At 72.6% G+C, this 44,014-nt stretch carries 42 protein-coding genes and 1 riboswitch (1 of these 43 only partly in view); of the genes, 18 read left to right on the top strand and 24 right to left on the bottom strand.

Going from position 1 to position 44,014, the window contains the following annotated elements:
* The 4 genes from AC07DO_RS06385 to AC07DO_RS06400 form a co-directional block, all read right to left on the bottom strand.
* A protein-coding gene (locus AC07DO_RS06385; RefSeq protein ID WP_479057437.1) for a carbohydrate ABC transporter permease crosses the window boundary here: on the bottom strand, positions 1-859 show its 5' portion. 113 nt of this gene lie to the left of the window's left edge; 859 of the gene's 972 nt are visible here — the first part of the coding sequence; the start codon lies at positions 857-859; its stop codon lies beyond the left edge, outside the window.
* On the bottom strand, positions 856-2,220 hold the full coding sequence (locus tag AC07DO_RS06390; protein ID WP_479057438.1) for an ABC transporter substrate-binding protein: 1,365 nt from the start codon (positions 2,218-2,220) through the stop codon (positions 856-858). The genes AC07DO_RS06385 and AC07DO_RS06390 overlap by 4 nt, the downstream gene beginning before the upstream one ends.
* 130 nt (positions 2,221-2,350) lie before the next feature.
* Entirely contained in the window at positions 2,351-3,121 is a 771-nt protein-coding gene (locus AC07DO_RS06395; protein ID WP_479057439.1) for a DeoR/GlpR family DNA-binding transcription regulator, read from the bottom strand.
* 245 nt (positions 3,122-3,366) lie between these two features.
* The gene (locus tag AC07DO_RS06400; protein WP_479057548.1) at positions 3,367-4,176 is read right to left on the bottom strand and encodes an NAD-dependent epimerase/dehydratase family protein; all 810 of its coding nucleotides are present in this window, start codon (positions 4,174-4,176) and stop codon (positions 3,367-3,369) included.
* A gap of 226 nt (positions 4,177-4,402) precedes the next feature.
* On the opposite strand from AC07DO_RS06400, the gene AC07DO_RS06405 reads away from it, so the two are divergent.
* The 3 genes from AC07DO_RS06405 to AC07DO_RS06415 all read left to right on the top strand — a co-directional run bounded on the left by AC07DO_RS06405 (position 4,403) and on the right by AC07DO_RS06415 (position 7,984).
* Entirely contained in the window at positions 4,403-5,368 is a 966-nt protein-coding gene (locus AC07DO_RS06405; RefSeq protein ID WP_479057440.1) for a 5-dehydro-4-deoxyglucarate dehydratase, read from the top strand.
* Complete coding sequence (locus tag AC07DO_RS06410) at positions 5,365-6,537, top strand: hypothetical protein (protein ID WP_479057441.1); 1,173 nt, start codon at positions 5,365-5,367, stop codon at positions 6,535-6,537. Before AC07DO_RS06405 ends, AC07DO_RS06410 begins: the two co-directional genes overlap by 4 nt.
* Positions 6,538-6,598: 61 nt before the next feature.
* Positions 6,599-7,984 (top strand): S28 family serine protease, encoded by a 1,386-nt coding sequence (locus tag AC07DO_RS06415; protein ID WP_479057442.1) that lies wholly within the window; start codon positions 6,599-6,601, stop codon positions 7,982-7,984.
* Here AC07DO_RS06415 and AC07DO_RS06420 read toward each other — a convergent pair.
* On the bottom strand, positions 7,959-9,164 hold the full coding sequence (locus AC07DO_RS06420; RefSeq protein WP_479057443.1) for an MFS transporter: 1,206 nt from the start codon (positions 9,162-9,164) through the stop codon (positions 7,959-7,961). The genes AC07DO_RS06415 and AC07DO_RS06420 overlap by 26 nt on opposite strands.
* A gap of 133 nt (positions 9,165-9,297) precedes the next feature.
* Between AC07DO_RS06420 and AC07DO_RS06425 the strand changes: the two genes are divergently transcribed.
* The 5 genes from AC07DO_RS06425 to AC07DO_RS06445 all read left to right on the top strand — a co-directional run bounded on the left by AC07DO_RS06425 (position 9,298) and on the right by AC07DO_RS06445 (position 12,867).
* The gene (locus AC07DO_RS06425) at positions 9,298-9,888 is read left to right on the top strand and encodes a TIGR03086 family metal-binding protein (protein WP_479057444.1); all 591 of its coding nucleotides are present in this window, start codon (positions 9,298-9,300) and stop codon (positions 9,886-9,888) included.
* Between the two features lie 140 nt (positions 9,889-10,028).
* Positions 10,029-10,826: an HAD family acid phosphatase gene (locus AC07DO_RS06430; protein ID WP_479057445.1), complete on the top strand. Its 798-nt coding sequence runs from the start codon at positions 10,029-10,031 to the stop codon at positions 10,824-10,826.
* 138 nt (positions 10,827-10,964) lie between these two features.
* Positions 10,965-11,702 carry a CPBP family intramembrane glutamic endopeptidase gene (locus AC07DO_RS06435; RefSeq protein ID WP_479057446.1) on the top strand — a complete coding sequence of 246 codons (738 nt, stop codon included), beginning with the start codon at positions 10,965-10,967 and terminating at the stop codon, positions 11,700-11,702.
* 26 nt (positions 11,703-11,728) lie between these two features.
* Positions 11,729-12,073: a PadR family transcriptional regulator gene (locus AC07DO_RS06440; RefSeq protein WP_479057447.1), complete on the top strand. Its 345-nt coding sequence runs from the start codon at positions 11,729-11,731 to the stop codon at positions 12,071-12,073.
* Positions 12,070-12,867, top strand: coding sequence for a hypothetical protein (locus AC07DO_RS06445; protein WP_479057448.1), 798 nt, complete (start codon positions 12,070-12,072; stop codon positions 12,865-12,867). The genes AC07DO_RS06440 and AC07DO_RS06445 overlap by 4 nt, the downstream gene beginning before the upstream one ends.
* Before the next feature lie 53 nt (positions 12,868-12,920).
* Here the strand turns inward: AC07DO_RS06445 and AC07DO_RS06450 are convergent, their stop codons facing one another.
* The 6 genes from AC07DO_RS06450 to AC07DO_RS06475 all read right to left on the bottom strand — a co-directional run bounded on the left by AC07DO_RS06450 (position 12,921) and on the right by AC07DO_RS06475 (position 18,312).
* The gene (locus tag AC07DO_RS06450; RefSeq protein WP_479057449.1) at positions 12,921-14,369 is read right to left on the bottom strand and encodes a peptidoglycan D,D-transpeptidase FtsI family protein; all 1,449 of its coding nucleotides are present in this window, start codon (positions 14,367-14,369) and stop codon (positions 12,921-12,923) included.
* 95 nt (positions 14,370-14,464) lie between these two features.
* Positions 14,465-15,124: a response regulator transcription factor gene (locus AC07DO_RS06455; protein WP_479057450.1), complete on the bottom strand. Its 660-nt coding sequence runs from the start codon at positions 15,122-15,124 to the stop codon at positions 14,465-14,467.
* Positions 15,121-16,386, bottom strand: coding sequence for a sensor histidine kinase (locus AC07DO_RS06460; protein ID WP_479057451.1), 1,266 nt, complete (start codon positions 16,384-16,386; stop codon positions 15,121-15,123). Before AC07DO_RS06460 ends, AC07DO_RS06455 begins: the two co-directional genes overlap by 4 nt.
* The gene (locus AC07DO_RS06465; protein ID WP_479057452.1) at positions 16,383-16,949 is read right to left on the bottom strand and encodes a hypothetical protein; all 567 of its coding nucleotides are present in this window, start codon (positions 16,947-16,949) and stop codon (positions 16,383-16,385) included. The genes AC07DO_RS06460 and AC07DO_RS06465 overlap by 4 nt, the downstream gene beginning before the upstream one ends.
* Positions 16,950-17,058: 109 nt before the next feature.
* A complete protein-coding gene (locus AC07DO_RS06470; RefSeq protein WP_479057453.1) occupies positions 17,059-17,535 on the bottom strand; it encodes a GNAT family N-acetyltransferase in 477 nt (158 codons plus the stop codon).
* Positions 17,536-17,538: 3 nt separating this feature from the next.
* Positions 17,539-18,312 (bottom strand): IclR family transcriptional regulator, encoded by a 774-nt coding sequence (locus AC07DO_RS06475; protein ID WP_363247013.1) that lies wholly within the window; start codon positions 18,310-18,312, stop codon positions 17,539-17,541.
* A 124-nt stretch (positions 18,313-18,436) separates the two neighbouring features.
* Between AC07DO_RS06475 and AC07DO_RS06480 the strand changes: the two genes are divergently transcribed.
* The 6 genes from AC07DO_RS06480 to AC07DO_RS06505 all read left to right on the top strand — a co-directional run bounded on the left by AC07DO_RS06480 (position 18,437) and on the right by AC07DO_RS06505 (position 24,225).
* Positions 18,437-19,969, top strand: coding sequence for an aldehyde dehydrogenase (NADP(+)) (locus AC07DO_RS06480; RefSeq protein WP_479057454.1), 1,533 nt, complete (start codon positions 18,437-18,439; stop codon positions 19,967-19,969).
* Between the two features lie 4 nt (positions 19,970-19,973).
* Positions 19,974-20,582, top strand: a complete 609-nt coding sequence (locus AC07DO_RS06485) for a DUF1349 domain-containing protein (protein ID WP_479057455.1) — start codon at positions 19,974-19,976, stop codon at positions 20,580-20,582.
* A 106-nt stretch (positions 20,583-20,688) separates the two neighbouring features.
* Complete coding sequence (locus AC07DO_RS06490; RefSeq protein WP_479057456.1) at positions 20,689-21,405, top strand: DsbA family oxidoreductase; 717 nt, start codon at positions 20,689-20,691, stop codon at positions 21,403-21,405.
* A 22-nt stretch (positions 21,406-21,427) separates the two neighbouring features.
* Complete coding sequence (locus AC07DO_RS06495) at positions 21,428-22,483, top strand: aminotransferase class V-fold PLP-dependent enzyme (protein WP_479057457.1); 1,056 nt, start codon at positions 21,428-21,430, stop codon at positions 22,481-22,483.
* 66 nt (positions 22,484-22,549) lie between these two features.
* Entirely contained in the window at positions 22,550-23,188 is a 639-nt protein-coding gene (locus AC07DO_RS06500) for an RNA polymerase sigma factor (protein ID WP_479057549.1), read from the top strand.
* Entirely contained in the window at positions 23,185-24,225 is a 1,041-nt protein-coding gene (locus tag AC07DO_RS06505; protein WP_479057458.1) for a maleylpyruvate isomerase family mycothiol-dependent enzyme, read from the top strand. The genes AC07DO_RS06500 and AC07DO_RS06505 overlap by 4 nt, the downstream gene beginning before the upstream one ends.
* Before the next feature lie 70 nt (positions 24,226-24,295).
* On the opposite strand, the gene AC07DO_RS06510 is transcribed toward AC07DO_RS06505, so the two are convergent.
* On the bottom strand, positions 24,296-24,817 hold the full coding sequence (locus AC07DO_RS06510) for a MarR family winged helix-turn-helix transcriptional regulator (protein WP_479057459.1): 522 nt from the start codon (positions 24,815-24,817) through the stop codon (positions 24,296-24,298).
* Positions 24,818-24,953: 136 nt separating this feature from the next.
* On the opposite strand from AC07DO_RS06510, the gene AC07DO_RS06515 reads away from it, so the two are divergent.
* Positions 24,954-26,021 carry an alkene reductase gene (locus tag AC07DO_RS06515; RefSeq protein WP_479057460.1) on the top strand — a complete coding sequence of 356 codons (1,068 nt, stop codon included), beginning with the start codon at positions 24,954-24,956 and terminating at the stop codon, positions 26,019-26,021.
* A gap of 66 nt (positions 26,022-26,087) precedes the next feature.
* Here AC07DO_RS06515 and thpD read toward each other — a convergent pair whose 3' ends face one another.
* The 6 genes from thpD to AC07DO_RS06545 form a co-directional block, all read right to left on the bottom strand.
* Positions 26,088-26,987, bottom strand: a complete 900-nt coding sequence (gene thpD / locus AC07DO_RS06520) for an ectoine hydroxylase (protein WP_479057461.1) — start codon at positions 26,985-26,987, stop codon at positions 26,088-26,090.
* A 51-nt stretch (positions 26,988-27,038) separates the two neighbouring features.
* Positions 27,039-27,443, bottom strand: coding sequence for an ectoine synthase (locus AC07DO_RS06525; protein ID WP_150166377.1), 405 nt, complete (start codon positions 27,441-27,443; stop codon positions 27,039-27,041).
* A 53-nt stretch (positions 27,444-27,496) separates the two neighbouring features.
* Entirely contained in the window at positions 27,497-28,768 is a 1,272-nt protein-coding gene (gene ectB, locus AC07DO_RS06530) for a diaminobutyrate--2-oxoglutarate transaminase (protein ID WP_398975747.1), read from the bottom strand.
* Between the two features lie 113 nt (positions 28,769-28,881).
* Positions 28,882-29,433 (bottom strand): diaminobutyrate acetyltransferase, encoded by a 552-nt coding sequence (gene ectA / locus AC07DO_RS06535; protein WP_479057462.1) that lies wholly within the window; start codon positions 29,431-29,433, stop codon positions 28,882-28,884.
* Between the two features lie 350 nt (positions 29,434-29,783).
* A complete protein-coding gene (locus AC07DO_RS06540) occupies positions 29,784-30,308 on the bottom strand; it encodes a DinB family protein (protein WP_479057463.1) in 525 nt (174 codons plus the stop codon).
* A gap of 75 nt (positions 30,309-30,383) precedes the next feature.
* A complete protein-coding gene (locus AC07DO_RS06545) occupies positions 30,384-31,490 on the bottom strand; it encodes a pyridoxal-phosphate-dependent aminotransferase family protein (protein WP_479057550.1) in 1,107 nt (368 codons plus the stop codon).
* A gap of 111 nt (positions 31,491-31,601) precedes the next feature.
* Here AC07DO_RS06545 and AC07DO_RS06550 point away from each other — a divergent pair, with 111 nt between their 5' ends.
* Entirely contained in the window at positions 31,602-32,699 is a 1,098-nt protein-coding gene (locus AC07DO_RS06550) for an amidohydrolase family protein (protein ID WP_479057464.1), read from the top strand.
* A 544-nt stretch (positions 32,700-33,243) separates the two neighbouring features.
* Positions 33,244-34,116, top strand: a complete 873-nt coding sequence (locus AC07DO_RS06555; RefSeq protein ID WP_479057551.1) for an SCO1860 family LAETG-anchored protein — start codon at positions 33,244-33,246, stop codon at positions 34,114-34,116.
* A 628-nt stretch (positions 34,117-34,744) separates the two neighbouring features.
* Here AC07DO_RS06555 and cobC read toward each other — a convergent pair.
* Positions 34,745-36,202, bottom strand: coding sequence for an Rv2231c family pyridoxal phosphate-dependent protein CobC (gene cobC / locus AC07DO_RS06560; protein WP_479057465.1), 1,458 nt, complete (start codon positions 36,200-36,202; stop codon positions 34,745-34,747).
* Between the two features lie 73 nt (positions 36,203-36,275).
* Between cobC and AC07DO_RS06565 the strand changes: the two genes are divergently transcribed.
* The gene (locus AC07DO_RS06565; protein ID WP_479057466.1) at positions 36,276-37,007 is read left to right on the top strand and encodes a ZIP family metal transporter; all 732 of its coding nucleotides are present in this window, start codon (positions 36,276-36,278) and stop codon (positions 37,005-37,007) included.
* 14 nt (positions 37,008-37,021) lie between these two features.
* Here the strand turns inward: AC07DO_RS06565 and AC07DO_RS06570 are convergent, their stop codons facing one another.
* Genes AC07DO_RS06570 through AC07DO_RS06590 form a run of 5 tightly spaced genes read right to left on the bottom strand, consistent with a single transcriptional unit; the run spans position 37,022 to position 43,626 of the window.
* Positions 37,022-38,431: a cobyrinate a,c-diamide synthase gene (locus tag AC07DO_RS06570; protein WP_479057467.1), complete on the bottom strand. Its 1,410-nt coding sequence runs from the start codon at positions 38,429-38,431 to the stop codon at positions 37,022-37,024.
* Positions 38,425-39,033 carry a cob(I)yrinic acid a,c-diamide adenosyltransferase gene (cobO, locus tag AC07DO_RS06575; RefSeq protein ID WP_479057468.1) on the bottom strand — a complete coding sequence of 203 codons (609 nt, stop codon included), beginning with the start codon at positions 39,031-39,033 and terminating at the stop codon, positions 38,425-38,427. Before cobO ends, AC07DO_RS06570 begins: the two co-directional genes overlap by 7 nt.
* Positions 39,033-41,138 (bottom strand): putative cobaltochelatase, encoded by a 2,106-nt coding sequence (locus AC07DO_RS06580; protein ID WP_479057469.1) that lies wholly within the window; start codon positions 41,136-41,138, stop codon positions 39,033-39,035. The genes cobO and AC07DO_RS06580 overlap by 1 nt, the downstream gene beginning before the upstream one ends.
* The gene (locus AC07DO_RS06585; protein WP_479057470.1) at positions 41,135-42,673 is read right to left on the bottom strand and encodes a cobyric acid synthase; all 1,539 of its coding nucleotides are present in this window, start codon (positions 42,671-42,673) and stop codon (positions 41,135-41,137) included. Before AC07DO_RS06585 ends, AC07DO_RS06580 begins: the two co-directional genes overlap by 4 nt.
* Positions 42,670-43,626 (bottom strand): cobalamin biosynthesis protein, encoded by a 957-nt coding sequence (locus AC07DO_RS06590; protein ID WP_479057471.1) that lies wholly within the window; start codon positions 43,624-43,626, stop codon positions 42,670-42,672. Before AC07DO_RS06590 ends, AC07DO_RS06585 begins: the two co-directional genes overlap by 4 nt.
* Positions 43,627-43,663: 37 nt before the next feature.
* Positions 43,664-43,805: riboswitch (cobalamin riboswitch) on the bottom strand.
* Between the last annotated feature and the right edge of the window lie 209 nt (positions 43,806-44,014).

Consider the following 44,014-nt stretch of genomic DNA (forward strand, 5'->3'; position numbering starts at 1 on the left):
CGTGGGCCTGGTAGAAGCTCTGGTAGACGGTGTACGGCAGGTTCGCCGTGCCGAGGCCGCCCGAGGTGATGGTGAAGACGGCGTCGAAGTTCTGCACGATGTAGATCGAGCCGAGCAGCGCGCCCAGTTCGAGATAGCGGCGCAGGTGCGGCAGCGTCAGATGACGGAAGACCTGCCAGTTGCTCGCGCCGTCCATACGGGCCGCCTCGATCAGCTCGGAGTCACGGCTCTGCAGCCCCGCGAGCAGGATCAGCATCATGAAGGGCGTCCACTGCCACACGAGGGACGCCTCGATGGCGAGGAGCGGCGTGTTGGAGATCCAGTCGGGCTGGGTCGCGGAGTCCCCGCCGACCCAGTGCAGCAGCCCGTTGAAGAGCCCGTACTCCGGGTTGTAGAGCACGTGCTTCCACAGCAGCGCCGCGGCCACGGGGACCAGCAGGAACGGCGCGATGAGGAGCGTACGGACAATCCCGCGCCCCTTGAACCGCCGGTTCAGGAGCAGCGCCAGAGCGAGCCCGAGTACCAGGCTCGCGAGCACCACGGTGGCGGTCAGGAGGATCGTGGTCAGCACGGACTTGCGCAGGTCGGGGTCGGTCAGGACCTCGGAGTAGTTGCCGAACCCGGTGAAGCCGCGGGCGTCGGGGTAGAGGGCGTTCCAGTCGAAGAAGGAGATCACCAGGGTCGCCACGAAGGGCAGCTGGGTCACGGCGATCATGAAGATGAGCGCGGGCAGCAGGGGCGCCCTGGTGGCCCAGGCGCGCAGCCGTCCCGGTGCGCCCGGCGCTCCTGACGTCCCTGGCCTGCCGTCGTCGGGCACGCGCGTGTGCCCTGCTGCGGTGGTGCTCGCGGTGGCGGTCATCGTCCCTCGTACTCCTCGGAGATCTTCTCGGCGAGGTCCTGCGATGTCTTGAGGGCCGACTCGACGGACTGGCGTCCGGCGATGGCCGCGCTGATCTCCTGGGAGACCTTGGTGCCGAGGTCGGTGAACTCGGGGATGCCCACGAACTGGATGCCGGGCGCCGGGCGGGGCTGCACGCCGGGGTCGCGGGGCCTGGCCCCTTCGATGGCGGCGCGGGTGACGTCCTGGAAGGCGGCGGCCTCCTTGCGGTACGCGGGGTTGGCGTAGGTCGACGCGCGCTTGCCCGCGGGGACGTTGGACCAGCCGATCTTCTCGCCGACGAGCTTCTCGTACTCCTTGCCGGAGGCCCAGGAGATGAACTTCCAGGCCTTGTCCGGGTTGCGCGAGGCCTTCTGCATGCCCCAGGCCCAGGTGTAGAGCCATCCGGAGTTCTCGGTCCTGGCCACGGGGGCGGGTACGTAGCCGATCTTGCCCTTCACCGGGGACTTGGCGGACTCCAGCGATCCGGCGGCGGCCGTGGCGTCGTACCACATGGCCGTCTTGCCCTGGGTGAGGTTGTTGAGGCACTCGGCATAGCCGGACTGCGCCGCTCCGGACTCGCCGTGCTCGCGGACGAGGTCTACGTAGAAGCGGGTTGCCTTTTCGAACTCGGGGGAGTCCAGGCGGGCCTGCCAGTCCTTGTCGAACCAGGTGCCCCCGAAGGTGTTCACGACGGTCGTCAGCGGCGCCATCACCTCGCCCCAGCCGGGCAGTCCGCGCAGACAGATGCCCTTCATTCCCGGCTCCTTGCCGTCCACGCGGGCGGTGAGGTCCGCAACCTGCTGCCAGGTGGGGTGCTTCGGCATGGTCAGACCGGCCTTCTCGAAGACGTCCTTGCGGTACATCAGGAAGGACGACTCTCCGTAGAAGGGCTGTCCGTAGAGCTTGCCGTCGCTGCCGGTGAGCGACTGGCGCATGGGCGGCAGGATGTCCTTCTCGTCGTACGTCCTGTCCTCGCGCGCGTACGAACCGACCTCGTGCAGCCAGCCGTTCCTGGCGTAGATCGGTATCTCGTAGTTGCTGAGCGTCGCGACGTCGTACTGGCCCGCCTGGTTGGCGAAGTCCTGGCTGATCTTGTCGCGGACGTCGTTCTCCGGCAGGACGGTGAAGTTCACCTTGATGCCGGTCTCGTCGGTGAAGTGGGCGGCGGTGAGCTTGCGCAACTCCACCATCTGCGGGTTGTTCACCATGAGGACGTTGATGGAGTCGCCTGAACCTGCCCCGCCGGCGCCGGCCCAGCAGCCGGCGAGCAGCGGGACGAGCAGCGCCCCTGCGGCGGCCGCGGCGAGCGTGCGCGGCCTCCGTCGGCTCGGGGTTCGCATGAAAGCTCCTGGACGTAGAGGGTCGTTGAGGGGAATGGGGGGTGTTTCGGGGCGTGCGGGAGCCCGGATCGGCGTACGGGGGAGGGGAGGGGGGGGGAAGTTGCGACGGCGGGACCTGGGACGGGGGGCGTCAGACGCGGAGGACCTGGGGGCCCAGGAGGGAGTACCGGTGAGCTTCGGACGCGGGCAGCCTGCTGCTCGTGACGATCGTGTCGAGGTCGCCGATCCCCGCGAACCGGCAGAAGCTCGTCGCCCCGAACTTGGTGTGCACGCCCATGAACACCGTGCGCCGCGACGCCCTGATGGCCTGCGCCTTCACCTCGCTGACGGCGGGATCGGGGGTCGTCAGGCCGTGTTCGCGGGAGATGCCGTTGGCGCCGATGTACGCCAGGTCGATGACGAACCCGGCCAGCATGCGGGTCGTCCAGTGGTCGACGGTGGCGAGCGTGCCGGGCCGCACCCGGCCGCCGAGCAGCAGCACGGTGACGTTCTCGGCCTCGGCGAGGGACCCGGCGGTGGCCAGTGAGGCGGTGACGACGGTGAGCGGGCGGCCCGCCGCGGCTCCGGGCAGCGCCTCGGCGATCAGCTGCGGGGTGAAGCCCTCGTCGACGAAGACGGTCTCGGCGTCGCCGAGGAGTTCGGCTGCGGCTGCGGCGATGCGCCGCTTCTCCGGGACGTGCATGGTCGTGCGGAAGGCGAGGGTGGTCTCGAAGCCCGCGCTCTCCACGGGGTAGGCGCCGCCGTGGGTGCGGCGGACCAGGCCGTGGTCCTCCAGGGCCCGCAGGTCGCGGCGGACGGTCTCCTTGGCGACGCCGAGCTCACCGGCGAGGGCCGTCACGTCGACGGAGCCGGCGTGCCGGGCCGCGTTGACGATCCGCCGCTGACGTTCCTCGGCGGTCATCGGCGTCACCTTCTTCCCCTGGGTCTGCGGTCTGCGCGGTGCCCGTTCGGGCCCTGTGGGGAAGTTCTACAGCGCGGACGAGGGGGGTTACCAGGCTCCGAGCGGGCACGATGCTGCCCGTATCTGCCCGCTTGGCGGGGCGGGGGCCAGTGGGGCGGGGTGCGGGCGTGCCCGTTCGGGGGGTCCCGGTTGCCCGTTCGGTGCCCGAACGGGTCGGTGGGTCGGTGGGCCGTACGGTCGCCGCGTCAGTACGGCCACACGGGCGGGTTCGTACAGAAGTGACCGCCCAGGTGTGTGTGGTCCGGGTTCGCGGGGTCCAGCTCGCCCTGCTCGGCGATCAGCTTCGGCGCGTACCGCTCGGAGTCGTCCTGCGGGTCGTAACCGAGCGCCCGCGCGGAGGAGAGGTCCCACCACAGGCGGGTGTTGGCCGACGAGCCGTACACCACGGTGTGCCCCACGTCCTCGGCGGTGAGGGCCGCGTGGAAGAGCCGCGCCCCGTCGTCGGGGCTCATCCAGACCGACAGCATCCGCACGCTCGTCGGCTCGGGGAAGCACGACCCGATGCGGACCGACACGGTCTCGATGCCGTGCTTGTCCCAGTAGAACTGGGCCAGGTCCTCGCCGAAGGACTTCGACAGGCCGTAGAAGGTGTCGGGGCGGCGCGGGGTGTCGACCGGGATCAGCGGGTCGTCGCCCCGGGGGCGCGGGGTGAAGCCCACGGCGTGGTTGGAGGAGGCGAACACGATTCGCCGGACGCCCTCCTCGCGGGCCGCCTCGTACAGGTTGTACGTGCCCTCGATGTTGGCCTTCAGGATCTTGTCGAAGGTGGACTCCAGGGAGATGCCCGCGAGGTGGAGGACCGCGTCGGTCCCGCGCACGGCGTCGCGCAGGGCGTCCCGGTCGCCGAGGTCGGCCGTGCGGGCCCGCGGCTCGTCGTCGACGGGGCGGACGTCCAGCAGGCGCAGGTCGTAGCCGTACGCGGGCAGCAGGCCGCGCATCAGGGTGCCGAGGCCGCCGGCCGCGCCGGTGAGCAGGACGGTGCGGGGAGCGGGCATGCGGGTCTCCTCGGGCGGCGTACTCATGCGCGTACAGGGTTCACATTCATGGACGAGTGGCAGGTTAAGGATCTCCGTAGAGCCGCGTCAAGAGGGTCGCGGAGGTGGTGAATGCGCCCGCGCGCGGGAAGTTCACCCGCTTGACCGGCCCCGAGACGGCGCCTTAGCGTGGTGGCGTTCAGAAATATGGACGTGAATCAGAAACGTGCACGCCTAGGGAGAGTCCGTGACGTCAGCTTCCCTCGCTTCCCGACTCCGCGTCCCCAGCGGGCCGCTGTTCTTCCCGGTCACCGCGTACGGACCCGACGGCTCTCTCGACCTGGAGACCTTCCGCGCCCATGTGCGCGGCGGCATCGAGGCCGGTGCGGCGGCCGTGTTCGCGTGCTGCGGTACCGGTGAGTTCCACGCCCTGACCCCCGAGGAGTTCCAGGAGTGCGTCGCCGCCGCGGTCGACGAGACGGCGGGCCGGGTGCCGGTGGTCGCGGGCGCCGGATACGGCACCGCGCTCGCCGTGCGGTACGCGCGCCTCGCGGAGGAGGCGGGCGCCGACGGGCTGCTCGCCATGCCCCCTTACCTCGTCGTCGCCGAGCAGGAGGGGCTCCTCCGGCACTACACGGAGCTGGCCGCCGCCACGTCCCTGGACGTCATCGTCTACCAGCGCGACAACGCCGTCCTCACCCCGGAGACGGTCGTCGAACTCGCCCGCGCCGACGGGATCATCGGCCTCAAGGACGGCCTCGGCGACATGGACCTGATGCAGCGCACGGTCAGCGCCGTCCGCACCGAAGTGCCGGGCGACTTCCTGTACTTCAACGGTCTGCCGACCGCCGAGCTGACCGGCCTCGCCTACCGCGGCATCGGCGTGACCCTCTACTCCTCGGCCGTCTTCTGCTTCGCACCGGACATCGCGCTCGCCTTCCACCGCGCGTTCAACGCCGGTACGCCGGAGGGGGACGCCCTGGTGAACCGCCTCGTCGACGGCTTCTACCGGCCCTTCGTGGAGCTGCGGGCCCTCGGCCGCGGGTACGCGGTCTCCCTCGTCAAGGCGGGCGTGCGGCTCGGCGGCCTGGACGTCGGGCCCGTGCGGCCGCCGCTGCACGAGCCGGCCGGCGAACACGTCAAGCGTCTCGCCGAACTCGTCGAACGGGGCCGGGAGCTGCTCGGCACCACGCACCCGGGGGCGGGCGCGTGAGGGCCGCCGCGTTCCTCTATCCGTGGGACGTGGTCGGCGACCCCGACGCGCCCGCACGCCTCGCCGACCTCGGCATCCGCCAGGTCACCCTCGCCTCCGCCTACCACTCCACGCGCGCGCTGACCCCGCGCCACCCGCGCCACCGCATCGTCACGGCCGCGCACGCCGCGGTGCTCTACCCGCCGGGCGACCACTGGCAGGGCCGCGAGCTGCGGCCGTACGCGGCCGGGGACTGGGCGCCGGGCGACGCCTACGGAGAGGCGGCCCGGACCCTGCGCGACGCCGGCCTCGACGTGCACAGCTGGGTGGTCCTCGCCCACAACTCCCGCCTGGGCGCCGACCACCCGGCGACGTCGGTGGTCAACGCCTACGGAGACCGCTATCCCTGGGCGCCCTGCATCGCGCGGCCCGCCACGCGCGCGTACCTGGCCGACCTCGCCGCGGAAGCCGCCGTACGCCCCGGGGAGGAGACACGCGGCACCGAACTGGAGTCCTGCGGCTGGTACGGCCTCGCCCACCTGCACGCCCACGACAAGATCGGCGGCGTCACCCTCGGTGAGGCCGGGCAGTACCTGATGTCGCTCTGCTTCTGCGGCTCCTGCCGGGAGGGGTACGCGGGACAGGGCCTCGATCCCGACGAGCTGGCCGGCGCCGTGCGCCGCGCCCTGGAGCCGGTGTGGCGCGGCGGTGACGAGGGCGACGGCTGGCCGGCCGTGGAGAAGCTCATCGGCGCGGACCGGGCGGCGGCCACGCGCGCGTGGCGCGAGGAAACCGCCCGCACTCTCCAGGAGACCGTCGTCGCCGCCGTCCGCGCGGCGGCCCCCACAGGATTCCAGGTACTGCTCCACGCCGACCCGGTGCCCTACCACTGCGGTGCCAACGCGGGCGTCGACCCCGGGCACATCCTCTCCGTGGCCGACGGCGTGGTCGTGCCCTGCACCGGCGGCGCGCACCTCCTGGCGCCGTTCGCCGCGCGGACCGGAGCCGGGGCGGTCCTCGCGGCCAACCTCACCGTGGTGAGCGGCATGGGCGGCAGCCCCGCGACCCTCGCCGCCGACGCGGCACGGGCGGCCGAGCTGGGCGCCACGGAACTGCGGCTCTACCACGCGGGTTTGGCGTCGGACGCCGACCTCGCACACGTCGCGAAGGCCCTGTCGCACGGGGAGTGATCACCGATACGATCCGCGCACCACTACCGTCACTCCCGTATCACGGGACAGAGGGGGAAGAGTGCGCAACAAGGGGATATCCGCGCTGGTCTGCGCCGGAGTGATGGCGGGCGCCGCGGCGCTGGGCGCCGCGCCGTCCGCGGCCGCGCAGGCGCCGACGGCAGCTCACAAGGAGGCCGCGGCGACCGGCGGGGAAGCCGCGGCCTCCGACGCCCGTGACCGCATCCGCGAGCGCCTGGAGCGAATACCGGGCATGACGGTCGTCTCCGTGGCGGACAAGGAGGGCCACCCCCTCTACACGCTCACGTACAAGCAGCCCGTCGACCACCGCAGGCCGCACGGCGCCTCCTTCACGCAGCGCGCCACGCTCTGGCACAAGGCCACGGACAAGCCGACCGTCCTGTACACCGGCGGCTACACCCTCGCCGGCGGCACCACCGCCCTCACCAAGCTGATCGACGCCAACCAGGTCAGCGTCGAGCACCGCTACTTCGCCGAGTCGCGGCCCAAGGGCGCCGCGGGCGACGACTGGTCCAAGATGACCGTCGAGCAGGAGGCCGCCGACGAGCACCGCCTCACCCGCGCCCTGCGCGGCATCGAGAAGGGCAAGTGGCTGGGCACCGGCGCCAGCAAGGGCGGCATGACCGCGACGTACCACGAGCGCTTCTACCCCCAGGACCTCGACGCGGTCGTCGCGTTCGTCGCGCCCGACGACGCGGACAACCGAGACGACTCCGGCTACGAACGCTTCTTCAGGACGGTGGGCACCAAGGAGTGCAGGGACGCGCTGAACGCCGTGCAGCGCGAGATGCTCGTACGCCGTGACGCGCTGCTGCCCCGCTTCGAGAAGGAGGCGGCGGCCGAGGGCCACACCTTCGACGAGACCCTCGGCACCACCGACCGCGCCTACGAGTTCGCGGTCCTCGACCAGGTGTGGAACTTCTGGCAGTCCGGCACCGCCGCCGACTGCCCGACCGTGCCCGACGCGAAGCGGGCCACCGACGACGAGCTCTACTCGTGGTCGAAGGAGCACGGCTTCAGCGTCTACCACGACCAGGAACTCGGCACCAACGGCACGGGCCCCTACTACCGCCAGGCAGCCACCCAACTCGGCTGGGCCGACCTCGGGTTCCACCACCTCAAGGACGTCCGCCACCACCCGGACATCTATCAGCCCAACTCGGTGCTGCCCGCCGCCATGCGCGGCACGTACGACAACGGGACCATCGCGGACGTCGACCGCTGGGTGAAGAAGCGCGGACAGCGCATGATGTTCGTCTACGGCGAGAACGACCCCTGGAGCGCCGAGAAGTTCACCCCGAGCCGCCACGACTCGTACCGCTACGTGGTCCCCGGCGCCAACCACGGCGCCTCGATCGCGAAGCTGCCCGCGGCCGAACAGGCGGAGGCCGTCGCGACCATCAAGCGCTGGGCGAACGTGAAGTAGCCCGAGCTTGGGGCCTCAGCAGGGGAGCGGCGATCAGCAGTCGGGCCGCCGCGAGGACCGGGAGCAGGACCGCGATGTCGACGGTCTCCACCAGGGCCGCGCCCGTCGCGATGCCGAGGGCGGTCGGGGCGAACATCAACGTGTTGGCCGTGGCCGCCACCCGGCCGAGCAGGGCGTCCGGTGTTTCGCGCTGTACCGCCGTCAGGCCCGCGATCAGGACGCACGGCAGCCCGGCGCCGTTCGCGAGGCTTCCGGCGAGGGCCGCCGCGTCGTTCGGGACCGCCGAGAGCACCGCCGCCACGGCGGTCAGGGCGATGCCCGCGCCGCCGAAGCGGCGCGTCCCGAACCGGCGGATCAGCGCCCCCGACGCCACGCCCACCGCGACGGAGCCGGCGCCCTGGGCGACGTACAGCACGCCGGTGAAGGAGGGGGAGCGGCCGAGGTTGTCGACGACGGCGTAGACCGTCGCGCCGCTGATGCCGGAGGTCAGCATCGTCAGGCCGCCCGCCACCACGAGGGGGCGCAGGCGCGCGTGCTCCCAGAGGTAGCGGGCTCCGTCCGCTGTTCTCGCGCGCAGGGGCGTGCGGTGGGGCGTGGGTGCGTTCTCCTCGACCCGTAGCAGTGCGAACAGGCCCGCCGCGAGCACGAACGTCATCGCGTCCAGGAGAGCCACCCGGGCGCCCCCGTACGCGGCGAACAGGGCCGCCCCGGCGAGCGGGGCCACCAGCTTCATGCCCTCGTTCGCGGACATCCGCAGGCCGTTGAAGTCGCCGAGGAGCTCCTTGTCGAGTGCCGTCGCGGCCAGGGCCGCCTCCGCCGCGTCGGTGACGACGCCGCACGCGCCGTACACCACGAGGACCGCGAACAGGACCCACAGGCGGGCCCGCGTGTCCACCGTGAACAGGGACAGGAGCAGTACGCCCAGTGCCAGGTTCGCGGCCACGAGGAGCGGTCTGCGGCGCGTGCGGTCGGCGAGGGTGCCCAGGAGAGGGCCGATGAGAGTGGGCGCCCACAGTGCGAGCTGGCACAGGGCGGCGAGTCCGTCCGAACCCGTCAGCTCCTTCACCCAGATCCCGGAGGCCAGCCACAGCGCGGAGGTCCCGAAGCCGGAGACCAGCACGGCGCCCAGGTAGAGGCCCGCGTTGCGGTCCCGCAGGACGCGTCCGATCGAAGTTTCCATGCCTGGTGATGGTGGTGACTAAGGCCCCCCGCCGGGTATGGGGTGATTTCCCTGGAGGTGGCGATGAGTTCGGGGTGCGGGGGCGGTCCACAAGGGGAGACGCACCGTATTCGCCTCCTCAGAAGGACACCCCATGGCCGACATGTTCGACTTCGGGCCGCAGGCCCGCCTCGTGGCGCGCGTCGCCGAACGCATCAGCGACGAGCGGCTCGCGGCGCCCACCCCCTGCCCCGAGTACGCCGTGCGCAACGTACTGGGCCATGTACTGGGCCTCTCCCACGCCTTCGACCGGGCGGCGCACAAGGACTTCGTGCCCGAGCTCGACCGTGATCCGGGCAGCACGCTGCCGGACATCGGTCCTGGCTGGCGCGGCGACCTGCCGAAGGCCCTCGCCACCCTCGCCGACGCCTGGCGCGACCCGGCGGCCTGGGAGGGCATGACCCGCGCGGGCGGCATCGACCTGCCGGGCGAGGTCGCCGGACTCGTCGCCCTCGACGAACTCGTCGTGCACGGCTGGGACCTGGCCCGCGCCACCGGCCAGGAGTACGCCCCCGACGAGGCGAGCCTGCGGGCCGCCGAGGCGCTCCTCACGCCTGCCGAGGGCGGGGACGGGGAGGACGAGGGGTTCTTCGGGGCGCCCGTCCCCGTCGCCGACGACGCGCCTCTCCTCGACCGGGTGATCGGCCTGAGCGGGCGCGACCCCCACTGGGAGGCGCGGTCCTGACCGGGTAGGGATCCAGGACCAGGCAGGGATCAGGCCAGGTATGGATCAGGTAAAGGGTCGGCCCGTGGTCTCCCCACGGTCGGGTTGATGCGCGTAGACAGTCCTTGACCTGCCCGAACCCTGATGCGGAGACGCAACACATGCGCAAGTCCCTACGTGTGGCCGGCCTGGCCACTGCCTGCACCGTCGCCGGCGCCGCCCTCTACACCACCGGCGCCGCGAGTGCCGACCAGGCCCGGCCGCGGCCCACCAAGGAGCCCCACAACATAGGTCTGCTCGTCGGCGAGATCGACGAGTACTACGGCGCGACCAAGGGCGCGGACGGCGTCTGGAAGTCCTCGCCCGACAGTCCGTATGCCAAGGACCTGGCCCGCATCCAGGCCACGGCGAAGAAGGACATCAGGAAGGCCGCACGGCACCCGCACCGCGGCCACGGCAAGAAGCCGGCCATCGTCCTCGACGTCGACGACACCGCCCTGCTCAGCTTCGACTACGAGAAGTCCACCAACTACACGTACAACAACGACAGCTGGGACGCGTACGTCAAGGCGGCCAAGCGCCCCGCCGTGTTCGGCATGCCCGAGCTCGTGGCGTACGCGAAGCGCCACGGCGTCGAGGTCTTCTTCCTCACCGGCCTCGCCGAGTCGCAGCGCGACGGCGCCGTCACCAACCTCGCCGGGGCGGGCTACAAGACGCCGCTCGACCGCACGCACGTGTTCACCAAGAACAAGCCGAACCCCCCGGCCTACCTGAGCCACTGCGCCACGCCCGACGCCTGGAAGTGCGACACCGTCCAGTTCAAGGAAGGCACGCGCAAGCACATCGAGTCCACCGGCTACAACATCATCGGCAGCTTCGGCGACCAGGTCTCCGACCTCGCCGGCGGCTACGCGGACCGGACGTACAAGCTCCCGAACCCGACGTACTTCGTGGGCTGACGGAGGAGCGAGCGCGGCGGTCGCGGTAGTCGCGGCGGTCGAGGGTCGCACAGCGAGATAGGTGAGCGAGATAGGTTGCGATCCTGACTAGGTCGGCATACGGTCTAGGTAGTTCAGCCGCTCAGGTAGGGGGACCCCATGACCATCTCGCCGGACTTCTCGACCGCCTCGACGGCCGTCACCGCCGTGCTCGCCGCGTATCTGCTCCTCGGCGAGCCGTGGGCCGGACGGCGGATGTACGGCTCGCTGGCCCGCCGCAGGGACAGCGACCCCCGCGCCCTGGTCCGCTATTACAGCCTCGTGCTCGCCCTGTGGTGCGCCCTCGCCGCCCTCGCCGTCGCGGCCCTGCTGCTCTCGCCCGGCATCGGCGCCGCCGACGTCGGCCTCGCGGTGCCGGACCGGCCCGTGTACGCCGTCACCGGCATACTCCTCGCCGGCGCGTTCGCCGTGGCCTCCGGGCGGAACTTCCACGACCTCGCCAAGCGGGGCAAGAACGTGCCGGGGCTCGCCTCCATCGAGGCGATGCTGCCCCGCACCGCCGTGGAGCGCAGGCTCGCGATCGCCGTCGCCGTGACCGACGGCATCGGCTCCGAACTCGTCTACCGCGGCCTCCTCATCGCCTTCGGCGTCGGAGTGCTCGGCCTCGGCCTTTCCGTGGCGGCGGTCCTCTCGGTCCTCGTCTACGCCGTCGCAGGGTTCTACCAGGGCCGCCGGGGCGTCCTCGCCTTCGCGCTCCTCGGCGTGATGTTCACCGGCCTCTACCTCGCCACGGGCAGCCTGCTGCTCCCCGTCGCCGTGCACGTCATCCTCTCCGTACGCGATCTGACGCTGCCCGCGCCGGAGAAGCTGCGTGCCGCACCCGAACCCGCTGCCTGACAGCGCCGCCCGAAAGAGAGACGCACGTGACGACCGACCGCCGCGCCAGCTGGTTCAAGGGCGTCCTCGACCTGCTCGTCCTCGCCGCCCTCACCGACGGCGAGAGCTACGGCTACGAGATCGCCAAGCGGCTCGGAGCCGCGGGCTTCGGCCAGATCAAGGGCGGCACGCTCTACCCCGTGCTCAACCGCCTGGAGGAGGCGGACCTGGTGGCCGCGGAGTTCCGCGCCACCGAGAAGGGGCCCGGGCGGCGCTACTACCGGCTCACCGACGCCGGGCGCGAGACCCTCGGCGAACAGGGCGGGCTGTGGCTCGCCTTCGACGGATCCGTACGCGACGCCCTCGCGAGGGCGGGAGTGGAACCACGATGAACACGCACCACACGCACCACACGTACGACACGCAGTACGCGCGGGACGGTTACCTCGTCGACCTCGCCGAGCGGCTCCGGGCGCGGGGCCTGCCCGCCGACCGCGTCGAGGCGACCGTCACGGACCTCGCCGCACACCTCGACGAGTCCGGGGCCGAGGACGCGGAGGCCGAGTTCGGGCCCGCCGACGAGTTCGCCGCCCACCTGGTGCCCGTCACGGGGGAGCGGGCACCAGGGGCGCCGGGCAAGCCGAATGAGCCGGACGAGCCGGACGAGACGGTGGAGACCTGGCGCTGGACCGCCGACACCTACGTCGACGAGGAACTCCTCAACCGCTTCGGCGACGAGGGCTGGGAGGTCGAACGCGTCGACGCCGTCGGCCGCTTCGTCAGCCACCGGGACCTGGCGCAGCCGCAGCGCTGGGAGTACCGGCGCGAGCTCATCACGCGCGGGCGCGAGAACCTCGACGAGCGGCTCGCCCCCGACGGCTGGGAGGCCTGCGGGACGTGGGTGATCTACGCCTGGTTCAAGCGGCCACGCGCGGCGAGCCTCGGGCCCGCGGCCCGGGTGGAGTCGCCGCCGCCCGTGCCGGAGCGCTCCCGCTTCTTCAGCCGCAAGTTCTCCGCCCTCCTCGCGGTGCTCGCCCTCGCGGTGGTTGTCGGAAGCGTCTCCGTGGCCGTCGACGACGGCGAGACGAGCTCCGGTCTCGGGTTCGTGGTGGGGCTGCTCGCCGGAGCGGCCGCGGCCGTGGGTGTGGTGTGGGCCCTGCAGATGTGGCGCGGGCGCCGCCCCTGACCCGGGGGCGGGTCGGGGGCGGCGCCCGGAGACGTCAGGCACGCCGACAGGCGTCAGGACTTCAGCCCTGCCGCCATCATCGCCTTCGCGATCGGCGCCGCCAGACCGTTGCCGCTGACCTCGTCGCGCGCCGCGCTCGACGACTCGATCATCACCGCGACCGCCACCTCCTTGCCGTCGCTGCCCTTGGCGTACGACGTGAACCAGGCGTACGGCGTCTTGCTGTTGTTCTCGCCGTGCTGCGCCGTACCGGTCTTGCCGCCCACCGTCGCGCCGCTGATCCTCGCGTTCGTGCCGGTGCCCTTCTCGACGACCGTCCGCATCGCGGACTGCAGGCCCTCGGCGGTCGACGTGTCCATCACGCGCTGGGACGGGCCGTCGTCGTACTTCTCCAGGACGTCACCGCCGGAGTCGCTGATCTGCGACACCATGTGCGGCTTGGCCAGCACGCCGCCGTTGGCGATGGCCGCCGTGACCATCGACATCTGCAGCGGCGTCGCCGTGACGTCGAACTGGCCGATGCCGCTGAGCGCCGTCTGCGCCTTGTCCATGCCGGACGGGTAGACGCTCTTGGCCGCGCGCACCGGCACGTCCAGCTTGTCCGTGTCAAAGCCCATCTTGTCCGCCATCGCCCTGACCTTGTCCTGGCCCAGGTCGACGGCCATCTTCGCGAAGACGTTGTTGCAGGAGTACTGCAGCGCCGTCCGGATGTCCGCGTTCTCGCAGGGGGCCGACCGGTTCTCGTTCTTGAGGACCGTCCGTGTGCCGGGCAGCGTGTACGGGTTCGGGCTGCTGGTCCGCTCGTCCACCGAGCCGTACAGACCGTCCTCCAGTGCCGCCGCCGCGACGACCAGCTTGAAGGTGGAGCCGGGCGGGAGCGGCTGCCGCATCGCGCGGTTGACCATCGGCTTCTCCTTGTCGGTGGTCAGCTCCTTCCACGCCTTGGAGTCCGAGGAGCCGCTGATCCTCGACGGGTCGTACGACGGGGTCGAGACCATGCCGAGGATCTTGCCGGTCTTGGGGTCGATGGCCACGGCGGCGCCCTTGGTGTCACCGAGCGCCTTGTACCCGGCCTTCTGCACCGCCGGGTCGATCGTCGTGACCACGTCACCGGGGGCGGCCCGCTTGTTGGTGAGGGCGTCGAGGGGGTTCTTCAGACGGTTGTCGGTGCCGTCGAGCAGGTCCTTGTAGATGCCTTCGAGCTGAGTGGCGCCGTACACCTGCGAGCTGTACCCCGTGATGGGCGAGTAGAGATCGCCGTTCTTGTAGGTGCGCTTGTACGCGAGGTCTCCTCCTGCCGTCCGTTCGGAGCCGGTGATGGCCTCACCGCCCACGATGATGTCGCCCAGCGGATTCGCGTACTGCGCCATCACGTTCCGCCGGTTGTGCTTGTCGTCCGCGAGCGCCGTCGAGTCGTGGAACTGCACCCATGTCGCCCGCAGCAGCAGGGCGAGCACGAGCAGCAGTGAGAAGACCGAGGCGCGCCTGATCGTCTTGTTCATCCCGTGGGAGGACGAGCGGAGGGGAGGGTTTCGTTCCCTTCTGGCGTGCTTGAGACCGTTTTCTCATCCAGTCCTCATGTGGTGGCCCGGCGAGGTCAGCCGGTCTTCATGAACCCCGCCTCGTACGCCGCGATCACCGCCTGCGTACGGTCCCGCGCCCCCGTCTTGGCGAGGACGGACGCCACGTGCGTCTTCACGGTCGCCGCGCCCACGCCCATCCGCCCGGCGATCTCCGCGTTGGTCAGGCCCGCCGCCATCAGCCGCAGCACCTCGCTCTCGCGGCCGGTGAGCCGCGCCACCCAGGCGGGCGGGGCGGGCTCGGCGCGGCCGTACTCGGCGGCCAGGGCGCGGACCGCCGCGGGGAACAGCAGCGAGTCGCTGCGCGCGACGAGCCGGACCGCCTGGACGAGCTCGTCCGCGTCCGCCCGCTTGAGGAGGAACCCGGCGGCTCCCGCGCGCAGCGCCTCGTACACGTACGCGTCGTTCTCGAAGGTCGTCACGACGACGACGCGCGGCGGGCCGGACATCGTCCGCAGGATCTGTTCGGTGGCACGGATGCCGTCGACCTCCGGCATGCGGACGTCCATCAGGACCACGTCGGGCTTCAGATCCCGTACGACGGAGACGGCCTCGGCGCCCGTGGCCGCCTCGCCGACCACGTCGATGCCCGGCTCGGCCGAGAGGATCGCGCGCAGGGCGGTGCGGACCATGCGTTCGTCGTCGGCGAGGACGACCCTGATGTCGTTCGCGGTCATTGCTGCCCTTTCAGGGGGAGTCGTACGTCCAGTCGCCACGTGCCGTCGTGGGGGCCCGCGTCCGCCGTGCCGCCGAGCAGCCGGGCGCGGTCGGCGATGCCGCGCAGGCCGTGGCCGCCGCCGGGCCGGGAGGCGGCGGAGCGGGACGGCAGCGGGTTCTGCGCGGTGACGGTCAGGTCGGTGCCGTCCACGGCGATGCGCAGGGTGACGGAGGTGGCGTCGTCGCCGTGCCGCAGCGCGTTGCTCAGGGCCTCCTGGACGATGCGGTAGGCCTCGCGGGAGACCTGCGGCGGCAGCGCGTCGGGGTCCGTGTCGACCGCGGCGGACACGGACAGGCCGCCCGCCCGGGTGCGGCGGAGCAGATCGTCGAGGTCGGCGGCGAGCGTGGGCGCGGGGGCCGTCGGACGGGCGCCGGTGCCCTCGCCGGTCTCCCGCAACACGCCGAGCACGGCGTCCAGTTCGCCGACGGTGCGGCGCGTGGTGTCCTCGATGGCGGCGAGCGCCTCGCGCACGAACTCGACGTCGTGGTCCAGGACCCGGCGGGCCGCGCTCGCCTGGAGCGTGACGGCGCTCAGGGCGTGGCCGACCGAGTCGTGCAGCTCGCGCGCGAGGCGGTTGCGCACGGCGAGATCGGCGGCGCGCCGTTCGGCGGCCGCGAGCCGGTCGGCGGGCGTCGGCCCGAGCAGGTCGGGCGCCCGGCGCGCGAGGAGCCGGCCGGCCGCGGCGGCGCACCCGGCGAGCGCGGCGAGCGAGAGAAGGCCGGCGACGGGGGAGAGCGCGAGCCACCAGGGTTCGTCGAAGAACGGGGGCCCGCCGGTGCTGTCGTCCCGCAGCGCGGGGACGAACGGCAGCGCGACGAGGAACGCCGCGAACGGCGGGAGGGCGAGCGACATGCCGCTGATGACCCCGCCGAGGCCGAGGTGCAGCGTGAACCAGGCGGCGGTACGTCCGCGCGCCGCCCGGGTCCGTGCGGGCCCGTCGGCGAGCGACTCGTCCGGCACCGCGCACAGCGCCCGGACGGCGGCCACCGACATCGGCCGGGTCAGCGGGAACAGCGCGGTGATCGCGGCGAGCGGCAGTCCCACCGCGAACGCGCTGAGCTGGGCGCCGAGCGAGCCGAAGAACGTCTTGTCGCCGAAGAGCGGTCCGACGACGACGGAGCCGACGAAGACGTACGGCATGGCGAGGGCGCCGCCGAGGATCAGGTGGACCCACCGGCGGCGTGTCCGACGCCCGAAGAGGGCGATGGCGAGTGACGTCACGCCGTGGACCCCGCCCGTCGCGCCAGGTGGCCGGTTCCGGCCGCGGCCACGAGCAACCCGGTGATCATCTGCACAGCGTAGGTCAGAACCGTCGGGCCGGAGGGGCCCGCGGCGAGGTCGTCCCCCGGCCCGGCGAGCGAGCCGGCGAGCAGCCACGCACCCCAGCAGCCCGCCGCCCCCGAGCCCGCCCGGGCCAGGGCGAGCGGCACCTTCACGGGGAGGGCGGGGAGCCGCCGGAAGGCGAGCACGAGGGCGCCGCCCACGGCGACGAGGCAGACCACGGCCAGGGACTCCAGTACGGAGAAGCCGGCCGTACGCTCCTCGGCCCGCCCCTCGTCGAGGCCCACGGTGGACCCTGTGGCCCACCGGGCGTGCAGGGCGGCGGGGAAGAGCGCGAGCAGCGCGACGACGACCACGGCGATCCGCGTCCACCGATCGCCGACGGACGACGGACCGTCCCCGAACCGCCCGCTCCAGACGGGACGGAGGACGCGTCGGGGCCGGCCGAGGGCGGGCGCCGTGGGTCCGGTGGGCGGGGCGGCCGGGGACAGGATCTGCGACATGCCTCAACGCTCCAGCCCGAACAGCCCCCGCACCTCCTGCGCCACGACGATCCACCTCCGCCGCGCGGCGGAGGTGGATCGTCGTGGCGCAGGACGGACCCGTCGAGTCTCAGCCGCCGTGCAGGACGAGGACGACCTCGTCGATTTCCTTGCCGCGGGCCGGGGCGTAGCCGCGGTCCTGGGCGGAGATCCGGAAACCGCACTTCTCCAGGACCCTTATCGACGCCGCGTTGTCCGCCGCCGCGCGGGCGTAGAGGGGGCGCTCCCGCTCCAGTTCGAGGAGCCCGCGCAGGGCCGCCGTGGCGAGGCCCCGGCCCCAGTACGCCCGGTCGATCCAGTACGTGACCTCCCGCTCGCCCGGCGCCCCGTACACCCCCGCGTTGCCCACCACGTCCCCGTCCGCGAGGACCGTGCGGATCGCGACGTCGGCGGAGCCCCGCATCTTCGTCCAGTGCGCCTCGAAGGCGTCGTGATCGGCGGGGTCCTCCGGGGTGAACGCGGCCATGTGGGTCGACTCGGGGTCGTTCATCTGCCGGAAGAAGACGGGCAGATCACTGTCGTGGACTTCACGCAGGCTGACATCCATGCGTCAGAGCCTACGAGTTGCCAGTGTCAGCCGGTCCCGCGCGTCGAAGAGCGCGTCCTTCACCATCTGTTCGTGCGCGGGCGTGAGCCGCGCCACGGGCACGGAGCAGCTGATCGCGTCGCGTGCGGGCGTGCGGTAGGGGATGGCCACGCCGAAGCAGCGGAGCCCGAGCGTGTTCTCCTCGCGGTCCACCGCGAAGCCCTGCTCGCGCACCGCGCGCAGCTCCTCGATGAGCTTCTCGCGGTCGGTGATGGTGTGCTCGGTGAGCGCGGGCAGCGTCTCCGGGAGCATCTTGCGGACCTGCTCGTCGGTGTGCGTGGCGAGCAGCGCCTTGCCGAGCGACGTGGAGTGCGCGGGCAGGCGGCGGCCGACGCGCGTGAAGGGACGCAGGTAGTGCTGGGACTGGCGGGTGGCGAGGTAGACGACGTTCGTGCCGTCGAGCCGCGCGAGGTGGATGGTCTCCGTGGTGTCGTCGGAGAGCCGGTCGAGGGTCGGGCGTGCGGCGGCCACGACCTCGTCGCCGTCGATGTACGACGTGCCGACGAGCAGGGCCCGCACCCCGATCCCGTACCGCGTACCGGTCGCGTCCGTCTCCACCCAGCCGAGCTCCACCAGGGTGCGGAGCAGCATGTAGAGGCTCGACTTGGGGTATCCGACGGCCTCCTGGACCGCGGCCAGGGAGTGCATTCCGGGACGGCCCGCGAAGTACTCGAGCAATTCCACCGTCCGCACCGCGGACTTGACCTGCGCGCCACCTCCGGTCTCGCCAGCCGACATCGCCCTTGACCCCTTTGAACGCCGAGAAATAGTCTCCGAAGTCCCCGCCATTCATCAACGAAGACAGCGTTCAGCATATCGAACGGCCCTGGTGAGTGGCATACCTCTGGAAAGGGAATCCGCGGTGGCAGCAGCACCAGTCTGGAGTGTCGACCCCCGAACCGGGAAGCAGCGCGAGCAGGTTGCGGTGGAGGCCACAGCCGAAGAGGTCGACGTCGCGGTCCGCGCCGCGGACGCCGCCGCGGCCGCCCTCGCCGACCGCACGGTCCGCGCCGCCTTCCTGCGCACCGCGGCGGACCTCCTCGAGGAGGCGAAGGACCACCTCGTGGAGGCCGCGGACGCCGAGACCGCACTCGGCCCCGTCCGGCTCACCGGCGAACTCGCCCGCACCTGCTACCAGTTGCGCGCCTTCGCGGACATCGTCGACGAGGGCGCCTTCCTCGGCATCGTCATCGACCACCCGGACGCCTCGGCGACCCCGCCCATCCCCGACCTGCGCCGCTACAAGATCCCGCTCGGCGTCGTCGCGGTCTACTCCGCGTCCAACTTCCCCTTCGCCTTCTCCGTGCCCGGCGGCGACACCGCGAGCGCCCTCGCCGCGGGCTGCCCCGTCGTGGTCAAGGCCCACCCCGACCACCCCGGCACCTCCGAGCTGGTCGCCTCCGTGCTGCGCAGGGCCGCCGCCCGGCACGACATCCCCGAAGGCGTCCTCGGCCTGGTGCACGGCTTCGACGCGGGCGTCGAACTCGTCAAGCACCCGCTGGTCGCCGGCGCCGGCTTCACCGGCTCCATCCGCGGCGGACGCGCCCTCTTCGACGCGGCCGCCGCCCGGCCCGTGCCGATCCCCTTCCACGGCGAGCTCGGCTCCCTCAACCCCGTCGTCGTCACCGAGGCCGCGGCCGCCGAGCGCGGCGAGCAGATCGGCACCGGCCTCGCGGGCTCCATGACGCTCGGCGTCGGCCAGTTCTGCGTCAAGCCCGGCCTGGTCCTCGCCCCCGAGGGCGCGGGCGGCGACCGGCTCGTGAAGTCCCTGACAGAGGCGGTCAGCAACACCGAGTCGGGGGTGCTCCTCGACCACCGCATGCGGGACAACTTCGTCGCCGGGGTGCGCGAGCGCGCCGGGCTGCCCGACGTGGACGCGCCGGTCACCCCTGGCGCGGGCGGCGAGCACACCGTCAGCGCGGGCTTCCTCACCGTCCCGGCCGCGCGCCTCGCCGCCGAAGGGGCGCACGACCTGCTCCTGGAGGAGTGCTTCGGCCCCGTCACCGTCGTCGCGCGCTACGTCGACGACGCGGAGATCACCGCCGTCCTCTCCCGGCTGCCCGGCAACCTCACCGCCACCGTGCAGCTGTCCTCGGACGAGGCGGCGGGGGAGAGCGGCCGGGGCGCTGAGCTGCTCGCCGAGCTCACCCCGCTCGCCGGACGCGTCCTCGTCGACGGCTGGCCGACCGGCGTCGCCGTCGCCCCCGCCCAGCACCACGGCGGCCCCTACCCCGCGACCACGTCGACCTCGACGTCCGTGGGCGGCACGGCCGTCGAGCGGTGGCTGCGGCCCGTCGCGTACCAGAACACGCCGGAGGCGCTGCTCCCGCCCGAGCTGCGCGACGCCAATCCGCTGGGACTGCCCCGGCGCTACGACGGGCGCCTGCAACACTGAGGCCATGGACCTCACCCTGCCCGAACTCCCCTTCCCGCTGCGCAGCTACGGCCCCGACGGCCACTGGTCGCACGAGGACGGTGTGCTCACCGGCTGGGCGGGAGCCCGCCAGGACCGCTTCGTGCCCCCGACGGGCGAGGCGCTGGAGCCCGCCTCCGACGCGCCTCGCCTGCTCGGGGCGCCGGAGGGCGACTTCCAGCTGATCGCCCGCGTCACGGTCGGCTTCGCCGCCGCCTTCGACGCGGGCGTGCTGTACCTGCACGTGGGCGAGCGGGAGTGGGCCAAGCTCTGCCTGGAGCGCTCCCCGGACGAGCCCACGATCTGCACGGTCGTCACCCGCGGCCACTCCGACGACGCCAACGCGTTCGTCGTGGACGGCAGCAGCGCCTGGCTGCGCATCAGCCGTACGGGCTCGGCGTTCGCGTTCCACGCGTCGACGGACGGCGAGCGGTGGACGTTCGTGCGGATCTTCTCGCTCGGCGACGAGGCGGCGGCGGGCGCCGCGCTGGTCGGCTTCATGGCACAGTCGCCCGTCGGGGAGGGCTGCGTGGTGACGTACGACCACATCGAGTTCCGGCCGAACTGGCCGAAGGGGCTGCGGGACGGCTCGTAGGCCCGGGAGCGGTACCGGGAATGCGGTGCTTCGCCCGTACGTTGTCGCCAGGAGCGGAGGCCACCTCCGCACCGACCTGACGTACGACCTGAAGAGAGCCACACACATGCGCGTCGAGATCTGGAGCGACATCGCCTGCCCCTGGTGCTACGTGGGCAAGGCCCGCTTCGAGAAGGCGCTCGACGCCTTCCCGCACCGTGACGGCGTCGAGGTCGTGCACCGCTCCTTCGAGCTGGACCCGGGGCGCGCCAAGGGCGACACCGGGCTCGTCCTGCCGATGCTCATGCAGAAGTACGGCATGAGCGAGGAACAGGCCCGCGAGGGCGAGCGGCGGCTCGGGGAGAACGCGGCCGCCGAGGGACTCGACTACCGCACGGAGGGGCGCGACCACGGCAACACCTTCGACATGCACCGCCTGCTGCACTTCGCCAAGGAGCAGGGCAGGCAGGACGAGCTGATCGGGCTGCTCTACCGCGCGAACTTCGCCGAGGAGCGCTCCGTCTTCGCGGACGACGCGCGCGTCGTGGAGCTCGCCGTCGAGGCGGGCCTGGACGAGGGCGAGGTGCGGGCCGTCCTCGCCGACCCTGAGCGGTACGCCGACGACGTCCGCGCCGACGAGCGCGAGGCCGCCGAGCTGGGCGCGAACGGTGTGCCGTTCTTCGTCCTCGACCGCAAGTACGGCATCTCCGGCGCCCAGCCCGCCGAGGTCTTCACGCAGGCCCTGGAGCAGGCGTGGGGCGAGCGCGCGCCGCTCACCACCCTCGCGGCGGCCGACGGCGGCGACGCGTGCGGGCCCGACGGATGCGCGGTTCCGCGGGCCTGACACGCCGCATAGGTTGATCCCCATGGAGTCCATGGGGATCAACACCGGTACGGAATTCGCTCCCACGTCGACGTATCTGAACACCGCGAGCTGCGGGCTGTTGCCGCGCCGCGCCATCGACGCGATACGCACGCTCGCCGTCGAGAACGGCGAAGGACGGCCGGGCGGCGCCGGTGACTTCGAGGTGGTGGACGCCGCGCGGGCCGCCTTCGCCAGGATCGTCGGCGTGGCCAAGGGCCGGGTGGCGGTCGGCGGGTCCGTCGCCGTGCACGCCGGGCTGATCGCCGCGTCCCTGCCCCCGGGCGCCGAAGTCCTCGTGCCCGAGGGTGAGTTCGCGTCCATCGTGAACCCCTTCATGCTGCGCGGCGACCTCAAGATGCGGTACGCGCCGCTGGACGAGCTCGCCGCGGCCGTCACGCCCACGACGGCGCTCGTCTCCTTCTCGGCCGTCCAGTCCGCCGACGGACGCACCGTCGACCTGCCCGCCGTGCGCGCGGCGGCCGCCGCCCACGGCGCGCGCACCCTCCTCGACGCGACGCAGGCCGCGGGCTGGCTGCCGCTGGACGCCGACGCGTACGACTACACCCTCACCGGCGCCTTCAAATGGCTGCTGTGCCCGCGCGGCGTGTCCTTCCTGACCGTGCGCGAGGACGCCCAGGAGTCCCTCGCCCCGCTGCACGGCGGCTGGCTCGCCGCGTCCGACACCTGGGACGCCACGTACGGACCGCTCACCGAACTCGCCCCCGACGCCCGCCGGTTCGACGAACCCTCCGCCTTCCTCTCCTACCACGGGGCCGCCGCGGCGCTCGCCCTCGTCGAGGAGACCGGCGTCGACGCGATCCACGCCCACGACACGGCGCTCGCCGCCCGCTACCGCGCGGGACTCGCCGCGCTGGGCCACACCCCCGTGCCGGGCGCCTCGCCCATCGTCTCCGTGCCCGGACTCGCCGACCGGGCACCGGAGTTGACCCGGGCGGGCATTCTGACGTCGGCACGGGCGGGGCACCTGAGGGCAGCGTTCCACCTGTACAACACCGAGGCGGACGTGGACCGTCTTCTCGACGTGCTGTCGGGCTGAAGCCTGGCGCGGCGGGCCGCGGGGGGCCAGGCTTGGCAGTACCACGTGGCCGCGTGGCCGCGCGAGGTGGTGGTGCCGGTGGAGCCGTCCTCCGAGAGGCCGGGCACGCCGGACCCGCCGTCCGGCGCGGGCAGGACGCCCGGTGACGCCGAACTGCACCGGCGGCTCGTCTACGGCGAGGAGGCGGCGCTCGCCGACGCCTACGCCGCCTACGGCGTGCTCGTCCGCCGCGTCGCCACCCGCGTCACCCGCGACCACACCGCCGCCGAGGACGTCACCCAGGAGGTCTTCGCCCACTTGTGGACCAGGCCCTACGCGTTCGACGCACGCCGCGGCAGCCTGCGCGGCTGGCTGTCGATGCTCGCCCACCGGCGCGCCGTGGACTGGGTGCGCGGCGAGGAACGCCACCGCAAGGCCGTCCACGCCGACGAGACGTCCCTGCGGACGGTCCCGGCGCCAGGCCCCTCCCCGGACGAGGCGATCCTGGAACAGGAACGCTCCCTGCTCCTGCACTCCGCCCTCGCCCGGCTCCCGCTGCCCCAGCAGCAGGTGGTGCACCTCGCCTACTTCGCCGGCCGCACCTACCGGCAGGCCGCCGTCGAACTCGGCATCCCCGAAGGCACCGCGAAGACCCGCCTGCGAACGGCCCTGCGCACCCTGGCCGAGACCCTCGCGGACCCACCCCTGCGAGGTGAACACCCATGACCACCCCCCACGAAGCGGCACGTGAACTCCTCGGTGCCTGGGCCCTCGACGCCCTCATGCCCGGCGACGAGGCCACTGTCGTACGGCACTTGGGGGAGTGCGAGCACTGCGCCGCCGAAGCGGCGCGGCTGCGGGCCACCGTGCGGCACCTGGACGGCCCCGTCCCGCCCGGCCCCGGCCCCGCGCCCGGCGCGGACCACGGCACGCACGGGCTCTCCCTCGCTCTGCGCAGCCGCGCCCCCGCCCTGCGCACCGCCCCGCACGCCGCGCCCTACGCCGCCGCGGTGGCCGGACTCAAGGCGCTCCTCGGCGAGCTGGACGAGCACGGGCCGTGGGGGACGCCCGTCGTCCACGACTGGGACGTGCACGACACGGTCGCGCACCTGATCGCCGCGGACGAACCCCTGGCCTGGCACGTCGACAGGAACCGGCGGGCCCCCGCCCGGCCCACGGCCCCCGCGGACCCACCGACCCCGTGGCGCGTCGAGTGGGCGGCGCGCACCCGCGAGGTCATCCTCCGCGAACGGGCCCGTACCCCCGCCCAGACCGTCTCCACGTGGCGCAACCAGGCCGCCGGGCTCCTCTCGTCCCGCGCCGCCCACGACCCGGAACTCGCCGCCCGCACCGTGCTGCTCGCCGGCGGACGGCTCCCCGTCACCGACCACTTCCTGGCCCGCGCCTTCGAGGCGTGGGTGCACGCGTACGACATCGGCGCCGCCCTCAACCTGCCCGTCCCCCCGCCGCCCGCCCCGCACCTGTGGCAGCTGGTCCGCTTCGCCGTCCGCATCCTCGGCCCGGCCCTCGGTCCCGAGGCTCCGCCCGTCGCCCTGACGGTCTCCGGCGAAGGCGGCGAAACGGAGTGGGTCCTGGGCAGCGGGGACGACCCGGTACGCGCGCAACTCGTCCTGGACCCGGTCGACTTCTGCCTTCTGGTGGGCGGCCGCCGCGCCCCCGAGCACGTCCCGCGCGGCACATCGGGCGACGAGTCGGCGGCTCAGCGGGTCCTGAGCCGGGCGGCGTCGCTGTCCTGGCTGTAGCGCGGCCCGCGGCCGAAGCGCGTCGTGGCTGTACCGCGTCCCGGCCGTTGCGCGGGCGCTCCGACGGCGCTCAGTCCCGCCCCTTCCGCTCCGGGCAGTCCTCCGTCTCCTTGCACAGGTTCGTCTCCACCTTCGCGAGGAGCCGCGCCAGGTCCGCGCGTTCCGTGTCGTCCAGGCCCGCCAGCGTGTGGCCCTCCAGCTCGCCCCACGCGCGTTCCACCTGCGTGAGCAGGCCGCAGCTCGCCGCGCTCGCCTCGACCAGGACCGCGCGGCGGTCGGCCGGGTCGGGGCGGCGGCGTACGTGACCGGCCTGTTCCAGGCGCTGCAGCATCTTCGTGACCGTCGAGGGGTCGAGGTCGACCGCCTTGATCAGCTCGGACTGTCGTACCGCGCCCGCCTCCCACAGGTGCATCATCACGAACTCCTGGCCGGGGTAGAGGCCGAGACCCTTCAGCACCTTGCCCGCGGCGATGCGGTGCAGCCGGGCGACCCGGCTGACGGCGAGACTGACGGGTCCCGCGTCGGCGACACCGGAGGCCCCGGGCGTACAGACGGGGTCGCCCGGAGGTGCCTGGACGGTGTCGGCCTTCATCACGTGCTCCTGTTTGTCGATCGTGAGACGTCTGCCAAAAGATTACCTTGGTCGGCCAATAAATGGGTTACAGTGCTCTCGGCGCGAATGATTGGCCGACCACATATTTCCGTCGTATCTCAGTCCGGGAGTCCTGATGACCACCGCGTTCGACCCGATCGACCTGTCCGGCACCCCGCTCCGCAACCGCATCGCCATGGCCCCCATGACCCGCAGCCGCGCCGGTGAGGGCGGTGTCGCCACCGATCTGACCGCGGAGTACTACGCGCAGCGTGCCTCCGCGGGCCTCATCGTCACCGAGGGCATCCAGCCTTCCGTGGTCGGCCAGGGATACCCGGACACACCGGGCCTGCACAGCGCCGAGCAGATCGCCGCCTGGCGCAAGGTCACCGACGCCGTGCACGCCGCCGGGGGCACGATCTTCGCCCAGCTCATGCACGCGGGCCGCGTCGGCCACCCCGTCCTCCTGCCCGACGGACTGATCAACGTCGCCCCCTCGCCGGTCGCGGCCGACGGGCAGGTGTACACCGCCGAGGGCCCCAAGGACTTCGTCACCCCGCGCGAGCTGACCGACGCCGAGATCCGCGCCACCATCGCCGACTTCGCCACCGCCGCCCGCAACGCGATCGACGCGGGCTTCGACGGCGTGGAGCTGCACGGCGCCAACGGCTACCTGATCCACCAGTTCCTCGCCCCCGGCTCCAACCGCCGCACCGACGCGTGGGGCGGCTCGCCCGAGAACCGCATCCGGTTCGCCGTCGAGGTCACCGCCGCCGTCGCCGAGGAGATCGGCGCCTCCCGCACCGCCTTGCGCGTCTCGCCCGGCAACCCCGCCAACGGCATCTCCGAGCCCGACCCCGAGCCCGTGTACACCGCGCTCGCGAAGGAGCTCGCCGCGCTCGACCTCGCGTACCTGCACATCATGGAGGTCGGCGACGTCCGCGAGCTCACCGTACGGCTGCGGCAGGACTTCGGCGGCACGCTCGTCCTGAACCCGCACAGCGAAGGCCCCACCGGCCCCGACGCGCTCGCCCTGATCGAGGACGGCACCGCGGACATCGTCACGTTCGGCGCACTGTTCCTCGCCAACCCCGATCTGCCGGCCCGCCTGAAGGCCGGCGGCCCGTACAACACCCCGGACCGCGCGACCTACTACGGCGGCGACGGGAAGGGCTACACGGACTACGCCCCCCTGGCGCAGTAGCCGTAAAACGGTGAACGGCCCGGCTCCCAGGAAAGGGAACCGGGCCGCACACACCTGCCTACGAGGTCACTTCACCGGGGTGAAGTCCCGCGCCCCGATGTACTCGGGCCGGCGCACCGGCGCCGCGAACGGCTCCACCGCCGTGTTCTCCACGCTGTTGAACACGATGAAGACGTTGCTGCGCGGGTACGGGGTGATGTTGTCCCCCGAGCCGTGCATGGCGTTGCAGTCGAACCACGTCGCCGAGCCGGCCTCGCCCGTGAAGAGGCGGATGCCGTAGTCGGACGCGAGGTGCGTGAGCGTCTCGTCCGACGGGATGCCCGCGTCCTGCATCTGCAGCGACCGCTTGTAGTTGTCCTTCGGCGTGGCGCCCGCACAGCCGAGGAACGTCTTGTGCGACCCCGGCATGATCATGAGACCACCGTTGGTGTCGTAGTTCTTCGTCAGCGCGATGGACACCGAGACGGTCCGCATGTTCGGCAGGCCGTCCTCCGCGTGCCAGGTCTCGAAGTCCGAGTGCCAGTAGAACCCCGAGGCACCGAAGCCCGGCTTCACGTTGATCCGCGACTGGTGGACGTACACGTCCGAGCCGAGGATCTGCCGCGCCCTGCCGACGACCCGCGGGTCCGCCGCCAGCCTGGCGAAGACCTCGCTGATCTTGTGCACCTCGAAGATCGACCGGATCTCCTGGGAACGCGGTTCGACGATGGAGCGATCGTTCTCGCGCATCACCGGATCGTTGATGAGCCGCTCCAGCTCGGCGTGGTACACGTCCACTTCGTCAGGGGTGATCAACTGGTCGATCGCCAGGAAACCGTCCCGCTCGAACCCGGCCAGATCCCCGGCCGTAATCGGCCCCGCTGCACCCGGCTCGGACCACACGACGGGGTCCTTGCGCTCGATCAGCACCTCTTCGGCGCCTCGGGTCGGGTACAGGTCACTGGTGCGTTCGGGTGCGGTGGTCATGGTGTTGCCTGCCTCTCCTCTCGTACGGCCCTGTTCGGGATGTAGGTGGTGTCAGTCCGCTTCCGGCTCCGTGAGCAGCGGGTACACGCCGTTCTCGTCGTGGTCCTCACGACCCGTGACGGGCGGGTTGAAGACACAGATGCAGTGGAAGTCCTCCTTGATCCGCATCGTGTGCTTCTCGTGCCCGTCGAGCAGGTACATGGTGCCCGGCGTGATCGTGTACTTCTCGCCGGTCGTGTCGTCGGTCAGCTCCGCCTCACCCTTGGTGCAGACGACGGCCTCGATGTGGTTCGCGTACCACATCGACGTCTCCGTACCCGCGTACAGGATGGTCTCGTGGACGGAGAAGCCCACCCGCTCCTTGGCGAGGACGATGCGCTTGCTCTCCCAGGTGCCCGAAGCGGCCTTCACATGCCGGTCGGTGCCTTCTATGTCCTTGAACGAACGGACGATCACGGTGAGTTGGTTCCTTTTCTCTTACGGTGCCGGGGGCTCGGTGAGGCGCTCGCTCAGGCGGACTCGCGTACCGCGCGGGCCAGCGTGCGCAGCCCCTCGTCCAGCTCGTCGGGGGTGATCGTCAGCGCCGGAAGGAGCTTGACGACCTCGCCCTCGGGGCCGGAGGTCTCGATGAGCAGGCCCAGTTCGAAGGCCCGCTTCGCCACGGCGCTCGCGCGGTCCTTGTCGTGGAACTCGACGCCCCAGACCATGCCGCGGCCGCGCCACTCCTTGATGGCCGGACGGTTCTCCTCGACGATCGAGGTCAGCGCCTGCTCGATCTGCTCGCCGCGGGCGCGGGTCTGCTTCTCCATCGCCGGGCCGTCGGTCCAGTAGGTCTCCAGGGCGGCGGCGGCCGTCACGAACGCGGGGTTGTTGCCGCGGAACGTGCCGTTGTGCTCGCCCGGCTCCCAGACGTCGAGCTCCGGCTTGAACAGGCAGAGCGACATGGGCATGCCGTAACCGCTGATGGACTTCGACACCGTCACGATGTCCGGCGTGATGCCCGCCTCCTCGAAGGAGAAGAACGCGCCGGTGCGGCCGCAGCCCATCTGGATGTCGTCGACGATGAGCAGCATGTCCCAGCGCTCGCACACGTCGGCGAGCTTGCGCAGCCACTCGGCGCGGGCGACGTTGATGCCGCCCTCGCCCTGCACCGTCTCGACGATCACGGCGGCGGGGGTGTTCAGGCCCGAGCCGGAGTCCTCCAGGAGGCGCTCGAACCAGATGAAGTCGGGGGTCCGGCCGTCGAGGTAGTTGTCGAACGGCATCGGGGTGCCGTGCACCAGCGGGATGCCGGCGCCGGCGCGCTTGAACGCGTTGCCGGTCACGGCGAGAGAGCCGAGCGACATGCCGTGGAAGGCGTTCGTGAACGACACGATCGACTCGCGGCCCTTGACCTTGCGGGCCAGCTTCAGCGCCGACTCCACGGCGTTGGTGCCCGTCGGGCCCGGGAACATGACCTTGTACGGCAGGTCGCGCGGGCGCAGGATGACGTTCTGGAAGGTCTCGAGGAAGGCGCGCTTCGCGGTCGTCGACATGTCGAGACCGTGCGTGACGCCGTCCCGCTCGATGTAGTCGATGAGGGCGCGTTTCAGGACCGGGTTGTTGTGGCCGTAATTGAGCGATCCGGCTCCGGCGAAGAAGTCGAGGTACTCGTGGCCGTCCTCGTCGTACATGCGGCTGCCCTGCGCGCGGTCGAAGACCGTAGGCCAACCGCGGCAGTAGCTGCGCACCTCCGACTCCAGGGTCTCGAAGACGCTCAGGTCGGGCTGGGTGATGGTCACAGCAGATCTCCTGGGAGATGGAAAGGCGTGGGAGGTGGGGGGAGTTACGGGTGGTGCTGACGGTGCGAATGGTGCGTGTCTCGCGGGCATCGCTTGGGGGGAGCGAGGGCGGATCAGTGGTCGAGCGGACCGATGCGGTACAGCACCTCGGGCTCGTGGCCGTCGTCGGGGAAGAGCCCCGCGTCGAACAGGACCTTCCGCTCGACCGACGCGCCGTGTCGCCGCGCGAAGGAGAGGAAGAGCCGCTCGGACGCGGTGTTCGAGGGCGCGATCGTCGTCTCGATCCTGGTCAGCGCTCGGCCCGCGGCGACCCTGGCGGTCAGTCCTTCGAGCAGGGCGCCGGCGAGGCCGCGGCCACGCTGACCGTGGTCGACGGCCACCTGCCAGACCATCAGGACGTCAGGGTGCTCGGGCCGGATGTAGCCGGTGATGAACCCGACCGTCTCCCCGTCGGCGTCCCGGGCCACGAGGGACGTGGCCGCGAAGTCACGACACCACAGCAGATAGCTGTAGGACGAGTTCAGGTCGAGCACCTTCGAGTCGCGGGCGATCCGCCAGATCGCGGCGCCGTCGGCGACATCGGGACTGTCGAGTCGCAGTCCCTCCGGCAGTTTTTGGAATTTCGCTCGCAGGTCGGTCGGTAGATCGGCTTGTGCAGCGGTCATGCGGATTGAATTTACCGAGCAATTTCTCGAATTGCATCGGGGGGAGGGGTTACACAAGGGCGCCTCATGTGTTATCAGGCGTGGGTGCGCGCCCGCATGAGGCCGTGTCCATTTGGGATACTTTGACCCGCATAATCCGCACGAAACGGACGCGTTGTGGAGTACGTCACACACATGCAATCGCTCTTGCGTGCGTCCGAATTGCGGGGTTTGATGCTGTCGAAATCTTAGTGTTTAGGTCCCGGGAAAGCGGGCAGAAGAATACGGGAAGCTGTGCTTCTCAGTTTATAAATAATTCGTGAGAACGTGCGCGGGAATTCAAAGTGACGCAAAGGAGCGGAGGCGTGGATTCACGATCCGGTGACTCCGTCGACACGCTCCCTGAGCAAGTCGGCGTGGCCGTTGTGCCGCGCGTACTCCTCGATCAGGTGAACCAGGATCCAGCGCAGACTCACGGCCTCCTCGCCGCCCACGACGGCCGCTTCCTCGGCGCCGAGGCGCCCCGTGTCGTCCGGCGAACGACCCGCGCAGATCTGCCGGTTCACCGCGATCTTCCGCTCCCACACGGCGAGGACCTCGGCGAACGTCCGAGACCGGTCCAGCGTGAAACCGCTGCGGTCTCCGTAGAGCGGCGGCACGTCACGCCGCGCGAAGACCCGCTGGATCCAGTTCCGTTCCATCTCGGCGAGGTGCTGCACCAGACCGAACAGCGAGAGCGCGGACGGCTCGACGGCCGTCCGCAGCGCCTGCTCGTCGTCGAGCCCCGCGCACTTCACCGCCAAGGTGGCGCGGTGCAGGTCCAGCCAGCTCGTGAGCATCGTGGGCTCGTCGGCGGTCAGGGGTGGGATGGTGCGGCCGTCCGGGAGCGTGGTCATGTCATGCACGGTGCCACGGGACGGCGGACGGCCGCAGGTGTTTCGTACGGACGGCCCGGCGGGACGGAAGCGCCGTCAGGCCGTCGTGAAGACGTCCGTCACCGCCCGACGGGCGCCCTCCAGGTCCACCGCGACGCCCGTCTCGCCCAGCGCGGCGCCCAGCGCGGCCAGCGACGCGTGCACGACACCCCGGGTCGCGTCGGGCCCGTAGTGGTTGACCCTGATCATCTCCTTGGCGAGCGCCCCGCCCCCGGCGACCAGCGGAAGCACCGGATCGGCGGCGAGCGCCCTGGCGACCAGCGCGGACGCGTCGACACCCGCCGGCGTCCGCAGCGTCGTGGCGACCGGCGCCGCGTCCACCGCGTCGTGCACGTACGGTTCGAGACCCCCGCCCAGCGCGATCGCCCCCGCACGGACCGCCGCCGCGGCCGCGGCGTGCCGTGCCATGAGCGCCTCGAGACCCTCCGCCTCGATGCGCTCCACACACGCCTCGAGCGCCAGCATCTCCAGCTGGGCGGGCGCGTGCAGCAGCGCCTTCCTGCCGCCGTCGATCCACCGCTCCTTCCAGTCCAGGAGGGAGAGGTACGAGCGGCGCGGCGCCTGCGGATTCGCGGCGATGCGCTCCCACGCCCGCTCGCTCACGGACACCGCGGAGACCCCCGCGGGACCGCCCATCGCCTTCTGCGCGCCGATCACGCACAGGTCCACGCCCCACGCGTCCGGCAGCAGCGGCTCTGCGGCCACCGAGGCGACCGCGTCCAGCATGAACAGCGCACCGTGCTCCCGCACGACCGCGCCGATCTCCGCGACGGGATTGGTGTTCCCGGTCGCCGCCTCCGCGTGCACGAGCGACACGAAGTCGATCTCAGGGTGCTCGGCGAACGCCGCACGCACCTGCTCGGCCGTGACCGCGGTGTTGAACGGCACGGCGAGATCGATGACGGTCGCCCCGCAGTCGCGCAGCCAGTTGCCGAACGTCTGGCCGTACGGACCGGTGATGACGTTCAGCGCGGTCGTGCCCGGCCGCGCCGCGCCCCGGATGCACCCCTCCAGGGGCAGCAGCGCCTCGCCCTGCATGATCACGACGTCCTGCTCGGTGGCGAGCAGTCCGGCCACGCGCGCCTCGATGGCGGCGAAGTGCTGGGCGCTCAGCGGCGCCAGGTCCAGAAAGGGGTGCGTCACAGTACTGCTCACGTCACTGCTCACTTCGCTCACGAGTTCGTTCGGGATGCCGTGCCGAGCCTACCGACCGGCCCCGTACCGGGCGTTCCGAGTGCCTCCTAAGCTGCTGCCATGAGCGATCACGCGGTGCTGCACGTGAAGGGTCGGGTGCTCGTCGGGCCCGACGACGTTCGGGACGAGCTGTGGGTGGTCGGGGGGAGGGTGACCTACGACCGCCCCGTCGGCACCGCCGCCGACGACGTCCGCACGATCGAGGGCTGGACCCTGCCCGGCCTGGTCGACGCGCACTGTCACGTCGGCCTCGACGCGCACGGACCCGTCGACGCGGACACCGCGGAGAAGCAGGCCCTCACCGACCGCGAGATCGGCGCCCTCCTCCTGCGCGACGCGGGCTCGCCCTCCGACACCCGCTGGACCGACGACCGCGAGGACCTCCCGAAGATCATCCGCGCGGGCCGCCACATCGCGCGCACGCGCCGCTACATCCGCAACTACGCCCACGAGATCGAGCCGGAGGACCTCGTGGAGTACGTCGGACGGGAGGCCCGGCGCGGTGACGGCTGGGTCAAGCTCGTCGGTGACTGGATCGACCGCGAGGCCGGTGACCTGACCGCGTGCTGGCCCCGCGGGGCGGTCGAGGCGGCGATCGCCGAGGCGCACCGCCTGGGCGCCCGTGTCACCGCCCACTGCTTCGCCGAGGACTCGCTGCGCGATCTGGTCGAGGCGGGCATCGACTGCATCGAGCACGCGACGGGCCTCACGGAGGACACGATCCCGCTCTTCGCGGAGCGCGGCGTCGCGATCGTCCCCACGCTCGTCAACATCGCCACGTTCCCGGACCTCGCCGCGGGCGGCGAGAAGAAGTTCCCGCGCTGGTCGGACCACATGCGCCGACTCCACGCGCGCCGCTACGACACGGTGCGGGCCGCGTACGACGCGGGCATCCCCGTCTTCGCGGGCACCGACGCGGGCGGCTCGCTTCCGCACGGCCTGGTGGCGGCGGAGATCGTCGAGCTGACCCGCGCGGGCATCCCGGCGCTGGACGCGCTCTCGGCGACGACCTGGGGTGCGCGGGAGTGGCTCGGCCGCCCGGGGCTCACGGAGGGCGCGCCGGCGGACCTGGTGGTGTACGAGGCGGACCCGCGGGACGACGTGCGCGTGCTGGCGGCTCCGCGGAGGGTCGTGCTCAACGGGCTGGTGGTGGGCTGAGGTCCTGGGGTGGGGGGCTGAGGTCCTGGGGGGGCTGAGGTCCCGGGGCGGTGGGTGACGGGTTGCGGGTGGCGGGTTACGGGCGGCGGGTTGACCTGGGCGTTACGCGGGGGTGGTGGGGCTCGTTGGGTGTGGCTCGTGGGGGGCGCGGGGGGCGGTCGGGGTGCGTCGTCCGCCTGATGCGGGGGTGTCGGCTGTCGCTCTCTGGGAACGTCTGTGCCGCGGGATTCGAATGAATGGACGGAATCGTCCCGTTGGAGTGAACTGACGTCAGGTTGCTGACCGTTCACTCTGTGTGCGTAAAGATTCCCGCGTCGCCCTTCGTCGATGTCGGGCGACGCCATCGATGCGCACGTGATGTCCCCATGTGGCGTGCGCGTTCGGTGGCCCGTTTCTCTCGTGAGGTCCCACCACCGTGAACAGCCACAGCTCTATCCGCACGTCCACGTCCGCGCCCACGTCCGTGTCCACCTCCCTCTCCGTCTCCACCGTCACTTTCGGCAGAGCCTTCCGTGCGCACGGGCGGCGCCTCTCCGTCGTCGCCGTGGCCACCGCGCTCGCCGCGGGTCCCGCGGCGCTCGCCGGTGCCGGGTCCGCGCAGGCCACGGGCGGCGACAGCCACAAGGGCGGGCGGGCCGACGCCGTCGTGCTGCGCACCGGGCTGAACGTCTCCCTGCTCAACAAGACCGTGAACGTCCCGCTCAAGGTCGCCCTCAACGAAGTGCGGGCCCCCGCGAGCGCCGAGAAGACCGCGCTGACCGCCCGGCTGGACGGCGTCGACGGCGGACGGCCCTTCAGCGTGCTGCGTGCGGACGTCGCCACGGCGAAGGCGACGGTGCGGGGCGGCACGGCGCAGGGCTACAGCAACATCGCGCACGCCAAGGTGCACGTGCCCGGACTCCCTCTCCTCTCCCTCGTCGAGGTCGAGCAGGTCACTTCCAAGGCCGTCTGCGCGGAAGGCGAACGGCCCGTTGCCGAATCGAATCTGCTGGGCGCGGTCACCGTGCTCGGCAAGAAGGTCACGCTGACGGCGAAGGGCACGACGGAGGTGAAGGTGCCGGGGGTCGGCGAGGTCACCCTCGCCCTCTCCAAGACGCACACGACGTCGCGTACGGCGGCGGCGTCGGCGCTCGAACTCACGGTCTCCGTGAACCCGTTGAAGCTGAACGTCGCCGAGGTCACGGGCACGGTGACGCTGGCCGGGGCGGGGTGTGAGACGCCGGTGGGCGTGGCGCCGCCGAAGGAGGCGGGGGAGAAGCCGCAGGGCAAGCCGGAGAAGCCGGTCCGGCCGAAGACGGAGGCCAACCTCGCGGAGACGGGGGGCAACTCGATGACGCCGTACGTGGCGGGCGGGGCCGTGGTGCTCCTGGTGGCGGGCGGCGGAGCGGTGACGCTGGCGCGACGCAGCAGGGGGTAGTTCTGGCGGGGCGCCGGGGGCGCCGGGGGCGCCGGGGGCGCTGGGGGGCGCCGGGGGTGCCCGGGGGTGCTGGGGTGCCCGGGGGTGCTGGGGGTGCCCGGGGGGCTTGGGGCGACGTGGCGCGCTGGTTCTGGTGGGGGCGCCCTGGGGGGGTGATGGGGCGGCGTAGCGGGCTGGTTCTCGCGGGGCGCCCAGGGTTCGGTGGTGGGGCGGGGCCGCGGGGGTATGTGCGTACTCGCCATCCCTGCGCCACGCCGGACACTCCCGACCGCCCCGGTCCCCTCGGTGCTCCGTGCGCACATACCCCCACGTCCCCTCCGGTCCGTCTCGCGGCTGCGGCCCGGCGGGGTCCTCCACCCTCGCGTGCCGGAGCGGGGTAACCGGTCGGCCCCTACCCTCGCGAAACGTCGCGGGGTAAACGGGTGGGTGGGCGGGTGTGCATCCGCCGCGAAGCGGCGGGGTTGGTGCTCTTGCCCTGGCGGGGCGTCGCGGGGTGAACGGGTGGGTGGGCGGGTGTGTATCCGCCGCGGAGCGGCCGGGTTGGTGTTCCTGCCTCGGCGGGGCGTCGCGGGGTGAACGGGTGGGTGGTGGGGTGAGTGTTCCGCCGCGGAGCGGTGGGGTGGTGCTCCTACCGCGGGGAGGGTGACGCCAGCACCGAGGCCAGCACGGCGAGGAACCGGGACGACGTCCCCCGGTCCCTGACGGCAAGTCGTATCCAGTCAGGCCCCAGGCCAGGAAACGTATCGCCACGCCGCACAGCGAACCCCCGCCCCCGAAGCCGCTCCCGCACCCCGGCCGCCCCCGGCACCCGTACCAACAGGAAGGGCCCCTCCGCGGGCCCCACCGCACGCACCCCGAAGGGGGCCAACTCGGCGATCCCGGCGAGGAGATGCGCGCGGTCCGAGGCGACCCGGTGCGCCGCGTGCCCCGCCTCCGCCAGCGCCCGGGGCGCCACGCACGCCCGCGCCGCCACGAGCGCGGGCGTCGACACCGGCCACAGCGGCTGCGCCTGCGCGAGGGCGGCGATCGTGTCGGGGGCGGCGAGGACGTAACCGATCCGCAGCCCCGCGAGGCCCCACGTCTTCGTGAGACTGCGCAGGACCACCAGGCCGGGCACGTCCGTACGGCCCGCCAACGCCTCCCGCTCACCCGGCACCGCGTCCATGAACGCCTCGTCGACCACCAACGTCCGCCCAGGACGCGCCAGTTCGGCGACCGACGCCGCAGGATGGAGGACGGACGTCGGGTTCGTGGGGTTGCCGACGACCACCAGGTCGGCTTCCTCCGGCACCGCCGCCGGGTCGAGCCGGAAGCCGTCCTCCTCGCGCAGCAGCACCCGGCCCACCTCGTGCCCCGCGTCCCGCAGCGCCGCCTCGGGCTCCGTGAACTGGGGGTGGACGACGTAGGGGTGACGGACCTTCAGGGCGCGGGCCAGCAGGACGAACGCCTCCGCCGCACCCGCCGTGAGCAGCACGCGGTCCGGGGTGAGGCCATGACGCGCCGCCACCGCCTCGCGCGCCTCCCGGCCGTCCGGATACGCCGCCAGATCGTCGAGGGACGCGGCGATCAGCTGCTTGAGCCACACCGGGGGAGTGTCGGAACGTACGTTGACGGCGAGATCGGTGAGGTCCGCGCCGTCGTCGCGTACCTCGGCGTCCCCGTGGTGGCGCAGGTCGAAGGGCGCTGCAGAGAGCCGCGGGCGTGCCGCGACCGCGCACGTCGCCCTCGCCGGACGGCCCGCGGGCGCCGACTTCCGCTTGGGCACGAGAAGTTCACCACCGCCCCGCAGAGCCGCCGCCTCCGCCACGGAAGGCGTACCCACGGCGGCACGGGACCGCGCGGTCGGGTTCGGCACCGTCACGTCCGACAGCTCCGCCGCCGTGTACGTCACGAGCGGCACCCCGAGCCGCGCCGCCGCCCCGACGATCCCCGGCTCCGCGCCCTTCACGTCGACCGTCGCCAGCTCCGCGACCGCCCCCTCGGAGAGGCCCGCCTCGCGGACCGTGTCCCGGACGAGGCCGAGCACCTCCTCCACCGGCGCGTCCTCGCAGGCGCCGACGCCGACGACGAGCACGACGTCCTCCATGGAGTGGGTCCTTTCGTGTGGGGTGGGGGCGGTGGATGTGCGGAGCAGGGGGTCAATCGGCTAGCAAGGGGCCATGGCGGTGTTCGTGGCGCTCGGCGCCTTCCTCATGACCCTGGTGGGCGGCTGGACGGCCCAGCGGGTCACCGACCGGCGCCACCTCGTCCTGGGCCTCGCGGGCGGCCTGATGCTCGGTGTCGTCGGCCTGGACCTGCTGCCGGAGGCGCTGGACGCCGCCGGGCAGCCCGTCTTCGGCGTACCGGCTGCCCTGCTCCTGTTCGTGGCCGGCTTCCTCGTCGCCCATCTGGTGGAACGGCTCCTCGCGGGCCGCAGGGCCGCCCACGGCGCCGACGAGCACGAGGGCGGGCGGGTGCCCGAGGTGGGGCTCACGGCCGCCGCGGCGATGGTCGGGCACAGCGTGATGGACGGCGTCGCGATCGGCGCGGCGTTCCAGGTGGGCGGCGGCATGGGCGTGGCCGTGGCGCTGGCCGTCGTCGCCCACGACTTCGCGGACGGCTTCAACACGTACACGCTCACGAGCCTGTACGGGAACGCCCGCCGCAAGGCGCTCGCGATGCTGTTCGCGGACGCGGTGGCCCCCGTGGTCGGTGCCGCGTCGACCCTGCTCTTCACCATTCCGGAGCAACTGCTCGGCAGCTATCTGGGTTTCTTCGGCGGCGCGCTGCTCTATCTCGCGGCGGCGGAGATCCTGCCCGAGGCGCACCACGACCACCCGGCCCGCTCCACCCTGCTGTGCACGGTGGCGGGCGCGGCGTTCATCTGGCTGGTGGTGGGCATCGCGGGCTGAGCCACCGCCCGTGGTCACGGCGTGCACCGCTCGACGAACCGGCGCGCGACGGCCGGCTCCGCGGCCCAGTGCGTGTGCAGATAGCTGGCGTGCACGTTGCCCTGTACGAAGCCTTCGACGCGCCGCTCGGGCCGGTGCAGGCCCCACGCGGGGACGGGTCCTGCCCCCGGCTCCATGACGGTGCGGTGGAACTCGTGGCCCCGCATGCGCGTGCCCGCGGGCGCGAGGACGCTGTCCGACACGGCGACCGCCTCGCGGTACCCGAGCGTCAGCCGTTCCGACATCCGCGCCCCGGCGTCAAGGACCCCGCACATCGGCTTCCCGTCCAGCTCGCGGGAGAGGTAGAGCAGCCCCGCGCACTCGGCCGCGACGGGGGCCCCGGAGCGGGCGAGCTCGGCCACGGCCTTCCGCAGCACCTCGTTGGCGGACAGCTCCGGCGCGTACACCTCGGGGAACCCGCCCCCGATGACCAACCCGGCGGTCCCGTCCGGCAGTTGCTCGTCGTGGAGGGGGTCGAACGGTACGACCTCCGCCCCGGCGGCGGTGAGCAGCTCCGCGTGCTCGGCGTAGGAGAACGTGAAGGCGGCCCCACCGGCGACGGCGACGACGGGGCGCCGCCCATCGGGCCCGGCCGGGGAGTATCCAGCCTGTCCGGCGATCGAGGGCGAACTCGGCGAAGCCGGTGACTCGCCGAGCCCCGTCGCAGGGTCCCACGCCTCACCCGGCGGCAGGGGCGGCGCGCTGCGGGCCAGTGCGAGCAGGGCGTCCAGATCGCACCCCTCCCGCACCCGCGAAGCCAGCGCCGCCACCGACTCCACCGCGTCGGCCTGCCGCTCGGCGACCGGCACGAGCCCCAAGTGCCGGGAAGGCGCATGGACTTGGGAAGCGCGGCGCAGCGCGCCGAGTACCGGAACCCCCGCCTCGTCCAGCGCCTCCCGCAGCAGCGCCTCGTGCCGGTCCGAGCCCACCTTGTTCAGGACGACGCCCGCGACCCGCACCTCGGGGTCCCACGACGCGAAGCCGTGCACCAGCGCCGCCACCGACCGCGACTGCGACGACGCGTCGACGACCAGGACGACCGGCGCCCGCAGCAGCTTCGCGACATGGGCGGTGGAGGCCAGCTCGCCCTGGCCCGCCGCACCGTCGTACATCCCCATCACACCCTCGACCACGGCGATGTCGCACCCGGCCGCGCCGTGCGCGAACAGCGGCGCGACGAGGTCGGGTCCGCACAGGTACGCGTCGAGGTTGCGCCCCGGCCGCCCCGTCGCCAGCGCGTGGTAGCCGGGGTCGATGTAGTCGGGCCCGACCTTGTGCGGGGAGACGGTGAGCCCGGCCGCCGTGAACGCGGCCATCAGGCCCGTCGCGACGGTCGTCTTGCCGCTGCCCGACGACGGCGCCGCGATGACGAGGCGAGCTACCACTCGATGCCCCTCTGACCCTTCTGCCCGGCGTCCATCGGGTGCTTGATCTTCGACATGTCGGTCACGAGGTCGGCGCAGTCGATCAGCTTCTGCGGCGCGTTGCGGCCCGTGATGACGACGTGCTGCGTCCCGGGGCGGTCGCGCAGGACCTGCACGACCTCGTCGGTGTCGATCCAGCCCCAGTGCATGGGGTACGCGAACTCGTCGAGGACGTACAGCTTGTACGTCTCCTCCGCGAGGTCACGCTTCACCTGCTCCCAGCCCTCGCGGGCCTTGTCCTCGTTGGTCAACTCGCCCTCGGCGGGGGCGCGCTGGATCCACGACCAGCCCTCGCCCATCTTGTGCCAGGCGACCGTGCCGCCCTCACCCGTGGCACCGAGGACCTTCAGCGCGTTCTCCTCGCCGACCTTCCACTTCGCCGACTTCACGAACTGGAAGACGCCGATCGGCCACCCCTGATTCCAGGCCCGCAGCGCGAGCCCGAACGCGGCGGTCGACTTGCCCTTGCCGACGCCCGTGTGGACGAAGACGAGCGGACGGTTGCGGCGCTGGCGCGTCGTGAGACCGTCGTCCGGCACGACGCTCGGCTGTCCCTGCGGCATTAAGCGGCCCTCCTCGAAGGCGAGTTCATTCCCTGTACGTCCTTGACGAGGCCGGCGATCGAGTCCGCCCGCAGCTCGTCGAGGGTCACGACCGTCCCGCCGAGCTCGCCCGCGAGCTGTCCCGCGAGGCCGAGCCGTACGTAGCCCGACTCGCAGTCCACGACGACCGAGGCGACGCCTTCGGCCGCGAACAGCCGGGCCGCACGGCCCGCGCGGGCCACCGGCTCCACGCCCCCGGTCGCCCGCCCGTCCGTCACCACGACCACCAGCGGACGCCGCGCGGCGTCCCGCAGCCGCTCGACGCGCAGCACGTCGTGCGCCTTCAGCAGCCCCGCGGCCAGCGGGGTGCGCCCGCCGGTCGGCAGCGATTCGAGGCGGGCCGCCGCCGCGTCCACCGACGACGTCGGCGGCAGCGCGACCTCCGCGTCCTTGCCGCGGAACGTCACGAGCCCCACCTTGTCGCGCCGCTGGTAGGCGTCGAGGAGGAGCGAGAGCACGGCGCCCTTGACGGCGCTCATCCGCTGCCGCGCCGCCATCGATCCGGAGGCGTCCACGACGAACAGCACGAGGTTGCCCTCGCGGCCCTCCCGCGTGGCCTGCCGCAGATCGTCACGGCGTACGACGAGACCGGCGCCGGAGCGCCCGCGCGCCTTCTGGTGCGGGGCCGCGGCCTGCACGGTGGCCGCAAGGTGCAGCTTGGTCAGGGCGCCCCGGGGGCGCCGCGAACCCGTGGTGCGGCCGTGCTCGGTGCGGGCGCGCGAGCGCCGTCCGGCGGCGCCCTCACCGATGCCGGGCACGCTCAGCATCTTGGTGCGGAACGGCTCGGCGGCGCGCACGGCCTGCTGCTCGCCGGGGCCCGAGGGGGCGCCTGCCGCGGGGGCCGGCTCCTGCGGGGCCGGGGAGTCGTCGGCGCCCGCGGTGTCCGGGGCGTCCGCGGGGTTCGGCGCGTCAGGGCCCTGGTTCTGCGAGGGCAGCTCGGGGGAGTCGGGGCCGTCGCCGGCCGGGGGCTGTCCGCCGCCCCCGTCGGGGCCGTCGCCGTCGGGGCCGCCCCCTTCGGGGCCGTCGTCACCCTCCGGAGGCTCGGGCTCCTCGTCCTCGCGCGCGTCCTCCAGCACCTCGTCCAGCTTGTCCTCGTCGAGCCCGGGCGCGTCGAAGGGGTTGCGGCGCCTGCGGTGCGGCAGCGCGAGCAGCGCGGCCTGCCGCACGTCCTCGCTCAGGATGTCGGTGCGGCCCGCCCACGCGGCCAGTGCCGTCGCCGTGCGCGCCATCACGATGTCCGCACGCATCCCGTCGACCTCGAACGCCGCGCAGGTCGCCGCGATCTGCCGCAACGCGCCGTCGCCGAGGACGACGTGGGGGAGCAGGGCGCGGGCCGCCACGACCCGGTCGCGCAGCGCCGACTCGTCCTTCGACCAGCGGCCCGCGAAGCCCTCGGGGTCGTCGTCGTACGCGAGCCGTCGCCGTACGACCTCGACGCGCTGGTCCGTCTCCCGGGACGCGGCCACCTCGACGGTGAGACCGAACCGGTCGAGCAACTGCGGCCGCAGTTCGCCCTCTTCGGGGTTCATCGTGCCGACGAGCAGGAACCGCGCGGCGTGCCGCACGGACACGCCCTCGCGCTCGACGTACGAGGCGCCCATCGCGGCCGCGTCCAGCAGCAGGTCGACCAGGTGGTCGTGGAGGAGATTGACCTCGTCCACGTACAGGATGCCGCGGTGCGCGTCGGCGAGCAGTCCGGGCTCGAAGGCCTTCACGCCCTCCGCCAGGGCCCGTTCGATGTCGAGGGCGCCGACGAGCCGGTCCTCGGAGGCACCGACCGGCAGCTCCACCATGCGTGCGGGGCGCGCGGCGGCGCCGGCCGACTCGTGGGGCCCGTCGGGGCAGTTGGGGTCGGCGGCCGCCGGGTCGCACGAGAAGCGGCACCCGGCGACGACCGGCACCTCCGGCAGCAGCGCGGAGAGCGCGCGCACGGCGGTGGACTTGGCGGTGCCCTTCTCTCCCCGCACGAGCACGCCTCCCACGGCGGGCGATACGGCGTTCAGCAAGAGCGCGAGCCGCAGGTCGTCCTGCCCGACGAGGGCGGTGAACGGATACGGGGTACTCACAGAGCCTCCTTGGTGCGTTCTGGTGCTGCCGGCGGCGCTCCGGGCGCGATGAACGGCAGGCCTGCGGGCGGGCCCTGCTCGATCAGGTTCCACAGCGCGTCCGTGTCCGCGTGTTCTTCGATCAGGTCGCCCAGCAGGTCGAGCTGCTCCTCGCGCAGCGCGCCGAAGCTGGTGTCGGGGGCGGGCACGAAGCGGCGTCCCGCCGCGCGGGCGACCTCGGTGAGGAACCGGCGCCGGAACGCGTCGCTCTCCAGCGACCCGTGCCAGTGCGTGCCCCACACCTCGCCGACCCGGCAGCCGTCCAGGAAGGGTTCGCCGCCCGCGACCTCGGCGACGCCGTGGTGGATCTCGTACCCCTCGACGGGCTCGCCGAGTGCCTCGCCCACCGGGCGGGCGAGGGTCTTCTCGCGGGCGAACCGCACCCGCACCGGCAGCAGCCCGAGCCCGTCGACGGAGCCGGCCCGCGACTCGACCTCGTCCTCGATGTGCTCGCCGAGGACCTGGAAGCCGCCGCAGATGCCGAGCACGGGGCGTCCCTCGGCGGCGCGGCGCGCGAGGGCGTCCGCGAGGCCGCGCTCGCGCAGCCACCGCAGGGCCCCCACGGTGCCGCGGGTGCCCGGCACCACCACGAGGTCGGCGTCGACGAGTTCCTCGGCGCGGTCCACGAACCGCACGACGACACCGGGCTCCGCGGCCAGCGCGTCCACGTCCGTGAAGTTGGACATCAGGGGCACGGCGCACACGGCGACCCGCAGGACGTCCTCGCCGACCGGCGGCGCCACCACGGACTCCCGCACGGCGCCCCGCAGGGACACCCGCAGGCCGTCCTCCTCGTCGATGCCCAGCCCGTGCTGGAACGGCAGCACGCCGTACGTGCGCCGCCCGGTGAGGCCGAGCAGCATGTCGAGCCCGGGTTCGAGGAGCGAGACGTCGCCGCGGAACTTGTTGACGAGGTACCCGGCGACCAGCTCCTGGTCGGCCGCGCTCAGCAGCGCCGTCGTCCCGAAGAAGGAGGCGAATACCCCGCCCCGGTCGATGTCCCCGACCACGAGCACGGGGAAGCGGGCGGCGCGCGCGATGCCCATGTTCACGATGTCGGTGCGCCGCAGATTGATCTCGGCGGGGCTGCCCGCGCCCTCACAGATCACGGCGTCGTACGTGCTCCGGAGCTCCTCCAGACAGCCCACGACGGTGTCGAGCAGCGCCGCCTGACGTCCCCCGTGGTAGCCGCGCGCGCTCATCTCGCCCACGGGCTTGCCCATGAGGACGACCTGGCTGGAGCGGTCGCCGCCCGGCTTGAGCAGCACGGGGTTCATCAGCGCGCTCGGCTCGACGCGGGCGGCCTGCGCCTGCATGGCCTGCGCCCGCCCGATCTCGGCGCCCTCGCGGGTCACGAACGAGTTGAGGGACATGTTCTGCGCCTTGAACGGCGCGACGGACACTCCCTTGCGGGTCAGCCACCGGCAGATGCCGGCGGTGACGACGCTCTTCCCGGCGTCCGACGTGGTTCCGGCGACGAGCAGTCCACCGCTCACGAAGCTCTCCTTGACCTCAGTCGGGCGACGCCCGCGACGACCGCGACGCCGAGAGCGAGCCGGCTCACCCGCCGGGACAGCTTCACCGCCCGCTCGATGTCCCTCACCTGTACGTCGCGCCCGTACGCGTTGAGTACGGGCCGGTGCTCGACCCGTCCCGCGTACGAGAGGGTCCCCCCGAGGCGTACGCCCAAAGCCCCCGCGAAGGCGGCCTCGACGGGACCGGCGTTGGGGCTCGGGTGTTTCGCGGCGTCGGAACGCCAGGCGCGCACCGCTCCCGAGGGCGCGTCGCCCGCGACCACGGCCAGCGCGGCGGTGAGCCGCGCCCCCGGCCAGCCGAGGACGTCGTCGAGCCGCGCGGACGCCCACCCGTAGCGCCGGTAGCGCGCCGACTTGTGGCCGACCATCGCGTCGAGGGTGTTCACGGCGCGGAAGGCGACAAGTCCCGGCACGCCACCGACGGCGCCCCACACGAGCGCTCCCACCACGGCGTCCGAGGTGTTCTCTGCGACGGACTCCACGACGGCCCGCGCGATCCCGTCGGCGTCCAGGGCCTGCGGGTCCCGCCCGCACAGATGGGGCAGCCGCTCCCTGGCCACCTCGATGTCACCGGCCTCAAGCGCCCCGCCGACGGCCCGTGCCTCGCGTCCCAGCGAGGTTCCGCCGAGCACGGCCCAGGTCGCGGCCGCGGTGAGCGCCACGGTTCCGGCACGTCCCGCGGCGGAGCGGCGTGCGAGGGCGGAGGCCAGAGCGGCGGCGCCTGCCGCGCCCCCGGCGCACACCGCGGCGTGCAGGGCGCCCCACCCGCGGTGGTCCCGCCACAGCACCTGCTCGACGGCGCCCGCCGCCCGTCCGAACGCGGCGACCGGGTGGCCCCGGCGGGGATCGCCGAGCAGCAGGTCACCGAGGAATCCGGCGGCGGCGCCGTACGCGAAATCGCGATCGGCACTCATGGCGTTGTGTGTCCTCACTCAGGGTGTCCGCGCCCTGGTTCGACGTGAATCGGCGGCGAGAGTTCCTGGCTCCCGGGGAGTGACCCCCGGTGACAGTGGCGGGACCGCGCCGGATTCGCACCGGCTTCCTCTTCTGCCTCCGTAGTTGGCCCGGGCAGTCCACCACGCCCCGCGAATGCCCGTCAACTCGCTGTTGACCTGCGGCGGGAGAGTGTGTTGGGACCCACATGCGGGCCCGCACGACCCGCACGCAGGAGGGGGGGGGGGGGGGTTGGCGCCCCCCCCCCCCCCCCCCGAAAAACCGACCTCTGGGGGAGGCAGTTGTCACCTTTCTGCGGCAGCCAAACAGAGCCCATCCCACACCGCAACCGCGAACCACACGAAGAAG

The sequence above is a fragment of the Streptomyces sp. NPDC045678 genome (assembly GCF_056432085.1).

Excerpts from the sequence above, each read along its gene's own strand:
- ectA (WP_479057462.1), bottom strand. The coding sequence starts at position 29,433 with ATGACCGCTGCACAAGCCGATCTACCGACCGACCTGCGAGCGAAATTC.
- AC07DO_RS06400 (WP_479057548.1), bottom strand. The coding sequence starts at position 4,176 with ATGCCCGCTCCCCGCACCGTCCTGCTCACCGGCGCGGCCGGCGGCCTC.
- AC07DO_RS06590 (WP_479057471.1), bottom strand. The coding sequence starts at position 43,626 with ATGAGTGCCGATCGCGATTTCGCGTACGGCGCCGCCGCCGGATTCCTC.
- AC07DO_RS06490 (WP_479057456.1), top strand. The coding sequence starts at position 20,689 with ATGCGCGTCGAGATCTGGAGCGACATCGCCTGCCCCTGGTGCTACGTG.
- AC07DO_RS06485 (WP_479057455.1), top strand. The coding sequence starts at position 19,974 with ATGGACCTCACCCTGCCCGAACTCCCCTTCCCGCTGCGCAGCTACGGC.
- AC07DO_RS06425 (WP_479057444.1), top strand. The coding sequence starts at position 9,298 with ATGGCCGACATGTTCGACTTCGGGCCGCAGGCCCGCCTCGTGGCGCGC.
- AC07DO_RS06395 (WP_479057439.1), bottom strand. The coding sequence starts at position 3,121 with ATGACCGCCGAGGAACGTCAGCGGCGGATCGTCAACGCGGCCCGGCAC.
- cobO (WP_479057468.1), bottom strand. The coding sequence starts at position 39,033 with ATGCCGCAGGGACAGCCGAGCGTCGTGCCGGACGACGGTCTCACGACG.
- AC07DO_RS06445 (WP_479057448.1), top strand. The coding sequence starts at position 12,070 with ATGAACACGCACCACACGCACCACACGTACGACACGCAGTACGCGCGG.
- AC07DO_RS06565 (WP_479057466.1), top strand. The coding sequence starts at position 36,276 with ATGGCGGTGTTCGTGGCGCTCGGCGCCTTCCTCATGACCCTGGTGGGC.
- AC07DO_RS06455 (WP_479057450.1), bottom strand. The coding sequence starts at position 15,124 with ATGACCGCGAACGACATCAGGGTCGTCCTCGCCGACGACGAACGCATG.
- AC07DO_RS06515 (WP_479057460.1), top strand. The coding sequence starts at position 24,954 with ATGACCACCGCGTTCGACCCGATCGACCTGTCCGGCACCCCGCTCCGC.
- AC07DO_RS06435 (WP_479057446.1), top strand. The coding sequence starts at position 10,965 with ATGACCATCTCGCCGGACTTCTCGACCGCCTCGACGGCCGTCACCGCC.
- AC07DO_RS06505 (WP_479057458.1), top strand. The coding sequence starts at position 23,185 with ATGACCACCCCCCACGAAGCGGCACGTGAACTCCTCGGTGCCTGGGCC.
- AC07DO_RS06495 (WP_479057457.1), top strand. The coding sequence starts at position 21,428 with ATGGAGTCCATGGGGATCAACACCGGTACGGAATTCGCTCCCACGTCG.
- AC07DO_RS06470 (WP_479057453.1), bottom strand. The coding sequence starts at position 17,535 with ATGGATGTCAGCCTGCGTGAAGTCCACGACAGTGATCTGCCCGTCTTC.
- AC07DO_RS06475 (WP_363247013.1), bottom strand. The coding sequence starts at position 18,312 with ATGTCGGCTGGCGAGACCGGAGGTGGCGCGCAGGTCAAGTCCGCGGTG.
- AC07DO_RS06450 (WP_479057449.1), bottom strand. The coding sequence starts at position 14,369 with ATGAACAAGACGATCAGGCGCGCCTCGGTCTTCTCACTGCTGCTCGTG.
- AC07DO_RS06540 (WP_479057463.1), bottom strand. The coding sequence starts at position 30,308 with ATGACCACGCTCCCGGACGGCCGCACCATCCCACCCCTGACCGCCGAC.
- thpD (WP_479057461.1), bottom strand. The coding sequence starts at position 26,987 with ATGACCACCGCACCCGAACGCACCAGTGACCTGTACCCGACCCGAGGC.
- cobC (WP_479057465.1), bottom strand. The coding sequence starts at position 36,202 with ATGGAGGACGTCGTGCTCGTCGTCGGCGTCGGCGCCTGCGAGGACGCG.
- AC07DO_RS06510 (WP_479057459.1), bottom strand. The coding sequence starts at position 24,817 with ATGAAGGCCGACACCGTCCAGGCACCTCCGGGCGACCCCGTCTGTACG.
- AC07DO_RS06390 (WP_479057438.1), bottom strand. The coding sequence starts at position 2,220 with ATGCGAACCCCGAGCCGACGGAGGCCGCGCACGCTCGCCGCGGCCGCC.
- AC07DO_RS06430 (WP_479057445.1), top strand. The coding sequence starts at position 10,029 with ATGCGCAAGTCCCTACGTGTGGCCGGCCTGGCCACTGCCTGCACCGTC.
- AC07DO_RS06550 (WP_479057464.1), top strand. The coding sequence starts at position 31,602 with ATGAGCGATCACGCGGTGCTGCACGTGAAGGGTCGGGTGCTCGTCGGG.
- AC07DO_RS06465 (WP_479057452.1), bottom strand. The coding sequence starts at position 16,949 with ATGTCGCAGATCCTGTCCCCGGCCGCCCCGCCCACCGGACCCACGGCG.
- AC07DO_RS06420 (WP_479057443.1), bottom strand. The coding sequence starts at position 9,164 with ATGGAAACTTCGATCGGACGCGTCCTGCGGGACCGCAACGCGGGCCTC.